Source organism: Peribacillus sp. Bi96 (assembly GCF_918698115.1).
Classification (GTDB): domain Bacteria; phylum Bacillota; class Bacilli; order Bacillales; family DSM-1321; genus Peribacillus.
Window position 1 is genome coordinate 172,412 of the sequence record NZ_CAKKLV010000004.1, and the last position, 57,671, is coordinate 230,082.

Annotated in this window: 58 protein-coding genes (1 of these 58 cut by a window edge); 56 read left to right on the plus strand and 2 right to left on the minus strand. The window is 40.4% G+C overall.

Annotated features, from left to right (window positions below; genetic code table 11):
• The first annotated feature begins 419 nt into the window (after positions 1–419).
• From der to LQ203_RS07635, 34 genes are all read left to right on the plus strand, one after another.
• Positions 420–1,730, plus strand: a complete 1,311-nt coding sequence (gene der, locus LQ203_RS07470) for a ribosome biogenesis GTPase Der (RefSeq protein WP_230156953.1) — start codon at positions 420–422, stop codon at positions 1,728–1,730.
• A 17-nt stretch (positions 1,731–1,747) separates the two neighbouring features.
• On the plus strand, positions 1,748–2,800 hold the full coding sequence (locus LQ203_RS07475; RefSeq protein ID WP_230156954.1) for an NAD(P)H-dependent glycerol-3-phosphate dehydrogenase: 1,053 nt from the start codon (positions 1,748–1,750) through the stop codon (positions 2,798–2,800).
• 400 nt (positions 2,801–3,200) lie between these two features.
• Positions 3,201–4,538 (plus strand): APC family permease, encoded by a 1,338-nt coding sequence (locus LQ203_RS07480; protein WP_230156955.1) that lies wholly within the window; start codon positions 3,201–3,203, stop codon positions 4,536–4,538.
• Positions 4,539–4,557: 19 nt separating this feature from the next.
• Positions 4,558–4,881 carry a hypothetical protein gene (locus tag LQ203_RS07485; protein ID WP_230156956.1) on the plus strand — a complete coding sequence of 108 codons (324 nt, stop codon included), beginning with the start codon at positions 4,558–4,560 and terminating at the stop codon, positions 4,879–4,881.
• Between the two features lie 265 nt (positions 4,882–5,146).
• Complete coding sequence (locus LQ203_RS07490) at positions 5,147–5,413, plus strand: hypothetical protein (protein WP_230156957.1); 267 nt, start codon at positions 5,147–5,149, stop codon at positions 5,411–5,413.
• A 19-nt stretch (positions 5,414–5,432) separates the two neighbouring features.
• A complete protein-coding gene (locus tag LQ203_RS07495; protein ID WP_230156958.1) occupies positions 5,433–5,669 on the plus strand; it encodes an amidohydrolase family protein in 237 nt (78 codons plus the stop codon).
• Positions 5,670–5,874: 205 nt separating this feature from the next.
• The gene (locus tag LQ203_RS07500) at positions 5,875–7,980 is read left to right on the plus strand and encodes a sigma 54-interacting transcriptional regulator (RefSeq protein ID WP_230156959.1); all 2,106 of its coding nucleotides are present in this window, start codon (positions 5,875–5,877) and stop codon (positions 7,978–7,980) included.
• Positions 7,981–8,280: 300 nt separating this feature from the next.
• Positions 8,281–9,651: a putrescine aminotransferase gene (locus LQ203_RS07505; RefSeq protein ID WP_230156960.1), complete on the plus strand. Its 1,371-nt coding sequence runs from the start codon at positions 8,281–8,283 to the stop codon at positions 9,649–9,651.
• A 473-nt stretch (positions 9,652–10,124) separates the two neighbouring features.
• Positions 10,125–10,322: a DUF2768 domain-containing protein gene (locus tag LQ203_RS07510; protein ID WP_048681698.1), complete on the plus strand. Its 198-nt coding sequence runs from the start codon at positions 10,125–10,127 to the stop codon at positions 10,320–10,322.
• A 13-nt stretch (positions 10,323–10,335) separates the two neighbouring features.
• Entirely contained in the window at positions 10,336–11,064 is a 729-nt protein-coding gene (locus LQ203_RS07515) for a hypothetical protein (protein WP_230156961.1), read from the plus strand.
• Between the two features lie 231 nt (positions 11,065–11,295).
• The gene (gene spoIVA, locus LQ203_RS07520; protein ID WP_230156962.1) at positions 11,296–12,774 is read left to right on the plus strand and encodes a stage IV sporulation protein A; all 1,479 of its coding nucleotides are present in this window, start codon (positions 11,296–11,298) and stop codon (positions 12,772–12,774) included.
• Positions 12,775–13,276: 502 nt separating this feature from the next.
• Positions 13,277–13,549: an HU family DNA-binding protein gene (locus LQ203_RS07525; protein WP_034308023.1), complete on the plus strand. Its 273-nt coding sequence runs from the start codon at positions 13,277–13,279 to the stop codon at positions 13,547–13,549.
• Positions 13,550–13,858: 309 nt separating this feature from the next.
• Positions 13,859–14,425, plus strand: a complete 567-nt coding sequence (folE, locus tag LQ203_RS07530) for a GTP cyclohydrolase I FolE (RefSeq protein WP_034308020.1) — start codon at positions 13,859–13,861, stop codon at positions 14,423–14,425.
• 21 nt (positions 14,426–14,446) lie between these two features.
• Complete coding sequence (gene mtrB, locus LQ203_RS07535) at positions 14,447–14,695, plus strand: trp RNA-binding attenuation protein MtrB (protein WP_230156963.1); 249 nt, start codon at positions 14,447–14,449, stop codon at positions 14,693–14,695.
• Between the two features lie 247 nt (positions 14,696–14,942).
• The gene (locus LQ203_RS07540; RefSeq protein ID WP_230156964.1) at positions 14,943–15,773 is read left to right on the plus strand and encodes a heptaprenyl diphosphate synthase component 1; all 831 of its coding nucleotides are present in this window, start codon (positions 14,943–14,945) and stop codon (positions 15,771–15,773) included.
• Positions 15,774–15,776: 3 nt separating this feature from the next.
• A complete protein-coding gene (locus LQ203_RS07545) occupies positions 15,777–16,487 on the plus strand; it encodes a demethylmenaquinone methyltransferase (protein ID WP_230156965.1) in 711 nt (236 codons plus the stop codon).
• Between the two features lie 34 nt (positions 16,488–16,521).
• A complete protein-coding gene (hepT, locus tag LQ203_RS07550) occupies positions 16,522–17,484 on the plus strand; it encodes a heptaprenyl diphosphate synthase component II (protein WP_230156966.1) in 963 nt (320 codons plus the stop codon).
• A gap of 96 nt (positions 17,485–17,580) precedes the next feature.
• Complete coding sequence (gene ndk / locus LQ203_RS07555; protein WP_034308008.1) at positions 17,581–18,027, plus strand: nucleoside-diphosphate kinase; 447 nt, start codon at positions 17,581–17,583, stop codon at positions 18,025–18,027.
• Positions 18,028–18,211: 184 nt separating this feature from the next.
• Complete coding sequence (locus LQ203_RS07560) at positions 18,212–18,985, plus strand: protein-glutamate O-methyltransferase CheR (protein WP_230156967.1); 774 nt, start codon at positions 18,212–18,214, stop codon at positions 18,983–18,985.
• A gap of 259 nt (positions 18,986–19,244) precedes the next feature.
• A complete protein-coding gene (aroC, locus tag LQ203_RS07565) occupies positions 19,245–20,417 on the plus strand; it encodes a chorismate synthase (RefSeq protein ID WP_230156968.1) in 1,173 nt (390 codons plus the stop codon).
• 3 nt (positions 20,418–20,420) lie between these two features.
• Positions 20,421–21,500, plus strand: coding sequence for a 3-dehydroquinate synthase (gene aroB / locus LQ203_RS07570; protein WP_230156969.1), 1,080 nt, complete (start codon positions 20,421–20,423; stop codon positions 21,498–21,500).
• A 26-nt stretch (positions 21,501–21,526) separates the two neighbouring features.
• Positions 21,527–21,895, plus strand: coding sequence for a chorismate mutase (gene aroH, locus LQ203_RS07575; protein WP_230156970.1), 369 nt, complete (start codon positions 21,527–21,529; stop codon positions 21,893–21,895).
• An 81-nt stretch (positions 21,896–21,976) separates the two neighbouring features.
• Positions 21,977–23,089: a histidinol-phosphate transaminase gene (hisC, locus tag LQ203_RS07580; protein WP_230156971.1), complete on the plus strand. Its 1,113-nt coding sequence runs from the start codon at positions 21,977–21,979 to the stop codon at positions 23,087–23,089.
• A gap of 46 nt (positions 23,090–23,135) precedes the next feature.
• Complete coding sequence (locus tag LQ203_RS07585) at positions 23,136–24,239, plus strand: prephenate dehydrogenase (protein ID WP_230156972.1); 1,104 nt, start codon at positions 23,136–23,138, stop codon at positions 24,237–24,239.
• 24 nt (positions 24,240–24,263) lie between these two features.
• Positions 24,264–25,550 (plus strand): 3-phosphoshikimate 1-carboxyvinyltransferase, encoded by a 1,287-nt coding sequence (aroA, locus tag LQ203_RS07590; protein WP_230156973.1) that lies wholly within the window; start codon positions 24,264–24,266, stop codon positions 25,548–25,550.
• A 381-nt stretch (positions 25,551–25,931) separates the two neighbouring features.
• A complete protein-coding gene (locus LQ203_RS07595; protein ID WP_230156974.1) occupies positions 25,932–27,203 on the plus strand; it encodes a tetratricopeptide repeat protein in 1,272 nt (423 codons plus the stop codon).
• Positions 27,204–27,244: 41 nt separating this feature from the next.
• On the plus strand, positions 27,245–27,796 hold the full coding sequence (locus tag LQ203_RS07600) for a ReoY family proteolytic degradation factor (RefSeq protein WP_230156975.1): 552 nt from the start codon (positions 27,245–27,247) through the stop codon (positions 27,794–27,796).
• Between the two features lie 162 nt (positions 27,797–27,958).
• Entirely contained in the window at positions 27,959–28,420 is a 462-nt protein-coding gene (locus LQ203_RS07605; protein WP_230156976.1) for a YpiF family protein, read from the plus strand.
• Positions 28,421–28,579: 159 nt separating this feature from the next.
• Positions 28,580–29,086, plus strand: coding sequence for a ubiquinol-cytochrome c reductase iron-sulfur subunit (locus LQ203_RS07610; protein ID WP_230156977.1), 507 nt, complete (start codon positions 28,580–28,582; stop codon positions 29,084–29,086).
• Positions 29,087–29,089: 3 nt separating this feature from the next.
• Positions 29,090–29,764, plus strand: a complete 675-nt coding sequence (gene qcrB / locus LQ203_RS07615) for a menaquinol-cytochrome c reductase cytochrome b subunit (protein WP_230156978.1) — start codon at positions 29,090–29,092, stop codon at positions 29,762–29,764.
• A 56-nt stretch (positions 29,765–29,820) separates the two neighbouring features.
• Complete coding sequence (locus LQ203_RS07620; protein ID WP_230156979.1) at positions 29,821–30,588, plus strand: menaquinol-cytochrome c reductase cytochrome b/c subunit; 768 nt, start codon at positions 29,821–29,823, stop codon at positions 30,586–30,588.
• 185 nt (positions 30,589–30,773) lie between these two features.
• A complete protein-coding gene (locus LQ203_RS07625; protein WP_230156980.1) occupies positions 30,774–31,370 on the plus strand; it encodes a DUF1405 domain-containing protein in 597 nt (198 codons plus the stop codon).
• Between the two features lie 118 nt (positions 31,371–31,488).
• Positions 31,489–32,274 carry a sporulation protein YpjB gene (gene ypjB, locus LQ203_RS07630; RefSeq protein WP_230156981.1) on the plus strand — a complete coding sequence of 262 codons (786 nt, stop codon included), beginning with the start codon at positions 31,489–31,491 and terminating at the stop codon, positions 32,272–32,274.
• Between the two features lie 85 nt (positions 32,275–32,359).
• The gene (locus tag LQ203_RS07635) at positions 32,360–33,034 is read left to right on the plus strand and encodes a zinc metallopeptidase (protein WP_230156982.1); all 675 of its coding nucleotides are present in this window, start codon (positions 32,360–32,362) and stop codon (positions 33,032–33,034) included.
• Between the two features lie 154 nt (positions 33,035–33,188).
• Here the strand turns inward: LQ203_RS07635 and LQ203_RS07640 are convergent, their stop codons facing one another.
• Positions 33,189–34,061 carry a YitT family protein gene (locus LQ203_RS07640; protein ID WP_230156983.1) on the minus strand — a complete coding sequence of 291 codons (873 nt, stop codon included), beginning with the start codon at positions 34,059–34,061 and terminating at the stop codon, positions 33,189–33,191.
• A gap of 169 nt (positions 34,062–34,230) precedes the next feature.
• Between LQ203_RS07640 and LQ203_RS07645 the strand changes: the two genes are divergently transcribed.
• The 21 genes from LQ203_RS07645 to LQ203_RS07745 all read left to right on the plus strand — a co-directional run bounded on the left by LQ203_RS07645 (position 34,231) and on the right by LQ203_RS07745 (position 55,538).
• Positions 34,231–34,590, plus strand: a complete 360-nt coding sequence (locus LQ203_RS07645; RefSeq protein ID WP_230156984.1) for a nucleotide pyrophosphohydrolase — start codon at positions 34,231–34,233, stop codon at positions 34,588–34,590.
• Positions 34,583–35,383, plus strand: a complete 801-nt coding sequence (dapB, locus tag LQ203_RS07650; RefSeq protein WP_230156985.1) for a 4-hydroxy-tetrahydrodipicolinate reductase — start codon at positions 34,583–34,585, stop codon at positions 35,381–35,383. Before LQ203_RS07645 ends, dapB begins: the two co-directional genes overlap by 8 nt.
• Positions 35,384–35,400: 17 nt before the next feature.
• Positions 35,401–35,826: a methylglyoxal synthase gene (locus tag LQ203_RS07655; protein WP_230156986.1), complete on the plus strand. Its 426-nt coding sequence runs from the start codon at positions 35,401–35,403 to the stop codon at positions 35,824–35,826.
• A complete protein-coding gene (gene bshB1, locus LQ203_RS07660; protein WP_230156987.1) occupies positions 35,810–36,523 on the plus strand; it encodes a bacillithiol biosynthesis deacetylase BshB1 in 714 nt (237 codons plus the stop codon). The genes LQ203_RS07655 and bshB1 overlap by 17 nt, the downstream gene beginning before the upstream one ends.
• A gap of 4 nt (positions 36,524–36,527) precedes the next feature.
• Positions 36,528–37,667, plus strand: coding sequence for an N-acetyl-alpha-D-glucosaminyl L-malate synthase BshA (bshA, locus tag LQ203_RS07665; protein ID WP_230156988.1), 1,140 nt, complete (start codon positions 36,528–36,530; stop codon positions 37,665–37,667).
• A 13-nt stretch (positions 37,668–37,680) separates the two neighbouring features.
• Positions 37,681–38,874, plus strand: coding sequence for a CCA tRNA nucleotidyltransferase (locus LQ203_RS07670; protein ID WP_230156989.1), 1,194 nt, complete (start codon positions 37,681–37,683; stop codon positions 38,872–38,874).
• Positions 38,859–39,839 carry a biotin--[acetyl-CoA-carboxylase] ligase gene (locus LQ203_RS07675; protein ID WP_230156990.1) on the plus strand — a complete coding sequence of 327 codons (981 nt, stop codon included), beginning with the start codon at positions 38,859–38,861 and terminating at the stop codon, positions 39,837–39,839. Before LQ203_RS07670 ends, LQ203_RS07675 begins: the two co-directional genes overlap by 16 nt.
• Before the next feature lie 347 nt (positions 39,840–40,186).
• Positions 40,187–41,023 (plus strand): 3-methyl-2-oxobutanoate hydroxymethyltransferase, encoded by an 837-nt coding sequence (gene panB, locus LQ203_RS07680; RefSeq protein WP_230156991.1) that lies wholly within the window; start codon positions 40,187–40,189, stop codon positions 41,021–41,023.
• Entirely contained in the window at positions 41,020–41,868 is an 849-nt protein-coding gene (panC, locus tag LQ203_RS07685) for a pantoate--beta-alanine ligase (RefSeq protein ID WP_230156992.1), read from the plus strand. The genes panB and panC overlap by 4 nt, the downstream gene beginning before the upstream one ends.
• A gap of 27 nt (positions 41,869–41,895) precedes the next feature.
• Positions 41,896–42,279 carry an aspartate 1-decarboxylase gene (panD, locus tag LQ203_RS07690; RefSeq protein ID WP_230156993.1) on the plus strand — a complete coding sequence of 128 codons (384 nt, stop codon included), beginning with the start codon at positions 41,896–41,898 and terminating at the stop codon, positions 42,277–42,279.
• Positions 42,280–42,473: 194 nt separating this feature from the next.
• Positions 42,474–45,254: an ATP-dependent DNA helicase DinG gene (dinG, locus tag LQ203_RS07695; RefSeq protein WP_230156994.1), complete on the plus strand. Its 2,781-nt coding sequence runs from the start codon at positions 42,474–42,476 to the stop codon at positions 45,252–45,254.
• Between the two features lie 155 nt (positions 45,255–45,409).
• Entirely contained in the window at positions 45,410–45,580 is a 171-nt protein-coding gene (locus LQ203_RS07700) for a YpmA family protein (RefSeq protein WP_064505144.1), read from the plus strand.
• Positions 45,581–45,598: 18 nt separating this feature from the next.
• On the plus strand, positions 45,599–46,075 hold the full coding sequence (locus LQ203_RS07705) for a DUF5590 domain-containing protein (protein ID WP_230156995.1): 477 nt from the start codon (positions 45,599–45,601) through the stop codon (positions 46,073–46,075).
• Between the two features lie 19 nt (positions 46,076–46,094).
• Positions 46,095–47,279 carry a pyridoxal phosphate-dependent aminotransferase gene (locus LQ203_RS07710; protein WP_230156996.1) on the plus strand — a complete coding sequence of 395 codons (1,185 nt, stop codon included), beginning with the start codon at positions 46,095–46,097 and terminating at the stop codon, positions 47,277–47,279.
• A gap of 631 nt (positions 47,280–47,910) precedes the next feature.
• Complete coding sequence (locus LQ203_RS07715; protein ID WP_230156997.1) at positions 47,911–48,588, plus strand: GntR family transcriptional regulator; 678 nt, start codon at positions 47,911–47,913, stop codon at positions 48,586–48,588.
• A 111-nt stretch (positions 48,589–48,699) separates the two neighbouring features.
• A complete protein-coding gene (gene hpaI / locus LQ203_RS07720; protein WP_230156998.1) occupies positions 48,700–49,617 on the plus strand; it encodes a 2,4-dihydroxyhept-2-ene-1,7-dioic acid aldolase in 918 nt (305 codons plus the stop codon).
• Between the two features lie 78 nt (positions 49,618–49,695).
• Positions 49,696–51,210: a 5-carboxymethyl-2-hydroxymuconate semialdehyde dehydrogenase gene (hpaE, locus tag LQ203_RS07725; protein ID WP_230156999.1), complete on the plus strand. Its 1,515-nt coding sequence runs from the start codon at positions 49,696–49,698 to the stop codon at positions 51,208–51,210.
• Positions 51,211–51,241: 31 nt separating this feature from the next.
• On the plus strand, positions 51,242–52,225 hold the full coding sequence (hpaD, locus tag LQ203_RS07730; RefSeq protein ID WP_230157000.1) for a 3,4-dihydroxyphenylacetate 2,3-dioxygenase: 984 nt from the start codon (positions 51,242–51,244) through the stop codon (positions 52,223–52,225).
• Between the two features lie 230 nt (positions 52,226–52,455).
• Positions 52,456–53,328 (plus strand): FAD synthetase family protein, encoded by an 873-nt coding sequence (locus tag LQ203_RS07735; RefSeq protein WP_230157001.1) that lies wholly within the window; start codon positions 52,456–52,458, stop codon positions 53,326–53,328.
• A 299-nt stretch (positions 53,329–53,627) separates the two neighbouring features.
• Positions 53,628–53,969: a DUF485 domain-containing protein gene (locus LQ203_RS07740; RefSeq protein ID WP_230157095.1), complete on the plus strand. Its 342-nt coding sequence runs from the start codon at positions 53,628–53,630 to the stop codon at positions 53,967–53,969.
• A gap of 3 nt (positions 53,970–53,972) precedes the next feature.
• Positions 53,973–55,538 carry a cation acetate symporter gene (locus tag LQ203_RS07745; protein ID WP_230157002.1) on the plus strand — a complete coding sequence of 522 codons (1,566 nt, stop codon included), beginning with the start codon at positions 53,973–53,975 and terminating at the stop codon, positions 55,536–55,538.
• Between the two features lie 153 nt (positions 55,539–55,691).
• Here LQ203_RS07745 and LQ203_RS07750 read toward each other — a convergent pair whose 3' ends face one another.
• Positions 55,692–56,561 carry a LysR family transcriptional regulator gene (locus LQ203_RS07750; RefSeq protein ID WP_230157003.1) on the minus strand — a complete coding sequence of 290 codons (870 nt, stop codon included), beginning with the start codon at positions 56,559–56,561 and terminating at the stop codon, positions 55,692–55,694.
• Between the two features lie 161 nt (positions 56,562–56,722).
• Here LQ203_RS07750 and hpaB point away from each other — a divergent pair, with 161 nt between their 5' ends.
• A protein-coding gene (gene hpaB / locus LQ203_RS07755) for a 4-hydroxyphenylacetate 3-monooxygenase, oxygenase component (RefSeq protein ID WP_230157004.1) crosses the window boundary here: on the plus strand, positions 56,723–57,671 show its 5' portion. Its footprint extends 536 nt past the window's final position; the window shows 949 of its 1,485 coding nt (coding positions 1–949); the start codon lies at positions 56,723–56,725; its stop codon lies off the right edge, out of view.

Sequence of the window (57,671 nt, forward strand, 5' to 3'; positions counted from 1 at the left end):
GGAAGGCTTTTATGCATACAATCATTGTTGATTGTCGAGAAATTTGTTACTATAGGATAGTTAGAGGTCTGTAGATAAATCGTAAAATGCTCTAAACAATTAAAAAGGAAGCAGTATGCCTAACGCTTTCTTCATTTTTTTGGGCTATTATAATCACGTTTTAGCATGCTGAGGGTTCAGCTTCACGTCACCAAAAGGAACTGGGGAGTAAAGTGGACAAACTGCCTGTATTTACTTGATACGTTTAACTAAAACATCAGGGGGCTTCACTTGCTGATGGAAGTTTCCTATATATGATGATGGATACAGCCTTTTCCTTTAAATGGAAATAATGAAAATCAATAATGCAACGATAATAAATGCATTCATGGATTTCGTGACTTTGACAAAGATGATAGTAGCAGAAAGGGTGAATAGCAATGCCAAAACCGGTAATTGCGATAGTCGGTCGTCCGAACGTAGGAAAATCGACAATCTTTAATAGAATAGTGGGAGAACGGGTTTCGATTGTCGAAGACGTTCCTGGGGTAACACGTGACAGGATTTATAGTTCAGGTGAATGGTTGACACATGATTTTAACATAATTGATACAGGTGGAATTGATATCGGTGACGAACCATTCCTTGAACAAATTCGTCAGCAGGCTGAAATTGCCATCGACGAAGCTGATGTGATAATATTTATGACGAATGGCCGTGAAGGAGTAACGGCTGCTGATGAAGAGGTCGCTAAGATTCTCTTTAAATCTAGGAAGCCTGTCGTTCTTGCGGTTAATAAAGTCGATAACCCAGAAATGAGAGATCAAATTTATGATTTCTATGCGTTGGGTTTTGGCGATCCATTCCCGATCTCCGGATCTCACGGACTAGGTCTTGGTGACCTTCTGGATGAAGCAGCGAAACATTTCCCAAAATTCAGCGGTCAGGATTATGCTGATGATGTCATTAAATTCAGTTTGATTGGAAGACCGAACGTAGGTAAATCATCGCTGGTCAATGCATTGTTGGGAGAAGATCGTGTTATTGTAAGTGATATCGAAGGAACCACGCGCGATGCGATTGACTCTCCTTATAAATATAATGGTAAAGAGTATGTGATCATTGATACCGCTGGGATGCGGAAAAAAGGGAAAGTGTATGAAAGTACGGAAAAATATAGCGTACTACGTGCATTAAGGGCAATTGAACGTTCAGACGTTGTGCTTGTGGTCCTGAACGCTGAAGAAGGAATTCGTGAGCAGGATAAAAAAATTGCCGGATATGCCCATGAAGCGGGTAGGGCGGTCATCATCGTTGTCAATAAGTGGGATGCCATCGAGAAAGATGAAAAAACCATGAAGGATTTTGAAGAAAAGATTCGTGCCCATTTCCTATTCTTGGATTATGCGCCAATCATTTATCTTTCTGCCTTAACTAAAAAACGGACACACACATTAATACCAGTCATCGATCAGGCTAGTGAGAATCATGCTATCCGTGTTCAGACAAATGTATTGAATGAAGTGGTCATGGATGCCGTGGCGATGAATCCGACTCCGACTCATAATGGTAATCGATTAAAAATTTATTATACGACCCAGGTAGCAATCAAGCCGCCTACTTTCGTTGTATTCGTCAATGATCCGGAGTTATTGCATTTCTCATACGAGAGATTTTTAGAAAATAGAATCAGGGATGCCTTTGGTTTTGAAGGAACACCAATACGAATTTTTGGACGCCAAAGAAAATAGTAAAGGCGGGTTATAGAATGGTGAAAGCAAAAGAGAGTATCGCAGTCATTGGTGCAGGGAGCTGGGGAACTGCTTTAGCAATGGTAATAGCAGATAACCAGCATGAAGTGAGATTATGGGGACATAATCCGAAACAAATTGATGAAATAAATCAAAATCATACGAATGAAAAATACTTGCCTGGAATTGAATTGCCTTTGGGAATTAAAGGGTATTCTTCCATTAAGGAAGCATTGGTGGGGATTGAAACAATAATCTTGGCTGTCCCGACTAAAGCCTACCGGGAAGTGCTTGGACAGATTAAAGCGGCTCATGATAAACCATTGACAATCGTTCATGTGAGTAAGGGAATTGAACCAGATTCACTGCTTCGTATTTCTGAAATGATTGAAGAAGTTTCTTCGACTGATTGGCTTAAAGATATAGTTGTTCTTTCAGGACCAAGCCATGCAGAAGAAGTCAGTTTACGTCATCCAACTACAGTTGCCGTTTCTTCAAAAAATATGCAAGCGGCTGAAAAGGTTCAGGACATCTTTATCAACAATAGTTTCCGTGTGTATACAAATCCCGATTTGGTTGGTGTTGAAATCGGGGGTGCTTTAAAGAATATCATTGCCTTGGCTGCCGGTATTACCGATGGGTTAGGCTATGGCGATAATGCCAAGGCTGCTTTAATGACTCGAGGATTGGCTGAAATCTCACGCCTGGGAGTGGCCATGGGGGCTAACCCTCTTACTTTTTCAGGATTAGCTGGGATTGGTGACTTAATCGTCACTTGTACAAGCGTTCATTCCCGAAATTGGAGAGCTGGGAATATGCTTGGTAAAGGGCAAAAACTAGAAGAAGTATTGGAAAACATGGGTATGGTGGTTGAAGGAGTCAGAACGACTAAAGCGGCTTATCAACTAGCTCAAAAGTATGAAGTGAATATGCCGATTACTGAGGTCCTTTACAACGTCTTATTCAATGGGGAAGAAGTGAAAGAGGCAGTTGACCTGTTGATGACCCGATCGAAAACGAATGAAATGGAAGAACTTTTTAACATATTGGATAGCAGACAGCAGGATTAATCTCGAATTAGTTGATTTTATAAAAGAATTTCATTAAATTAGGCATTCGATGATGCACCTTGCCATGTCTCAGCATACAATGCAACGAAAGTAAACTAGTAATTTGACCTCGGCACGGGGGATTTAGTCAAATGAGCAGAAGATATCTTGATATCTTCTGCTTTTTTTTATGGGCAAAAATCATCTTGATCACTTTAAGCTGGCTTTTAAGAATTATGAATATTTGAATAGATTATTCAAGTTTGCATGGATCATTCGGCTATATTCCTTATTTTTTGTTATATTTCGACTATTTTTTTTGGTATGAAAATTGCGGAGTGTATTGTATCCAAAAATAAAAAAGGAAAGGCCTAAAAAGTTGGTCCACTTATAATCGGCTAAATTGAAAGGGGAATGATACATGCAAACAGGTCAGCTGAAAAGATCTTTAAACTTATGGCAAATCGTGTTACTTGGTGTTGGATATATGACGCCGATGGTTGTTTTTGATACATTCGGGATTGTTTCCGAAAAAACAGGGGGACATGTACCAACAGCTTATGTCATTGCTCTAATGGCGATGCTGTTTACGGCTGCAAGCTATGGGAAAATGGTGAAAATTTATCCCCAGGCAGGTTCAGCCTATACGTACACACAAAAAACGATCAATCCACATTTAGGCTTCCTTGTCGGATGGTCATCGATGCTTGATTACTTATTTTTACCAATGGTTAACGCCGTTTTAACAAAAATATACTTAACGGCTCTTTTTCCAGAAGTATCACCGTGGATATGGGTGGTGGCATTTGTCCTGTTAATGACAGTCATTAACTTATTCAATGTTAATTTCGCTGCCAACTTTAATAGCTTTCTCGTTTTTTTTCAAATGCTGGTCATCGTTATTTTTGTCGCTCTTGTCGTTAAAGGGGTCATGGGTGGAGAAGGGACTGGAGAGGTCTTGTCGGTTCAGCCATTCATCAGTCCTCATATGGAAATGTCGACGCTCATAGCGGGTGCTACAATCCTCTGTTTTTCTTTCTTGGGGTTTGACGCAGTCACTACATTATCGGAAGAAACACCGAATCCATCCAAAACGGTTCCGCGGGCCATCTTTTTAACTGCCCTTATCGGAGGGGTTCTATTTGTGACGGCAGCATTCTTTACACAATTATTTTTCCCGGATGTTTCCCGTTTTAGCCATCCTGAAGGGGCTTCTCCCGAAATTGCCCTTTTTGTGGGCGGGAAGTTATTTCAGGCCTTCTTTCTTGCAGGAACTTTATGTGGTACCCTTGCCTCCGGTCTTGCATCCCATGCTAGTGTTTCTAGGTTGCTATATGTCATGGGGCGTGATCAAATGATTCCGAAAAAACTGTTTGGCTTTGTTCACCCTAAATACAACACGCCGTTTTTTAATGTCATCTTTGTCGGGATTATATCAATGGTTGCTTTATTCCTTGACTTGGTTACGGCTGCTTCTCTCATAAATTTTGGGGCGTTGATAGCTTTTACTTTCGTGAATGTTTGCGTAATTGTCCATACAATAAGGAACAAAAGCTACCAAACGGTTAAAGGATTTCTTGTAAATATTTTGTCCCCGGTTATTGGAGGGGCATCCGTATTCATTCTTTGGCTTAATCTCGAAATGAGTTCATTAATTCTAGGAGTTGTCTGGGCAGCAATCGGAATTGGATATCTTCTATATCGGACGAAATGGTTTACGGAATCCCCACCACTATTCCATTTTGAAGAAGCTCAGTAATTCACTCAAAGGTTGTTATATGGCTGATAAGAAAATGAAGAGGGCGTTGACGCTCATGCCCGTTGTTCTATTTGTTTTTTTGTTCATGACGTTGGCTACGGTGTTCAGCAAGTATGTAATCGCTGCAGAAATGTCACATGGAATGGTTTCGGGAGCTTACTTACTGGCTTTAATGGTGATGCTCTTCCCTGCATCCAGTTATGGGCAAATGGTAAAGGTCATTCCATCGGCAGGCTCCGCATATGCATACACGCAAAAGTCGATTAATCCATATGCCGGTTTTTTGGTAGGGTGGTCGATACTACTGGATTATTTATTCATTCCAATGGTCAATTACTTGTAGTTCAGCATTTTCTTTGCAGCAGCTTTTCCTTCCGTACCGGTTTATGCGTGGGTGCTTAGTTTAACAATTATCAATATGCTTGGGGTGAAAATGGCTACGAAAGCGAATGCTGTCCCACCTTGCTTTTCATAGTCATATTCATTGCCTTATCTATCCGTGAGATTTCTGATGGGAAAGGAACGGGAGCTCTTTTGAGCTTTCAGTCTTTCTATAATCTAAACGAGTCGATTTCGCTGCAGGAACGGGGCTTCAATGTTTCTCGTTCTTGGGCTTTGATTCGGCAACGAGGTTTGCCAAAGAACCGGTTAATCCTGTAAAAACCATTCCCCGTGCAGTTGATATCATCATGTTTACAGGTGGCATTTTGTTTATAGCTGTATCATACTCTACGCATAATGTTTGGCCATCATACGAAACATTCAGTAATCCTGATGCGGCAGCCAATGAAATAATCGCATCCTTTGGTGGAAAGACCTTCGTTACTTTCTTCTTGGTGGTTTTATGGGTTTACGGCCTTTGGTTCAGCGTATAGTGTTTTCAGGGAACATGAAATGGGTACGATTGAAAGTGGGAAATTAGCTGACATCATCGTTCTTGATAAAAACTTGTTTACAATTCCTGCTGATCAAATCCTTCAAGCGCGTGTTGAATTAACCTTTATGGATGGACAGCAGGTATGGTGCCGTAATGGTACTGTGGAGGTAACCTATCAGTATAGCGAGGGCGAGGTTCTAAAGACCAGCCTCCCATCTAAGGAAGTGGGTTTAAGCAGGGAATTAAATATGTAAAGGTGAACGTCCTTTTGTAATGAAAAACAATCAATTATAAGATTTTATTCTTGTCAAAAGGGTCCATTAGAGGACCTTTTTATTTTGGTTCAAATATAGGTAAATATTGGTTGCCGGTTAGGATTAAGAGTGGCATGTTATTTTTTATCTCGCAATTTGGAATTGTGTTAAAATATAGGCTAGGTTACAAAAGGAGAGTGAAATTGTGTTATCCATTCCGGATGATAAAATTAGACCATTCATAACTATCATAATTGATCAGCCAACATTTTCAGAGCAGAAAATTCATGAGATAAAGGAACCCTTCTTCTTTCTTGTGAAAGAAAATCAAGTGTTTGCCTATATCCGCGTGGATGATCTCCCGTTAAATGAAAGAATAACAACAGTTGATCAGCTTTTACAGTATGCCTGCTCGATTGATAATGTCTGTAAATTGCCTCCGAACATTTCCATGCCACTCCTGTTTCAAATTATCGGCGAACCTATCGTACTGATAAAAACAGATGAAGGCCAGTTTACCGGCTATGTAAAAAGGGAAGATGTGTTAGCTGAATTATTCAAACAGGACAGCAAACAAAATATAGACCTGCTAAATGTCATTTTAACTTCCATTCCCATGGGGATTTTTGTGGCTGATAAAGAAAAAAATATTGTGAACTTCAATGAATCAGGATTGAAAATGATAAAGAAGCCTTCAGAACAGGTCCTAAATGAACCTGCCGCGACCATCTTCAATAAGCAGCATATACATAGCGTGTTTGCAAGCGGAGGCAGTATCCTTAATCAGCTGGAAATTACTGATATCATGAGTGTGCTAGTCGATTATAGCCCGATTCTAAACCACGCAAAAGAAGTGGAAGGCCTGATCATCATCGTTCAGGATTTACCGATGGTTGAGGAAATGGCCATGGAAATAGAATTGATAAAAAGTTCAAATAAAGACTTGAATGCCATCTTAGCGAATATCTATGATGAAATTCTGGTCGTTAATCAAAAGGGTGAGCTGTTGCGCTATAGTGACAGGATCATTTCCGGATTCTGGGGAAAAGATCTAAAAGATTATATCGGAAAGAATCTCTTGCAATTAGAAGATGAAGGGATTTTTAATTCTTCGGTCACCCGATTAGTCCTTGAACAAAAAAAGAAAGTATCGATTGTCCAAGATACGAAAATGAACAAGAAAGTCCTTTCCGTCGGAACCCCAGTATTCAATGAAAAAGGGGATATTGAGCGAATTGTCATTGCATCAAGGGATATAACGGAAACGACACAGTTGAAATCGGAATTAAATGAAATGAGGAAAGAACTTGATTCGTTCAAAAAACAAGATCAATTTTACAAAGAGTTGATTTTTGCCAGTCCTAAAATGGAGCAGATAATTAGCCAAGTCAAGAAAATTGCGCATTTTTCATCTACCGTGTTAATCAACGGGGAGTCGGGAGTAGGTAAAGAAGTGATAGCCGAAGCCATTCATAAAATGGGTAGGCGATCCAAGCAACCTTTCCTGAAGATAAATTGCGGGGCAATCCCGGAAAACCTCCTCGAAAGTGAATTGTTTGGATATACGAAGGGTTCATTTACCGGAGCAGATAAAAATGGGAAAATAGGGTATTTTCAACAGGCGAATAAAGGTGTTTTATTCCTTGATGAAGTGGGTGATATGCCTATTCATCTGCAAGTGAAGTTGCTCCGTGTCCTTCAGGAACAGGAAGTGATTCCAATAGGTAGTACTACACCAATACCCATTGATGTTCAAATTGTCGCTGCCACGAATAAGAGACTGGAAAAAATGGTCGAGAGGGGGACGTTTAGAGAAGATTTGTTCTATCGTTTGAACGTCATTCCTATACACGTACCCCCTTTAAGGGAAAGGCCGGAGGATATACCGCCCCTTGCTTTTCATTTTCTGCAAAAACTGAATGAACGGTATCAGCGGAATTACCACTTTTCACCTGATGCCTTGACTATACTGGAAGTCTACACATGGCCGGGAAACATTCGTGAATTGCAGAACATGATTGAAAGATTGGTTGTTTCAGCAGATGAAGAGACGATAGATGCTGACTTCATTCAAAGGTTCATTCCGGTCAGCAATGACTTTAAACACACGAAACCAATCATTACGAGAATCCTTCCTCTTCAGGAAGCGCAGGATCATGTCGAGGAGCAATTGATCATGCTTGCCATGAAACAATATAAAACTACGACCAAAGCGGCAAAGGCACTGGGGATAAGCCAATCGTCCGTTAGCAGGAAGTATCAAAAAGTCTTAGCGGAACAGAGCAAGAGAATCGAAAAAAATGCATTTTGATTGAAAGCTGTTGACAAGTGATGATATTCACTTGTACAACGGCTTTTTTTTATGAGGGAATTGGGAAGTAGGGTCATGACATTTCAAGGTGAAGTATGCAAATGAAACTAAAGCTATTCAAATCTGCATAGTTATAGGGGGTTTTATTAAAAAGGAATGCGATTTTATTGGTTAATTATCTTGGCATGGTTCTTGCTAGATATATAAGTATAAGAAAAAAGGGAGGTAAGCATTAAAGTTTAATCTAAAGCAATCTTAATTAACCATCCACTAAAGTTATATAAAAAGGGAGAGTATAAAATGTCAATTAACGTAGAAAGTAAATCTCAAGCAAACCAATCAGAAACCCAAGATTATATTAAAAAAGTGCTTCAATTAATCGAACAAAAAGAAATTTCAAAAGAAGATGCCCAATGGGTAACGAAAGAAACGGTCGAGAATTTCCGTAACCATGTAAACCCAGGGTTTTTGGAATATCGGAAGACGGTCACTAAAGACACACAATTTGCTGCGGTGGAGTGGTCTGATCAAGGTTCCTGTTTTACGGACGTTAATGGAAAAAAATATATTGATTGTTTAGGTGGATTTGGTATTTATAATGTTGGCCATCGTAACCCTAAAGTAGTAAAGGCAGTAACCGATCAATTGCAAAGACAAGCTCTTCATAGCCAGGATTTACTTGATCCATTGCGGGCCATGCTTGCAAAAATCCTAGCCGATATCACGCCGGGAGATTTAAAATACTCATTCTTTACGAACAGCGGTACGGAGAGCGTGGAGGCTGCGCTTAAGCTGGCTAAAATGTACAGTGACAAATACACGATTATTTCCACGACAAAATCATTCCATGGTAAAAGTCTTGGTTCCCTATCGGCAACTGCAAAGGGCATGTTCAGAAAACCGTTCATTCCACTGGTGCCAGGTGTGCGTCATGTACCTTTCGGTGATTTGGATATGATGAGAAAAACGTTTGAAAGTTGTGCGTTGGTCGGTGAAGATGTTGCTGCTGTGCTGTTGGAGCCAATCCAAGGTGAAGGTGGGGTCATCCTCCCTCCGCAAGATTATTTAAAGCAGGTTCGAGCACTATGTGACGAATATGATGCGTTATTGATATTGGATGAGGTTCAAACAGGAATGGGACGTACAGGTAAAATGTTCGCATCCCAGTTATATGACGTTGTTCCGGACATTATTTGTTTAGCGAAAGCATTTGGCGGCGGAGTAATGCCTGCAGGGGCTGTTGTAGCCAACGAGAAAGTGTTTAAAAGCTGGTTCGACAATCCATTCATGCACACTACTACGTTTGGAGGAAATCCACTCGCTTGTGCTGCAGCCATTGCTACGATAGATGTACTTTTGGAAGAAAAATTACCGGAGCGTGCTGCAGAAGTGGGTGAATACTTCTTAAATGGGTTAAGGGAAGTAGCTGCTGAGCACAAAGATAAAGTTTTGGAGATTCGCGGCCAAGGATTGATGATTGGTATTGAGTTCCATAAGGACGAAGTGGGTTATGAATTTTCAAAAGCCCTCTTTGATAAAGGCATCTTGGTGGCAGGTACGCTTATAAATTCGAAAACAATCAGGATTGAGCCGTCATTGACTATTCATTTGGATGAAGTCGATGAAGTGATTAAAGCGTTTAAAGAGGTCCTGCCGACGCTTCAATCTTAATTCAAATAAGCAGAAAATCAGTCTTTGGAATGTTTCAGACTGTAGATAAACTCGGTGAAAATCGTGTTTGTCTACAGTTTTTTTAAGTTTTAGAAAGTTTGACCGTTGCCTCCAGGCACTCGCTTTCCGCGGTCGGTCTGCCCTCGGCGCCTTTGTGCCTGCAGGGTCTCCCTTGGACGCGTATTCCCGCAGGAGTCTCGTACCTTTAGTTCCAATCAACTTTGTTTTAACAGGCAGATAGAACTTCTCTACGCTCGTTTTTTTTATTGAAGTGGATGATGAGGAATGAATATCAATCAAATGGCCAGTAGCATAGTCCTGAACATGATGCATATCAGATGAATGCGGATTTGGATTTTTTTACATGAAAATCAGTCGTGCAGAAGAGAATTACACAGTATGGACAATGATTTAATTCCATTAACGTAATTTGGTATGTTATAATAATTTCTGGAAAAAGGAGTGATAAAGATATGACACCTGCTCTGCAAAAAATGTGGATATCCTTTATAGCTATGGGCTTTATGGTTATCTCTATATTTCTTATCTACTTAAGCCGATATAAGTTAAAAGGTTTTTGGAGAGTCTTGACAGCAATTATCGCATACATACTAATGATTCTAGCCGGCTTGATCATCCTTATCGTTGTTCTTAGCGGGCCAACCACTTGATAGGTGAGGAGAAATGATGAAAACTTTTTTCAAAATATTATGTTTATTATGCATCTCTGTGTCTCTATCTGGCTGTTTATATCCAGAGAAGCAAAAAATGCAAAACCAGCTGCCTTATAAAGAACAAATACAATCCGTCCAAAGTGCAGTAAATCAATTTCAGAAAGATGAAGGTGGCATTCTGCCCATCGTTACGAAAGATGCAGAGACACCCATTTATCAAAAATATGTCATTAAATTTTCTAAGATTTCCCCAAGGTATATGGCTGAACCGCCGGATAATGCCTATGAATCAGGAGGCGTTTTTCAATATATCCTAGTAAATGTTGAAAATGATCCGACTGTAAAGTTGTTGGATGTCAGGATGGCACAAAAAATACAGGATGTTTCGTTGAGATTGACTGCTTATCAACAAAGCAACGGATATCCGCCTTTTAAGGAAAAGTTATCCGATAATGTCTTTACACTTGATTATGAAAAAATGGGCCTGAAGGAAGCTCCTACTGTCACAAGTCCATTTTCACAAAGAGCCTTATATCTTGTAGTCGATGGACAAGGTAGTATTTTTGCCGATTATACCCCGGATTTAATTGAGGCGTTAAAGAAGCATGATGGAGAAAAAATTAAGCCAGGTGAAGATATCCGGGAGCTACTTGTACAGAGTTCGGAGTTCGTGCCTGCCTATTCACTCCCATATACGATTGATGAAAAAACAAATAATCCAATATTTCTTACAAAATAGGCATAACCCTTCTTCTACAAAATATATTGTAGGGGAAGGGTTATTTCTTTATCTTTATTTCATCTTACTTTTAAAATAACAACCCTTATATAAAATTACTGGTGGAGGAAGGGATTGAACCAGGGAAATAATTGGAATAAATTTTTAGGACAACATCATAGATATATAGTGTCCTAAATAAAAGCAAATGGATAAACGAAATCCCAAAACTCTAATTCGGGAGGGGATACCTTGGAAAAGGTAGATATTTTTAAAGATATAGCAGAACGGACCGGCGGCGATATATATTTGGGGGTGGTCGGTGCCGTCAGGACTGGGAAATCCACATTTATTAAAAAATTCATGGAGTTAGTCGTTATTCCGAATATCCCGTCAGAGGCTGACCGTGCAAGGGCACAAGATGAATTGCCTCAAAGTGCAGCTGGAAAAACCATCATGACGACAGAGCCTAAATTCGTACCTAATCAGGCAGCATCGATTCAGGTAGCTGAAGGGCTCGAAGTGAACATTCGTTTAGTCGATTGTGTCGGTTATACAATACCTGGGGCTAAAGGGTATGAAGATGAAAATGGTCCCCGCATGATTCATACACCTTGGTATGAGGAGCCGATTCCGTTCAATGAAGCAGCAGAAATAGGTACACGCAAAGTAATTCAGGATCATTCCACATTAGGTGTTGTCGTTACGACTGATGGATCCATAGGAGAAATTCCACGCAGTGATTATTTAGAGGCCGAGGAAAGGGTTGTTGAAGAATTGAAGGAGGTTGGCAAGCCATTTATCATGATTGTCAATTCCGTTCAGCCTCACCATCCAAATACGATAGCCTTAAAGGAGTCCTTGCAAGAAAAGTATGATATCCCTGTCTTGGCCATGAGTGTTGAAGGAATGAGGGAATCGGATGTTTATAGCGTCCTGCGTGAGGCCTTGTATGAATTTCCTGTACTTGAAGTCAATGTAAATCTCCCGAGCTGGGTAATGGTTCTGCGTGAGGATCATTGGTTAAGGGAGAGTTACCAGGAAGCGGTTAAAGAGACTGTAAAGGACATTAAACGTCTGAGGGACGTAGATCGTGTAGTCGGTCATTTCAATGAATTCGAGTTCATTGACCGTGCCGCACTTGCAGGTATTGAGATGGGGCAGGGTGTAGCGGAAATCGACCTTTATGCACCTGATGAACTCTATGATGAAATCCTGAAGGAAATTGTCGGTGTGGAGATACGGGGCAAGGATCATCTATTATCATTGATGCAGGACTTTGCGTATGCCAAAGCTGAGTATGATCAGGTGGCCGACGCATTGAGAATGGTCAAACAAACAGGATATGGTGTCGCAGCCCCTTCCCTTAATGATATGAGTCTTGATGAACCTGAAATTATCCGACAAGGCGCCAGGTTCGGTGTCAGGCTAAAAGCGGTAGCGCCTTCCATCCATATGATCAAGGTCGATGTCGAATCTGAATTCTCACCGATCATTGGGACGGAAAAGCAAAGTGAAGAATTGGTCCGGTATCTGATGCAGGATTTTGAAGATAATCCACTTTCCATTTGGAACTCTGATATTTTTGGCAGAAGTCTTAGTTCATATGTAAGGGAAGGCATACAGGTGAAATTAGCGATGATGCCAGACAATGCACGTTACAAATTGAAAGAGACACTGGAGAGAATTATTAATGAGGGCAGTGGGGGATTGATTGCCATTATCTTATAAAACGTTAAAAAGCTGGACCAATTCCATTATGGATTGGTCTTTTTGCATGCAAATTCCGTATGAATCCAAGTAAAAGTATCCCTTGGGAGGTCCACATTTTGAAAAAAACGGTTGTTTTTTAGGAAAATCTTGAAAAAACCCTGTGGTTAAGCGATATTCAGTGATATAAGAAGTTTAAATTCTATAAAAAAGGGAAATGATGATTAGCGAAAGACAAAATTTATAATATATACAATTATTAATGAAAAGATTCCCATTATTTTTTGAATTCCCTTGCTAAGCTTATAGGATTTGTGATAATCTACATACAGAAAACGCGTTATAACAGCGATTTCAACCTGTTTTTAAATTTCTGGATGTATTATTTGGAAATTTATCCGGCTTAGTAATTTCCGATTTTTAAGGAATGAAAATTTTAAGACCGAAACCAATATCAAATCACTATTATAGTGTTGTAATAATGATTTTTTATAAAGAATCCTTTTGGGAGGAGGTGAATGGCATGAACAAAACAGAATTGATTAATGAAGTTGTTACAGCAACTGAAATTTCTAAGAAAGACGCTACAAAAGCTGTTGATGCTGTTTTTGATACAATTTTAGAAGCTCTAAAAAACGGTGATAAAGTCCAATTGATTGGTTTTGGTAACTTTGAAGTTCGTGAACGTGCGGCTCGTAAAGGTCGTAACCCACAAACTGGTGACGAAATCGAAATTGCAGCTAGCAAAGTGCCAGCTTTCAAACCTGGTAAAGCACTGAAAGATGCAGTGAAGTAATTCTACCATTACATACGGGTGCTTAACCGAAAAGGGCCGCGTGCAAACGCGGCCCTTTTTTTGCTTCTTAATTTCTATCTGTGATAATATAAAAGACAGTGAATATTTTAGTGAAGGTGTAAATGGTAATTGCACCATAAGGAATTAACCATTACGAAAAAAGCGATTCCGATGAAGCTGCGTTTCTAGGGCACGTATTGCGGTGGTAATGGGTTGCTTTAACAATAGGAAATATGGATATCGGGGTGTAATGCCTTGAGTTTTTTTCTAAATACATATTATGTTTGAATTTTTAGGAGGTACGTATAAATGGCTAATGTAGATCATGCCAAATTAGAGGAAGCGGTTAAAATGCTTCTTGAGGCTGTAGGAGAAGATCCAACGAGGGAAGGACTGCTTGATACTCCTGCCCGTGTAGCTAGAATGTATGAAGAAATTTTTTCTGGACTGAACCAGGATCCAAAGGAATATTTCGATACTGTATTTGGAGAAGACCATGAAGAACTCGTACTAGTAAAAGATATCCCGTTTTACTCAGTCTGTGAACATCATTTAGTCCCTTTTTACGGAAAAGCGCATGTAGCATATATTCCGAAAAACGGAAAAGTAACGGGCCTAAGCAAGTTGGCACGTGCGGTTGAGGCCGTATCAAAACGTCCGCAGCTTCAAGAACGTATCACTTCTACGGTGGCTGACTCCATTATGGAAAAGCTTGAACCTCATGGTGTAATGGTGGTAGTGGAGGCTGAACATATGTGCATGACGATGCGAGGTGTCAAAAAACCGGGATCTAAAACAGTTACCTCAGCTGTAAGGGGAACGTTCGCAAAAGATCATCGTACAAGAGCTGAAGTGCTGGCTTTCATTAAAGACTAAGGGTATGGGGGCAGGAAAAAAATGAATGAAAAAAAGATTCTGAATGATTTTGTCGTAATCAAAGCCATTGAGGATAGTGTGAATGTCATTGGATTAACAAGAGGAACGGATACAAAGTTTCACCACTCCGAAAAACTTGACTCAGGAGAAGTGATGATCGCACAATTCACAGAGCATACATCGGCGATTAAAATCAGGGGACAGGCAAAAATTTACACGCCTTTCGGTGAGATAGAAAGCGATTCGAAAAGGAATCCCTCCGACAAATAGTGGCTTTTTCAATAATTTAAGTTTTAAATCAATCATCTGATATCGCGTTTAACAAGCTGTACATTTCCCGCATCCATTTTTTTGAAGAAACAAAAGACGATGGTTTCCATATTTTTGGGAGTTTCATTTTATAAACGTTGTCCATTTCATCTGATTGTTTTTATGGTATAATAATGTGTATTTTACACAGACAGAAACCAATATGTATGAAAAAAATTATCTTTCGGGGATGCAAGGGTGATCTCAATTGTTAAACATAACGGACGACATAAGGCAATTAAAACGATTAATCGAAACGAAAGCTCAACATCCATATTTACTGAAGTTTATACAAAAACCAAGCTTAGACGAAGATAAACTGATATTGCTTTGGGGATTGTTTAACGATTTGGACGTTTTAAGCGAAAAACGGAATCAATACATCATTTCAACCATGTTAGTGCAAATAGCTCTGGATACCCATGAAACCGTATCGAATTCTGGTGAAGGTATCGAGTTACCAGAGGTATTGAAAAATCGCCAATTACAAGTGCTTGCTGGTGATTACTATAGCGGCTTATACTATCAAGTGCTTGCCAGTGTGGGCAACGTTGAGATGATCCGTGTACTCTCAAGCGCCATAAAACAAATAAATGATAATAAAATCATTCTATATCAGCAAGGGTCCATAAAGGATGTACCAACGCTTTTAATGACGATAAAAGCGATTGAGGCCTCGCTGATTCTTAAACTGGCGGATTACTATGATCAGCCCGCCTGGAGAGACATCTCGGAAGATTTGCTGCTTTTAAACCGGTTACATGCAGAGAAGAGGAGTTATCTGAGGTCGGGCCAATCGATATTTTTTGATGTCCTAAGGGAAATGACTTTTAATGCTTCGAATGGTGAGGGAGTTCTCACCTCGGAAAAAGAAGATCGGGTACGGGCCCAATTCGATAAGTGTCTGATGGATGCCAGGCAATCCGTACAGAACTCCATGCGAAAATTGGTAAAAATGGATGATGATCTTCTGGAAAGAGTGAACATCATCTTGGAACAAACAGAGAATATAGCAAATTCATATGTGAAAGAAGGGTGAATCATGGAGCAGTCTAAAGAGCAAAAAGTTCATCATGTCTTTGAAAAGATCTACGGTAATTATGACAAGATGAATTCTCTCATCAGCTTTAAACAGCATCTTAAATGGCGTAAGGCTACAATGGCCATCATGAATGTCCCAAAAGGCGCCCATGCACTTGATGTATGCTGTGGAACAGCGGACTGGACCATTGCCCTTGCTAATGAAGTAGGACCAAAAGGTCGTGTAGTGGGTCTGGATTTTAGTAAGAACATGCTGAAAATCGGCGAGCAAAAGGTGAATGAACTCAATTTAGATCAAGTTGCCCTAATGCATGGGAATGCAATGGAACTTCCTTTTGAGGATAATAGCTTTGATTATGTCACGATCGGTTTCGGGCTGAGGAATGTCCCTGATTACATGCAAGTGCTTAAAGAGTTAAACCGAGTCGCCAAGCCGGGTGGAATGGTCGTTTGCCTAGATACTTCACAACCGACGATGCTTGGCTTTAAACAGGGCTATTATTTTTATTTCCGCTTCATCATGCCCGTGTTCGGCAAATTATTCGCAAAAAGCTATAACGAATATTCATGGTTACAGGAATCGGCCCGCGATTTCCCTGGCATGAAAAAGCTTGAAAACATGTTCAAGCAGGCAGGAATGGAAAATGTCAGCTACAAGGCCCATTTTGGCGGTGTTGCAGCAACACATTTCGGGTACAAGCCTTCAAAATAAGCATAATAGCAATGGACAAAGCTGGGTGGAATGTATGAAATTTAAAATGATGTATTCATTTTTGAATGCAGATTTGCAATTAATAGAAAAAGAACTAGAAGCCGCAATTGAAGCGGATTCCACTGTTTTAAGGGAAGCATCCCTGCATTTACTGCAATCCGGTGGAAAGCGGATCCGTCCTGTATTCGTCCTATTAGGTGCGAAGTTTGGCGATTATGATATTCATATCGTAAAGCATGTTGCAGCGACATTGGAACTGATCCACACGGCTTCCCTCGTACATGATGATGTTGTAGATGATGCGGATTTACGCAGGGGATCTGCGACCATCAAATCCAAATGGGATAATCGTGTCGCCATGTATACAGGCGACTTCATTTTTGCACGTGCATTGGAAATGATGGCAGTGATCGAGTCTCCTCTTGCACATCAAATTCTAGCGGATACTATGGTTGAACTATGTCTTGGGGAAATTGAACAGATCAAAGATAAATACAATTTCGAACAAAATTGGCGGATATACTTTAGAAGGATCAAACGAAAAACGGCATTACTCATTGCTTCTAGCTGCCAGTTGGGGGCCATTTCAGCGGGGGTGGATGAGAAAATTCACCAAAAGCTATTTAAATTCGGATATTATGTCGGTATGTCTTATCAAATCACCGATGATATATTGGATTTTACAGCTTCCGAAGAAGAGCTTGGGAAACCAGCCGGAAGTGATTTGATTCAAGGAAATATCACGTTGCCCGTTTTGATTGCGATGGAAGATCCAAAGTTGAAAAAGCTTATTGAAACAGTTCGGGAAGATACGCCTAAGGACGAAATGAACCATATTATCAATGCGATAAAATCTTCGGGTGCCATTGAACAGGCAGCGAGGATCAGTGATATGTATTTAGAAAAGGCTTTTATTGAGTTGAAGGGTCTTCCTGCTATTAAAGCAAGAAAAACTTTATCCGATATCGCGAAAAATATCGGAAAAAGAAAGTTTTAATACTTGGAGTTGCGAAACTCATCAAACAATGGTAATATTCTAAAAGGATTGCCTTATATAGGCAAATAACAATGATACATAATAGGAGTGACAATTATGGAAAGAACATTTTTAATGGTAAAGCCTGACGGCGTTCAACGCAATTTAATCGGTGAAATCGTTTCCCGTTTTGAAAAGAAAGGCTTCCTTCTTGCAGGAGCAAAATTAATGGTCATCTCCCAGGAATTGGCTGAGCAACATTACGGCGAGCACAAAGAGCGTCCTTTCTTTGGCGAATTAGTGGACTTCATTACTTCAGGTCCTGTTTTCGCAATGGTTTGGGAAGGTGAAAATGTAATCGCTACTGCACGTCAAATGATGGGTGCAACTAACCCTAAAGATGCAGCAGCAGCAACAATTCGTGGCGACTTTGCCGTAACTGTTGGCAAAAACATCATTCACGGTTCTGATTCAGCTGAAAGCGCAGTGCGTGAAATCGGCTTATTCTTCAAAGAAGAAGAGCTTGTTGAGTATTCAAAACTTGTTAACGAGTGGGTTTATTAATCAATAGAAACACTTTTTAAGAAGCGGGCTTCATCGTCTTTATGCGATGGACCCGCTTTTTTTGTATGGACTTTTTTATGTAGGGAAGCGGTCGTAAGCACCATTATAGTTTAAAGAAATTTCAGCTCTCTCCGATATATATATGGAATCACTTAAAATAATTATGTGCAGGGGAGTCGTTGGAATGCCTCAAGAATATGAAGAGTTTATCCGTAATATCAAAATGCTGACAGGCATTGATTTGGCATTATATAAAGAAGGGCAAATGAAAAGGCGACTGACATCTCTATATGAAAAAAGAGGTTATCATTCATTTAGTGAATACTATAAAGATATTCAAACCAGTCCCGGAGTTTTAAATGAGTTTTTGGATAGAATGACCATCAATGTTTCTGAATTTTATAGAAACGTGAAAAGATGGGAAGTGCTGGAGAGGAAAATTCTTCCACTCTTATTGGAAAGCAATAAAAAGTTGAAAATTTGGAGTGCTGCCTGCTCAACAGGTGAGGAACCATATACAATTGCCATGATATTATCCAATCTTGTTCCACTTAACCAAATAGAGATATTGGCGACGGATTTAGATGAAAATGTATTGGCGCGAGCGAAATTGGGAATTTATCCTGAACGCTCATTAAATGAAGTGCCTGAAGAAATGAAAAGGAAATACTTTAAAAAAGAAGAGGGTTTTTATCATGTCGATGATGCAATCAAGAAGAGAGTGACATTTAAGCGGCATAATCTTCTTGCTGATCGATTCGAACAGGGATTCGATTTAGTCGTTTGCCGTAATGTATTAATTTATTTCACTGAAGAAGCAAAAAGTTTATTATATGATAAATTCAGTACGTCACTAAAAAGCGGCGGGGTTTTTTTTGTAGGAAGTACAGAACAGATATTCACCCCCGGGAAATATCAATTTGAAACCATCGATACATTTTTTTATAAGAAACAGTAAATACTTTGTATAAGGGACTGATTATGCGCATTCAGTCCCTTTTTGGTTTGCGCGATGATTAGCAAATCCTGTAGGAACATGATCAAAAAGAATAAACTATATCGAAAATGCTGGAGAACATGTAAAATAAAATGAATAGTGATTATATTCAGTATATGGTCCAAAATAAGGTTTTTGCGTTTTACATATACCCATATTTCATAAAATTGTGGTATATTGATACATATACACTTTAAAGTGCTAAAAGGGGGGCTGGAAGATGAGATATTTAACAGCGGGAGAATCACATGGTCCGCAACTTACTACTATTATTGAGGGATTACCGGCAGGAATGCCGATTACGAATGAGGATATTAATGAAGAATTAGGACGCCGGCAAAAAGGGCATGGACGTGGTCGAAGAATGCAGATCGAGAAAGATCAGGCTTTTATATCTTCGGGAATCAGACATGGCTACACATTAGGTTCACCGGTGGCTTTAGTTGTTGAGAACGACGACTGGAAGCATTGGACAAAGATTATGGGAAGTGAAGGTCTTTCAGAGGAAGAAGCTGAAGAAGTCAAACGTAAAATTACCCGGCCGCGCCCAGGTCATGCCGATTTGAACGGTGGGATTAAATACGGGCACCGTGATTTAAGAAATGTATTGGAACGCTCTTCAGCTCGTGAAACGACTGTAAGAGTGGCAGCAGGTGCTGTCGCTAAAAAGTTATTGTCGTTATTGGGAATAGAAGTGGCATCACATGTTTTGGAAATAGGTGGAGTGAAGGCGGAACCGCCAAAATACGAAACAATTCAGCAATTGCAACAGGTGACAGAAGAATCTTCAGTTCGATGTTTTGATAAAAACGTGGAGCAGCAGATGAAGGATGCAATTGATGAAGCGAAACAAAAAGGTGATTCCATCGGTGGAATTGTTGAGGTCATTGTAGAAGGAATGCCTGTGGGTGTAGGAAGCTATGTGCATTATGACCGTAAACTTGATGCGAAAGTTGCTGCTGCAATAATGAGCATTAATGCATTCAAAGGGGTAGAAATAGGACTTGGATTTGAAGCGGCCCATCGTTTCGGCAGTGATGTCCATGATGAAATTGCTTGGGATGAAGAACAGGGTTATTACCGGAAAACCAATCGCCTTGGCGGTTTTGAAGGCGGTATGACAACTGGAATGCCGATCGTTGTGCGCGGTGTAATGAAGCCAATCCCTACTTTATATAAACCATTGAAAAGTGTTGATATTGATACGAAGGAAGTATTCGAAGCAAGTGTCGAACGTTCCGATAGTTGTGCAGTTCCTGCTGCAGCAGTAGTTGCTGAGGCTGTAGTTGCATGGGAACTGGCGGCTGCCATCGTTGATCAATTCCCTTCAGATCGATATGAGCAATTAGCGGATTACATAAGATCCTATCGTGAAGAAGTAAAGGAGTTTTAAATCATGGAATCCATCCAAATAAAAACGGCTTCCAAGCAATATCCGGTTTTAATTGGCCAGAAGGCGATCAATGAATTACCGGAATTAATAACGGATGAATTAAATCATCTAAATAAGATTTTGATCATAACGGATGAGAAAGTAGCGGAACTTCATTTGCAAACTGTAAAAAACGCTCTGATCAAGACGGGGAAACCGGTCCTGCAACATATAGTGCCAGAAGGGGAGCATGCTAAAACATTCGAAGTGTTTTATGAATGCCAAAGCTATTGCTTATCCCAACAGCTTAACCGCAAGTCATTGATTATCGCCCTTGGTGGTGGTGCAGTCGGTGACTTGGCTGGATTTGTTGCGGCAACTTTTATGAGGGGGATTCCATTCATTCAGGTTCCTACAACCTTGCTCGCCCATGATAGTGCTGTGGGCGGAAAGGTTGCCATCAATCACCCTCTAGGGAAAAATATGATTGGGGCCTTTCATCAGCCTGAAGCGGTCATATATGATCTTGAATTTTTACAAACTCTGCCTCTCCAGGAATTAAGGTCAGGTTTTGCTGAAGTCATTAAACATTCCTTGATAGCCGATAATGAGTTTTATCAATGGTTAAAGTCGAATATTGTGGATTTGAATAATATAACGGATGAGCAATTCCTGACAATGATTACAAAAGGGATTGGCATTAAAGCGGAAATTGTCGAAGAAGATGAAAAAGAAATGGGCATTCGAGCCTTTTTGAATTTTGGTCATACGCTTGGACATGCAGTAGAAGGTTCAATGGGATATGGAAACTTTACGCATGGGGAATCCATATTAATCGGGATGGTATATGCTCTTAAATTAAGCAGAAAAAAAGAGGGTCTCGATTTTAAACTTGAGGAGTTTATTAATTGGGTATCCTCTTTAGGTTATCAAACAACCATTCCTACTGGACTTGAAAACACAACTTTACTTAATTTAATGAAAACAGACAAAAAATCAATCAATGAAGCAGCTACTTTTGTCCTGCTAAAGCAGGTGGGGTCACCACTATTAATGGACATAGCCGACTCTGAGCTGTTAGAGGAAATGATTGATATGAAATGAAATTCAGAGAGAAGGGGGAACTATGTGTGATTAGAGGAATAAGGGGTGCAACAACAATCGAGAACGACACGGAAACGGAAGTGATTGACGCTGTCGAGAAGTTAATGGCAGAAATCATTCACCTAAACAAAATTGATCCCGAAATGGTTGCTTCAGTATTTTTTTCTGCTACGGATGAGATTCGTTCTGTCTTTCCTGCCAAAGCCTTGAGGAAATTTGATGGCTGGACCTATGTACCGGTTACATGCATGAAAGAAATACCAGTGAGCAATTCATTGCCATTTTGCATTCGTGTTATGATCCATGTAAATACAACGATATCTCAAAAAGAGATACAGCATGTATATCAAGGTGGGGCAATCGCATTACGACCAGATTTGACAAAGAAAATATAAGATGATCATGAATACAGGAATATGATACACTATTCTCACACTTTCTTACTTTAAAGTGATAAAAATATAGAGGTGATTGACATGAAGTGGAATGAAGCGGTCCTTTCCTTGAAGTCTTATCAACCAGGAAAATCCACAGATGAAGTGAAAAAATTGTATGGTCTTGAAAAAATCACGAAATTAGCTTCAAATGAAAATCCTTTTGGCTGTTCGGAAAAGGTCAAAGAGTCTGTCAGGAATTCAACACATTCTTTCGCGATCTACCCGGATGGATATGCAACGATGCTAAGAGAAGCTGTCGCAAAACATACAGGTGTGAAAGAGACCCAGCTTATTTTTGGAAATGGATCAGATGAGAATATCCAAATTATTTCCAGGAGTCTATTGGGGGCTGGAAAGAATACGGTCATGGCAACAGGCACTTTTTCGCAGTATCGCCATAATGCTACGCTGGAGGGTGCGGAAATCAGGGAAGTTCCTCATATTGACGGAGCGCATGATCTAGACGGAATGACAAATGCCATAGACGAAAAAACGGCGGTTGTTTGGCTTTGTACACCCAATAATCCTACAGGGAAATACATTTCGGAACAGGACTTATTATCGTTTATCGAAAAGGTGCCGGAGGATGTGCTTATCGTCCTGGATGAAGCCTATTGTGAATATGCAACGGCAGAAGATTACCCGAAAACGAATCAATGGATTAATAAATATAAAAATTTGATCATCCTTCGTACGTTTTCAAAAATTTATGGACTTGCGAGTTTTCGGGTAGGATACGGATTGGCGGATGAGGATATTATTCAAAAGCTAGATCCATCCCGGGAACCATTCAATGTCAACACTTTTGCCCAAAACATTGCTATCGTCGCTTTGGAAGATCAAGCTTTCATTGAAAAATGCAAGGAAGAAAATCAAAAAGGGCTTAAGCAGTACTATGAGTTTTGCAGTAAGGAAAATTTAGACTATTACCCGTCGCAAGGTAACTTTATTTTTATCCATTTTAAACAGGATGCCGATGTGGTGTTCCAATATTTGCTTGAGCGTGGATATATTGCAAGGTCGGGTAAATCTTTCGGGTTTCCTAATAGCCTGAGGGTGACGATTGGATCTACTGAAGAAAATGAAGGAATGATTAACGCTATCAAAACTTTCTTGAATGAAGTTGAGGCACCTTCTGATTCGCTGCTCTAACGTTTTATCAAACTAGAGGGGCATAATAGATGCGGGGGAGAGAAGAGTGAAGGGAAAGGTTTTTGTAATAGGTCTAGGTCTAATTGGAGGATCCTTGGCCATGGCTGTACGCCATGCACATCCTGATGCCGTGATTGTTGGTACGGACCTAAGTGAAAAGAATATTCAGCTTTCGATGCTATTGGGAATCATAGATGATTCGGTATCTTCCCTGGAAGCGGGAGCATGTGAAGCTGATTTGATCATACTTGCTGTACCTGTCAATGAAACGGTCAAGATATTAGCACAATTAGCAGACATGGATTTAAAAAGTGATGTCCTCATATCGGATGCCGGAAGTACGAAGGATACAGTCGTAAAGGCAGCGAAACCATTGATAGATAAAGGGGTGGCCTTCATCGGGGGGCACCCTATGGCCGGTTCCCATAAAAGTGGTGCAGGGGCAGCCAAATTGCACTTATTTGAACATGCATTTTATTTACTCACTCCTGGAGATTCGATCGAAGAAGAAAAAGTGGAGCAGCTCAAAGAGTGGTTAAAAGGGACAAGAGCGAACTTTTTGGTTGTCACTCCTGCTACACATGATAAGTTGACGGGAGTCATTAGTCATTTTCCGCATATTGTCGCATCGGGTCTGGTCAAGCAAGCGGAAAATTACAGTAAGGAAAATAAGTTGATTTCAAGGCTTGCAGCTGGTGGGTTTCGGGATATTACAAGAATTGCTTCAAGCAGTCCGGAAATGTGGCGTGACATTTTGTTACATAACCGGGATGTTTTGCTTGTATTAATGAATGATTGGCTTGCTGAAATGGAGCATATTAAAGGGTTGGTGGCAAATGAAGATAGTGAAGAAATCCTTCGATTCTTTGCTGAAGCCAAGATTTTCAGGGATGATCTGCCAACCCACGCTAAAGGCGCCATCCCAGCCTTTTATGATTTATATATCGATATACCGGATTATGCCGGAATAATTTCTGAGATCACCGGATATTTGGCCCAAGAAGGTATCAGCATTACAAACATTAGGATCATAGAAACCAGGGAAGAGATATACGGTGTGCTGGTCATCAGTTTCCAAACGGATGTTGATCGCATAAAAGCCGCTGATTGTATCTCAAGACATACGGATTATGAAACGATCCTGGCATAATAATAATAGGGGAAGGATGATTGTATGAAAACAAAAAAATTACAAACCAACATTCAATCATTACGTGGTTCGATTGCCATACCAGGAGATAAGTCCATCTCCCATCGTTCGATAATGTTCGGAGCCCTTGCAGAGGGAGAAACGACAGTCACTAATTTTCTTCCAGGAGCCGATTGTTTAAGTACGATTTCCTGTTTTCGGCAACTTGGAGTCCATATTGAACAAGAAGGACATCAGGTCCGGATTGAGGGCAAAGGTTTTCATGGATTGAAGGAACCGGAAGAAGTGCTGGATGTCGGAAACTCTGGTACCACGATCAGGTTAATGATGGGCATTTTGGCCGGACAAGATTTTTCCGCCGTTTTGGAAGGTGACGAATCCATAGCCAAACGCCCTATGTCACGGGTAGTGAACCCTCTTCGTGAGATGGGAGCGGTCATTGATGGTCGTAAAGGTGCCGAATATACGCCTCTCTTCATAAGAGGTGGCAAGTTACAAGGATTTCGATATGAATTGCCTGTGGCAAGTGCGCAGGTGAAATCAGCGATAATCCTGGCAGGTTTACAAGCTGAAGGGGAAACGATCATTGTTGAACCGGAAGAGACCCGTGATCATACAGAACGAATGATCCAGGAGTTTGGCGGGAAAATCGAAAAGGACGGTCAAACGATTAAAGTTAGCGGAAATCAAGTCTTCAAAGGAACCACGATCCATGTGCCAGGGGATATTTCTTCAGCTGCATTCTTCATGGTGGCTGCAGCAATCACGGAAAATAGTGAAGTCGTTTTAAAAAATGTCGGCCTTAATTCGACAAGGTCAGGAATCATCGACGTTATGAAATCGATGGGCGCAGATATTTCGATAGAGATGAAGGCGAGCGAAGGTGAACCAACAGGAGATATTACAGTCAGAAGCTCCCGCTTAAAAGGAACAACCATCAGTGGAGATCTAATCCCGCGCCTCATCGATGAGATTCCGGTTATTGCACTCCTGGCATCCCAGGCGGAGGGAATAACGACAATCAAGGATGCAGCAGAGCTCAAAGTGAAAGAGACCAATCGAATAGATACGGTCGCAAACGAGCTTTCCATCCTTGGGGCTGATATAACGCCGACTGCGGATGGATTAATTATCAATGGACGGAAAGCCCTGAACGGAGGCATGGTTACAAGCCATGGAGATCATCGTATCGGGATGATGCTCGCTGTAGCGGCTTTGATAGCTGATGGTGAAGTGGAACTTGGTGACCCTGATGCAATTGATGTTTCATATCCACAATTCTTCGAGCATTTGACTCATTTGATTCAGTAAATATTTTCAAGTTTACAGACCTATTAAGGAGGTCTGTAAACTTTTTTTATTTTCATGTAATTTGCCAGAAAACATTGAAAGCGTTAACATTTTGATGTTCATACGTGTCTTATTCTTAAAAAATTATGAAAAAGTGATCCGTGATCAAAAAGGAGATTGACCGTAGCATGGAGAATTAACTAGTAACCTTTTTTTAATGAGAATGGGAGGGGACTTCATCAATGGAATACAGGGCTACAGTATGGTAAACTAATGAATACTGCTTACTATGCACCTCACGATTAAATGGGTATTTTGGTCTTGATGGAAGAGAATATGACATATGGCGTGAGAGTGTATGACTAGGGACCAAGTCTATCATGCAAAAGGAAGGAATCAGCAATGAACACTGTGGAACAAGTTATTCAGCATTTAAAAAAAGGGGAATTAAAAGAAGCTCTTAAACATATAAATCGAATTAAATCATCAGAGTCAGTCGAGGACATATTGTTGCTGGCCGAGGAAATGCTCCAGCTTGGTTTTGTGGAGGAGGCAAAGGATCTTTTTGAACACCTATTGGAACTATATCCTGATGAAGGAGAATTGATTGTTTCGTTGGCTGAAATACTGATTGACATGGATCAAGAAGATGAAGCGATGCTAATGCTTGAAAAAGTAAGTGTAGATGATGAAGTATATCCAAGTGCTTTGCTTTTGGAAGCGGACCTTTATCAATTACAGGGGATGGATGAGGTCAGTGAAAGAAAATTGCTGCAAGCCAAGGAAATACTGCCAGATGAGATCATCATTGATTTTGCTCTAGGTGAACTGTTCTTTCACCAAGGAAGGGATCAGGAAGCCATTGCAAATTACATAAAGGTTTTGGAACAGGAACAAGAAATCGCTGGAGTCAATGTCAATCAGAGGCTTGCTGAAGCATTAAGCAGTTCAGGGAAGTTCGAGGAGGCACTTCCGTACTTTGAAAAGGCCTTAGATGATGGAGTTGAAATCAATACGCTATTTGAGTATGCATTTACAGCTTTCCAGGCAGGTCTTTATGAGACAGCTGTACGTAAGTTTATTGAACTGAAAGAAATGGATCATGAATACCATTCCTTATATTTATATTTGGCAAAGAGTTATGAACACCTAGAGGATTTGGAAAATGCCTTGAAAACGGTCAAAGAAGGTATAAAGGCTGATGAGTTCAATAAGGAACTTTATTTCTTCGGTGGAAAAATAGCCTTGAAAAGCGGACTTGATGAAGAGGCGGAAAATTTATTTAAGGAAGCTCTTGCCATAGATCCTGGATATTTGGAAGCTGCACTTACACTCTTGAAATTGTATATGCATCATGAAAGATATGAAGATGTGTTGGAGTGTATCGGTGAAGTCAGGCGATACGGGGAGGATGATCCGCAATTTGAATGGATTGCCGCTGTATCCTATCAACATACCGAACAATTTAAAGAGGCATTAACCAGCTATCATAAAGCATATAATTCATTCAAGAACAATCAAGATTTCCTCGAAGACTATGGTTTCTTTTTAATTGAAGAAGGAGACAGAGCCACATCTAGAGAAGTATTTAATAAGCTGCTTGAGATAAACCCAGCGAATGATGAGTATGTGATGATATTAGAGCGGCTAGGTGAAAGTACAGATGAAATGTAGATAAGCGAAATAAAACTAAATCAAGACAGAGGAGGGAATTCATGGTGGCTGCCCCTGTTTCTGTGAATGAGAAGAAGGAATTTATTCGGTGGTTCTTAAATCATTATCAATTGAAACGAAGAGAATGTGTGTGGATATTGAATTATTTGATGAGTCATGATCAATTAATGAAAAAGGTTCATTTTGTAGAGAACGCCCAATATTGCCCGCGTGGGCTGGTTATGTCGACACATTGTGTGGAAGAGGTTCCTTTCAGGTTCTATAAGTCAAATATCATGACGACCGATGCTGAAAAATCTTTTCACGATATCCGTTTAAATCGGGATGAAGATATTTATATTCAACTCAATTTTAAATCCGCATACTCTTCCTATCAATACGCAGCGGTTCTGGAACATAATCCTTTCATGCCGAAATCAAAGGCAGCGAACGAAAAAGATCAGCTGCTCGCTGAACAATTTTTAGAAAAAAGCATGTTGTATTTTCAAAGGGACCGCCTGCTTAAGGAAATCGATGAAGCACTTGATAAGCATGATGAACAAGCATTTAAGAGCCTAACTGAACAATTGAATCAGCTAAAAGTACTTGGCTGAAATAAAATGACCTTTCCGTAATCAGGAAAGGTTTTTATTTTTTATAAAATATTGATAAAATCCACATTTTTGTAAAGACTATGGGTATATGGTAAATGTGTTATAAAAATAATGGTAAAATGATAAGGAGTTGATTCAAAAAATCGGGAGTGAAGAAAAAATATGAAGTGGACAGCAAAAGATCTTGACATGTACATCCAGTCAAAAGAGTATGTGGATACCGTTTTAATCCCATTGGTTCCCATTTCTTTTGGAGGGCAAATGAAGCAAACTGGTTCAATGAATGAATTTCTTACCATTTTAAGCTTGGAAATTGAAAAACAGATGAAAGGAAGAATTCTTTTAATGCCAACATTTCATTATTTACATGATGAAATGGATAAAATTGAGCGGTTAAAGGGTTGGGCCAATGAAGTGAAAGAAAATGATTTCAAGCATATTTTTTTTCTAACATCAGATTTTGAATGGAAAAAGGAAGAGCAGGAATTAGAAAACCATTTAGTTTGGATCCCTGCCATCCCCCTAGATAGTCTGGAAAATGACCAAGCCAGGGAAATGATTAACCAGCAAGTTCTCCAAATCCTTGATATTTTCACTTATAATTGGAAAAATGAAAAAAAGTAGGATTTTTCTCATTATTTTCACATAGTTGCCACCTTTTGGGTTTTACAAATATTGACCTTGGTAAATTATTGAGATATCATGGAAATGTCCTAGTTTTATAGTGTTGCTATTTATTGGTCCTTTGGGCTCTCAGTATAGTAATAGAGGGGGGGAAAACGCATGAGCAAGCATAATGTTTCACGACGTCAATTCCTTAATTACACACTTACTGGCGTTGGTGGATTTATGGCGGCCGGTATGTTGATGCCTATGGTTAGGTTTGCAATTGATCCAGTACTATCTGTAGATAAAGGCGGGGATTACGTTGCAACTAAACAAAAGGTAAGTGAACTGACTACCGAACCAACCCGTGTTGACTTTAGCTTTAAGCAGGTCGATGGGTGGTATGAGTCCGAAGAAACAAATACAGCTTGGGTTTACAAAATGGATGATGGTAAAATCATTGCTTTATCTCCAATCTGTAAACATTTAGGCTGTACGGTAGCATGGAATACGGATAAGTCTAATCCGAATCAATTTTTCTGTCCTTGCCATTACGGCAGGTATACGAAAGATGGAGTGAACGTGAAAGGGACACCGCCGGTTTCACCTTTGGATGTCTATGACACGAAAGAAAAAGATGGAATTCTTTACTTGGGTCAACTAAAACCGCATGGGGAGGCGTAAACATTGCTAACAAAGTTATATGACTGGGTGGACGAGCGTTTAGATATTACGCCGTTATGGCGGGATATTGCTGACCATGAGGTTCCTGAACATGTTAACCCCGCGCATCATTTTTCTGCATTCGTATATTGTTTTGGTGGGTTAACTTTTTTTATCACGGTCATCCAAATCTTGTCAGGCATGTTCTTGACGATGTATTATGTCCCGGACATTAAAAACGCTTGGGAATCTGTTTATTATTTACAAAATGAAGTGGCCTTCGGTCAAATCGTTCGTGGTATGCATCACTGGGGAGCAAGTCTGGTTATTGTTATGATGTTTTTACATACTCTTCGTGTCTTCTTCCAGGGAGCTTACAAAAAACCGCGCGAATTGAACTGGATGGTCGGCGTATTGATTTTCTTCATCATGCTGGCATTAGGTTTAACTGGTTATTTACTGCCATGGGATATGAAAGCGCTATTCGCAACGAAAGTTACTTTGACCATTGTCGATTCGGTACCGTTAATGGGACCGGCACTCAGGGCATTGATAGCAGGAGATCCAACCATCGTTGGAGCACAGACATTGACACGATTCTTTGCAATTCATGTATTCTTCTTGCCTGCAGCATTATTTGCTTTACTGGCGGCTCATTTCTTAATGATCCGAAAACAAGGTATTTCAGGTCCACTATAATAGAATTATGAACCAAGAACTAAAAAAACCTTTTCATAAAGGAGGGGAATTGTTCAATGCATCGTGGGAAAGGTATGAAATTCGTAGGTGACTCGCGTATCTCTGCGAACCGTAAACCGAATATTCCGAAAGATTATTCAGAATATCCTGGGAAAACTGAAGCATTTTGGCCTAATTTCCTTTTAAAGGAATGGATGGTCGGGGCAGTTTTTCTTGTTGGTTATCTATGCTTGACAATCGCACATCCGTCTCCATTGGAAAGAATAGCAGATCCTACAGATACAGCGTATATTCCGCTGCCAGACTGGTATTTCCTATTCCTTTACCAATTACTTAAGTATACTTATGCATCAGGCCCTTATAATGCAATCGGGGCAATGGTAATACCTGGTTTGGCTTTCGGAGCATTGCTCTTGGCACCTTTTTTAGATCGTGGTCCAGAGCGGAGCCCGGCAAAACGCCCTTTTGCTGTAGGCTTCATGCTATTGGCAATGGCGGGTGTTTTCTACTTAACTTGGGAGTCAGCAGCCCATCACGATTGGGAAGCTTCTAAGAAACAAGGAGCAATCGTAGAAGGTGCAGACATTGATAAAGAGAGCGATGGGTATAAATTGATGGATTCTAATGGCTGTATTAGTTGTCACGGAGCAGAATTAACTGGTGGAGCAGGAGCGCCAAGCTTAATTGACACTGGTTTAAGTCCAGAAGAAATTTCTAAAATCGCTCGCAAAGGCCAAGGTGCCATGCCAGCTGGCATGTTTAAGGGGTCAGATGAAGAATTGGCAACACTAGCTGAATTTGTTTCGGGATTATCCGCAAAATAATGTAACCATCCATCAACAGCATTTTTCTTTCATATGCTGCAAATGAAGAGCTGACGACTACGGTTGTCGGCTTTTTTATTGGTAAATTGAAGATTAATTGAAAAGAAATAGAAATATAATACTTGGTTTTGATGGTGATGACCTGTAAAATGAGTATACTTGAGTATGTAAGAGAGGTTAAAAGAATGAATATCATCTACAGTTGGCTTGCAAATCGGCAAATGCTCATTTTGTTATTAATAGTAAATATATTCGGAACTGCTTTTGGATATTATTGGTACGGAAGCCAATTGGAAATTACACCGGCCATATTTTTGGCATTTGTACCAGACAGTCCGACGGCTAGCCTGTTTTTTGTATTTGTATTATTGGGGTTCCTTTTAAAAAGAAATTTTGGATTGATGGAAGCCTTGGCGATCATAACACTTTTCAAATATGGCATTTGGGCAGTCGTAATGAATCTATTGACGTTAGTGACAACTGGTACATTGCCTTGGGAAGGTTATATGTTAATGGCTTCTCATTTGGGTATGGCGATTCAAGGGATATTATATGCACCATTTTACCGAATAAAACCTTGGCATTTGATTGTCGCAGGGATTTGGACCATACATAATGACATAATCGATTATGTCTTTGAAATGATGCCTATATATAGTGATTTGTTGGATTATATGAAATCGATCGGCTATTTTACCTTTTGGCTTAGTATCTTGTCCATCTTCGTCGGCTGGTACTTTGGATATAGAAAAAAGCGAATCACTCTATCCTTCATCCATTAAAAAGTTAACCCCGCATACAGCTTTGTAAAAGCGGGGTTAACTTTTTTATGTTGACAAGGTCTACTCATGTTTTTTCTTTCATATCGTTTTAGTAGAGATATGAGGAGGGACGAGTAGCATGTTGAAAAAAATCATATTAACCATTGCTGTTTTATTTGTCGTCTTACATTTCCCTGTCTATGCAGAATCCTCTTCAAGTTTGGAGCAATTAGATAACATTTCCGATAGAGCATTGGAAATGACCAAGTTGAAGCGATATGGAGATTCAGAAAAGATGCTGACGTTTTTTTCTGACCGGTTTTTAAAAGAGACAGCGAAAGAGCAGATTCTTGACATGGACGAACTTCGAATTATCACTGTAGCTCATAATGAGGCGTTGATGACAATAAAGGATATGAATAAGGGAGATTCGGAAAAGGTTAATTCTGTCACAAAGTTCAGGCTTGTGGTTGACGCGGTCAAGTCCACCCATCAGCCCCTGTGGACAGAGATGGAGGATCAAATGATGAATTCTTTTCAGCAGACAAAGAATGCCGCAATTAATCAAGACACAATTACATTCAATAGCCAATTGAACTTATTCCTTTCACAATATGAAATGATATATCCGAGCTTGAAAGTAGACCTGTCTAAAGAAACGATGCAGCAACTGGACACCAGGATTCAATACATTAACCAATACCGCCCGGAAGTAATCAGTGATGGGAAGAATCAAAAGGAAATGGATGCGTTACAAAATGAACTAACCTCCATTTTTGATGACATGGGAGAGGATGATGCAGACCCTTCCCTATGGTGGGTCATCATATCTACAGGCAGTATAATTATCATGACTCTTTCATATGTAGGTTGGAGAAAATATAAAGGTGACCAGGGAAGACCGAGAAAAGAACATAATGATTAAAAAGGCATGGGAAGAGAACACTATATTTGACAGGGGTGCCCTCAAATCATAGAATTAAAAGTAATAATAGTTATAGGAGGATACCATGTATTTCATTTATTTGGCGATTATCATTTTAATCCCGATTTATGCACAAATGAAAGTGAAAAGTACGTATAAAAAATATTCAAAAGTACCGGCTTCTTCTGGTATGAATGGTGCTGAGACGGCGCGGGCCATTTTGGATCAAAATGGACTGTTCAATGTCAGGGTAGAAGAGACACCTGGCATGCTATCCGATCATTATGATCCAAGAGATAAAACGGTGCGTTTGTCAACAAATAACTATCACGGCCATTCAGTTGCTGGTGTTGCGGTTGCGGCCCATGAAGTTGGACATGCGATCCAAGATAAAGAAGCTTATGCATTCTTACGTTTCCGCCATGCGTTAGTACCGGTAGCTAACTTTGGGTCTAACATATCCTGGATTTTGATTTTAGTCGGGATGTTAGCTTCAATCCCTGGCTTGCTATTGGCGGGTATCGTATTTATGTCAGCCGCAGTTTTATTCCAAGTGATTACACTCCCGGTCGAATTCAATGCTTCTTCTCGGGCGATGGATCAGCTCGTTTCCGTTGGGGTCATCCGAAATGATGAAGAACGGGAAACGAAAAAGGTTTTAAGTGCAGCTGCGATGACGTACGTTGCTGCCGCTCTTGTAGCCGTGCTTGAATTAGTCCGTCTTCTGCTTATGTATACAGGAATGAGAGAAGAAGATTAATTGAAAAAGGACGCCATTATATGATGGCGTCCTTTTTCATGTACCGTTTTTAAAAGAATCAAAAATAATTGGAGAACACAGCTCATAACATTCATACATTCGGGGAAACATTCAAAATGATTACATGCCATTCGATATGCCTCAAGCAAATGGATTATCTTTCAATGGGATTCTTGTTCTCATCGAGGGTAAAGCCCTCACCTAATACATCATGCACTTCACTTACAGAGACGAATGCATGAGGGTCCACTGAAGTTATGCAATTTTTTAACCGGACAAGCTCATTTTTCCCGACAACACAATAGAGAACTTCCCGATCATTGCGTGTAAATGATCCATATCCCCTTAATACAGTTACGCCCCGCTCCATTTCATTCATGATTTTTTCTGCAATTTCTTTGTTTTTCTCACTGATGATCATTGCACCTCTTGCTGCATATGCTCCTTCCTGCATAAAGTCAATGACTCTAGCACCGATAAATACGGCAACAAGGGTGTACATCGCTTCCCGGTAATCCAGGTAGGTGAGGATGGAAAGACCAATAACAACGGCATCAAAGATGAACATAGTCCGTCCCATGGCCATTCCTAAATACCGATGGGCAAAACGGGCAATGATATCAACTCCGCCTGTTGTCCCTCCGTAACGAAAGATGATGCCTAGCCCGACACCAACAAAGACCCCGGCAAACAAAGCCACCAGCATCAAATCGTTTCCGAGGTTGATTTCGATTTGATATCTTTCGAATACCCATAGCCAAACGGATAGGCCTACTGTTCCAATGATCGTATAAAAGAAAGATGTCCGCCCTAAATATTTCCACCCAATAAAAAATAATGGAATATTCAAAACCAAATTAGAATAAGAAGGATTTATTCCAATAAGTTGATATATAATCAAGGTGAGACCGGTGAACCCGCCTTCGGCTAAATTGTTCTGCATGTTAAAATGTACAAGGCCAAAGGCAAAGATTCCTGCACCAAATAGGATGAATAATGTATTTTTCAATTTTAAGCCGAAAAGCATGTCCCATACCTCCAAAAGGTTTATATATCATTAATTTACTTATTATAACTAATTAGCCAACTATGGGCAATTTTGATTCACGAACGTATCTGTTGTCATCTGTTTCACTTTTAGCTAACATGGAGAAGGTATAATGTAAGGTAAACGAAAATCAAGAATGGGTGACAATATGGAAAAGCACAAGACGATCCAACAAATGCAAGCAGAAGTCGACCAATACATAGGGCAATTCAAAGAAGGATATTTCAGCCCTCTGGCCATGCTTGCACGCATGTCAGAAGAGCTTGGGGAATTGGCTAGGGAAGTCAATCATTATCATGGTGAAAAACCTAAGAAAACAACTGAAGAAGTGAATACGGTTGAAGAGGAATTGGGGGACATGCTTTTTGTTTTAATATGCTTTGCCAATTCTTTAGGGTTAGATCTTCAAAGCTCACATGATAAAGTCATGCATAAGTTTGCAACCCGTGATAAAGATAGATGGACGAAAAAAGAAGAAAAAATGGAGGAGGAAGGTAAAAATGAGTAATGTAAAAGTGATTGTAGCTGGACCTCGTGGCAGAATGGGAAATGAAGCGGTGAAGCTGGTACATAGGACAGAAGGGTTTGAATTGGCAGCTGTCATCGATCGTAAGCATAACGGGGAAAGCCTCTCCGCAATAGAAGGATTTCAAGGCATTGAAGCACCTGTTTTTTCAGATATAAATGAATGTTTTTCTTCGGTGAATGCAGACGTATTGATCGATTTAACTACACCTGAAGTGGGGATGTACCATACCGAAACGGCACTTAACCACGGAATTCGTCCTGTAGTGGGAACGACAGGTTTTACAAAGGAAGATTTAGCAAAACTTGATTCGTTAACCAAGGAAAAAGGCATCGGTTGCATCATCGCCCCAAACTTTGCAATTGGAGCCATTTTGATGATGAAGTTTTCACAAATGGCCGCCAAGTATTTCCCGGATGTGGAAATCATAGAAATGCATCATGATCAAAAACTGGATGCACCTTCGGGCACAGCTTCCAAAACGGCAGATATGATTGCTGCCGTACGTGAAACAAAACAACAGGGGCACCCTAATGAGAAAGAAACCATTCAGGGAGCTAGAGGAGCGAATGTGGATGGCATGCATATCCATAGTGTACGGCTTCCGGGACTTGTTGCTCACCAACAGGTGCTTTTCGGAAGTGATGGAGAGCTATTGACGATCCGTCATGATTCCTTTAATCGGGCATCCTTCATGTCAGGAGTTAAACTTGCTGTCGAAACCGTCATGAAATTGGATGTACTCGTATATGGTCTAGAAAACATTATCGAATAGTGATTAGGAGGAAGACGATGAGAATTGCCTTAATTGCCCATGATAAGAAAAAAGAAGATATCATTCAATTTGTAACTGCCTATAAAACTGTATTTCAGCAACATGATTTATATGCTACAGGTACGACCGGGAAACGAATTATGGAAGAAGTATCACTTCCTGTCCACCGCTTTCATTCGGGACCACTTGGCGGAGATCAGGAAATAGGTGCCATGATCGCACGTGGAGAAATGGATATGGTCTTATTTTTCCGCGATCCATTGACATCACAACCCCATGAACCGGATGTATCAGCACTTATACGTCTCTCTGATGTCTATGAAATTCCATTAGCGACAAATATGGGTACGGCAGAAGTACTAATACAAGGTCTGAAAAATGGGTATATGGATTGGCTTAAACTACGAAAAAAACAAGGTGAGATTAATGATAAACAAAAGTAATATAGATATACTGGCTTTCGGTGCACACGCAGATGATGTGGAAATCGGTATGGGTGGCACGATTGCTAAATATGTACAACAAGGCATGGAAATTGTCATTTGTGATTTGACAAAAGCTGAAATGTCATCGAATGGAACTGTGCCTTTACGACAAGAGGAAGCGCAAAAGGCTGCAGAAATCCTTGGGGTGAAGAGAATATCCCTTGATTTACCCGACCGGGGTTTATATATGAAAGCGGAATACATAGATCAAATCATAACGGTCATACGTCAATATAAACCTTCCCTTGTATTTGCACCTTTTTTGGCAGATCGCCATCCCGATCATGGAAACTGTGCGAAATTAGTGGAAGAAGCAGTTTTTTCGGCGGGAGTCAGAAAGTACATGGAAGAAGATGGAATTGAATCGCATCGTGTCAAAAATATGTACTATTATATGATCAATGGTTTTCACAAGCCGGACTTCGTCGTGGACATCACATCTACCATATCGAAAAAACTGGATAGCCTTAGAGCATATGGGAGCCAATTCGAGAAAAGTGATATAACAGTTGAAACCCCGCTAGTGAATGGCTATATCGAGACTGTTGAGGCACGTGAGAGAATGTTCGGCAAAGAAGTGGGTGTCGCATATGCGGAAGGATTCATGACAAAAAAACCGTTACTGATTGATACCGATTTGTTAGGAGAAAAATAATCTTATGAAATTAAAAATTGGAATTACCTGTTACCCTACAGTTGGGGGTTCTGGTGTCGTAGCAACAGAATTAGGCAAGATGCTTGCGGAAAAAGGACATGAAATACATTTTATTTCCTCAAGCCTCCCTTTTCGCTTGAATAAAATGTACCATAATATTTATTATCACCAAGTTGAAGTGAACTCGTACTCTGTATTTCAATATCCACCATATGATTTGGCGCTTGCGAGCAAGATAGCGGAAGTCGTGAAACGGGAGAAATTGGATATCCTTCACGTTCATTATGCGATCCCACATGCTGTTTGTGCGATCCTGGCAAAGCAGATGTCAGGTAATGAAGTAAAGATCGTGACCACACTGCATGGTACGGACATAACCGTGTTGGGTCAAGATCCTTCATTGACCAATTTAATAAAATTTGGGATAGAACAATCCGATGTCGTAACAGCGGTATCCAATTCACTTGTGCAACAAACACATGATTTAATCTCTCCGGATAAGGATATCAAAACCATTTATAATTTTATTGATGAAAGAGATTACCATAAAACCAATTCCGGATACCTAAGGGAAAAATACGGAATCAGGGATGATGAAAAAGTGATCATACATGTTTCGAATTTCCGTTCGGTCAAGCGTGTAAAAGACGTCATTCAGGCGTTTTATTTAACTCAACAGAAAATGCCTGCGAAACTTCTGCTCGTCGGAGACGGACCGGAAGTGACTACCGTATTGAAATTGGCTAAAGATCTTGGAATTGATGAATCGGTCTTGTTTCTTTGCAAGCAAGATAATCTTGCCGAATTATATTCAATCAGTGATTTGATACTCCTCTTATCCGAAAAAGAGAGTTTTGGCCTTGTCTTGCTGGAAGCGATGGCATGTGGGGTTCCTTGTATCGGAACAAATATCGGGGGGATACCTGAGGTCATCGTTGATGGGGAGACTGGATATATTTGTGAACTAGGAGATGTTGAAACGGTTGCTGAAAAAGCAATTGGCCTTTTAAGCGACCCGATTTTACATAAACGTTTTTCAGAGGCTGCACTGGAAAGGGCTAATTCTGATTTTCACTCCGATACGATCATGGCAGAATATGAAGCCATTTACATGGAAGCTCTTGAAGGTAAATCTATGAAATAAGGAGGGGATGCTGATGAATCAATTATTCTTAAAATCGGTGCCCATTCTTGAATTGATTGAAAAAGCAGGATTAGAGGCCTATTTCGTTGGTGGTTCTGTCAGGGATTATATCCTAGGCAGTTCCATAAACGATGTGGACATCGCCACTTCCGCTACACCCGAGGAAATTAAACGGATTTTTCCTAAAACCGCCGATATCGGGATTGATCATGGAACGGTTCTTATAATTACGGAGACGGGTACATACGAAGTAACGACGTTCAGAACGGAAAGCAGTTATTCAGACTTCCGCAGACCTGATTCAGTGCAATTTGTCCGTTCTTTGACGGAAGATTTACAAAGAAGAGATTTCACGATGAATGCAATAGCCATGGATAAGTCGGGGAACATCATTGATCCATTTAATGGGAAGCGTGACTTGGCAGAAAAAAGGATAATCACGGTTGGCAATCCACATGAAAGGTTTCATGAGGACGCTTTAAGAATGATGCGTGCATTAAGGTTCGTCAGTCAACTTGGTTTTGAACTGGATCAAGAAACGTTTGTTTCCCTAAAAGAGAATGCTCAAATCATCAATGAAATCGCTGTCGAAAGAATCCTTGTTGAATTTGAGAAGCTAATGGCTGGCTCGAATAACAAAAGGGCTATTTCTCTCTTGCTTGAAAGCGGATTGTATCAATACCTGCCACACTTCTCCAAAGAGAAGGATCATTTAGGGAATTTACTAAAACTGCCGCTTAATCAGCTAAAAGCAGCAGAAATATGGTCTGTAATCATGGTTCATACGAGCGATCAGGAAATTGAAGCGGCATTAAGAGCATGGAAGCTGCCATTGAAAACAATTAGAAATGTCCAACGTATCATACAGCTTGTGAAGAAAGACCCATCATTTGATAATTCAGCTTTCGATGTTTTCCAGGCAGGTCAAATCCTAGCCGTACAGGCAGCTAAAGTCAGGGCTGCCCTGACTGGAGGAGACGTGATGGATGCAGAGGAGAACGCGCATCAACATTACAATAAACTCATTATTAAACAGATGTCCGATCTTGCCGTGACGGGGACGGATTTATTGAATTGGAATCAAGAAAAACCTGGTCCTTGGGTGAAGGAATCCTTGGAAATGATATTGAAAGCAGTTTTGGACGATGTATTAATAAATGATAAAGAAGAAATAAAGAGGTGGCTGGAAAAATGCAATCTGAGTTAAGAACAAAGCTGATGGAAGCCCTCTCAAAAGCGGATGGTGCATTTATATCTGGTCAGGAAATTGCTGAATATATTGGCTGTTCGCGTACAGCAGTCTGGAAGCATATAGAAGACCTGCGCAGTGAAGGTTATAATGTGGAAGCCGTTAGAAAAAAAGGCTATCGGATCATTTCAGCACCGGAAAAAGTGTCCGAAAGCGAAATACAACTTGGCTTGGAAACAAAAACGATCGGCAAGATGATCCACTATCAGGAAACTGTGGAATCGACTCAAAAAATTGCCCATCAATTAGCAAATGAAGGCGTTCAGGAGGGGACCCTGGTCGTTGCCGAGGAGCAAATCTCTGGAAAAGGAAGACTGATGAGATCTTGGCATTCCCCAAAATACAGCGGTATTTGGATGAGCCTCATCTTAAGACCGAATATCCCGATTCATGAGGCTCCCCAACTGACATTATTGGCAGCTGTGGCAGTGGCTCAAGCAATCGAGGATACAACTGATGTAAAACCTCAAATTAAATGGCCGAATGATATTTTGGTGAATCGCAAGAAAGTGGTAGGTATCCTGACTGAGATGCAGGCTGAATCGGATAGGATCCATTCTGTCATTATTGGGATTGGCATGAATATCAATCAGAAATTGGAGGATTTTCCCGAAGACTTGCAGGAAAAGGCGTCTTCGCTTTTCATAGAAAGTGGAGAAATGGTTTCAAGGTCCAAGGTTATTCAACGTGCATTGTTTCGCCTGGAAAAATTGTATGATCTCTATTTAATTGAAGGCTTCCTGCCAATAAAGGTGTTGTGGGAGAGTTATGCCATCAGCCTTGGACAAGTCATCAAGGCCAGTACCGTCAATGATACGATTGTCGGAAAAGCATTAGGCATAACGGATGCCGGTGTTTTACTCCTTGAAGATGGAAAAGGAACTGTACATTCAATCTATTCTGCAGACATTGAAATTCAGTAGATTTTTGTCAAATCAAAGAAAAATAAATAGAATTTTTGAATTTGACTTGATATAATGCAAGTGGGCAGTATCTCATATGAACTGCACCCCCATAACTACCAAATTATTTGAAAATCTGCCTTGATCCAGAGTACTGGACTGGGACGGAGGGATGAAACTTCTGATGGAACAAAGGGATTGGCTAAAAAGTAAAGTGATGTTTAGTGAACGATATGTGGCTTTTAAAGCCATTTTCGTAACGAAACAGATACTTCTTTAGTCAGTCTTTTTTTTGCGTATGAATGTATAGACACCAGTTTTTACAACGCTGATGTTTTCATCTCCTCCATCAAAAAGGAGGAAACGTAATGAAATTGTCCGGAGATTTTTTGAAAATGAAACAAAATCAAGAGAAAATTGTCATGCTTACGGCTTATGATTATCCGTCAGCAAAGTTAGCCGAACAATCAGGTGTAGACATGATTTTAGTGGGCGATTCTTTAGGAATGGTCGTATTGGGCTATGACTCAACCATTCCTGTAACGGTGAATGACATGATTCATCATACAAAGGCAGTAAAACGCGGGGCACCAAATACATTTGTCGTGACTGATATGCCCTTTATGAGCTATCACCTTTCAATGGATGAAACCCTCAAGAATGCAGCCCGTATCATGCAAGAAGGTCATGCGGATGCTGTGAAGCTTGAGGGAGCGGATGATGTTGTTGAAAAAATATCAGCATTAACGAAGGCTGGCATCCCGGTTGTAGCTCATCTTGGCCTGACTCCGCAATCCGTTGGCGTTCTTGGCGGATATAAAGTACAAGGAAAAGACGCAGAAGCTGCAGCACAGCTCGTGGAAGATGCGAAAAAGTGTGAAGCGGCGGGGGCGATGGCAATAGTATTTGAATGTGTACCATATCAAGTGGGGGAACTCGTCACACGGAATCTCGGAATTCCAACCATAGGAATTGGCGCAGGTGCAGACACGGATGGTCAAGTTCTCGTTTTTCATGATGTCATCAGATATGGGGTTGATCGTGTAGCAAAATTCGTAAAAGTTTATGGAGATGCGAACGAACTGATCGGTCAATCGATAACGAAGTATGTGGGTGAAGTGAAAACTAAAGATTTTCCATCGAAGGAACATTCATTTACGATGAAGGAAGAGCAGCTTACCGAACTTTACGGAGGGACAAGATGAAAACCTTTACTTCAGCAGATGACTTGCAACAGGTGCTCCGAGAAGAAAAAAGCAATCAAAAAAGTATTGGCTATGTAGCGACAATGGGCTTTTTACATGAGGGGCATGCCACCCTTTTGGAAAAGGCACGGAAAGAAAATGATATTGTGGCATTGAGCATTTTTGTCAATCCGTTGCAATTCGGACCAAATGAGGACTTTGAAACATATCCACGTGATATGGAACGTGATGAAAATATTGCTTCCTATGCCGGAGTGGATTATCTCTTCTATCCAACAGTCCAAGAAATGTACGGTGAAGAACCATCGGTCAAAGTGGTTGTCCAAAGCAGGACGGATTGTTTATGTGGTAGACAAAGGCCAGGACACTTTGATGGTGTAGCGACAGTCTTAACGAAGTTCTTCAATATCATCCTTCCTGATCGCGCTTACTTCGGTAAGAAGGATGCCCAACAGGTCGCCGTGATAGATGGTTTGATCCAAGATTTTAATTTCCCGATTCAGCTTGTTGCTGTAGATACCGTACGCGAAGAAGATGGGTTAGCTAAAAGCTCGCGAAATGTTTACCTATCAGATCAAGAACGCAAGGAAGCTAAAGAGTTGTACCAAAGTTTATTAAAGGCGAAAGAAGCCGTTGAATCTGGTGAAAGGAATCCTACAACCGTTACGGCAATGGTAAGGGAACATATTGGGGCCCATACAAATGGGGTGATCGATTATATTGAAGTCTATCAATACCCGGAACTTAAACCACTTGAAACGCTATTTGGAAACATTATCATCGCAATGGCGGTTAAATTCAAACATGCAAGGCTAATTGATAATATTACTTTAAACATCGAATAAATCAGAAGGATCAGGGGGGGAATAAAGATGTTTCGAACGATGATGAATGGTAAAATTCACCGTGCACGGGTAACTGAAGCTAATTTGAACTATGTTGGCAGCATAACAATTGATGAAGACATAATTGATGCGGTAGGTATTCTGCCAAATGAAAAAGTCGCCATCGTGAATAATAATAATGGTGCACGGCTAGAAACATATGTGATTGCCGGTGAACGCGGCAGTGGTGTTGTTTGTTTGAACGGAGCAGCTGCAAGACTGGTTCAACCGGATGATATCGTGATCATCATTTCTTATGTGATGGTCGCCGAAGATAAACTGGGAGATCACATGCCAAAAGTTGCAATTATGGATGAAAATAACAAAATCATTGAATTGATTTCAAACGAACCTGCAGCTACAATCATGTAAGCGGAAGGCCGGCTCATGTGCATGAACCATGCATACATGAGCCGGCCCTTTTTGTCTGTGGATGAAAGGGGAGAAATTGATTATAAAAAGGTCTGGTGAACGGCGTGTTTCCTTTATTACGATTATTATGGTATAAAAAAGATAAGAGAATTCCATCAGGAAGTGGAGAAAGAGAAGTTTGAGGTGTACAATTCATGACGCAACGATATGTAGTGGTCGATTTGGAAACAACAGGGAATTCTCCGAAAAAAGGGGATAGGATTATTCAATTTGCTGGCGTGGTCATCGAAAATGACCAAATTGTTGATGAGTACTCGACATTCATCCACCCTGGACAGGAAATTTCCTTGTTTATAGAAGAATTGACCGGAATAAGCAACGAGACGGTAAAAAATGCACCTGACTTTGAGGATGTGGCAGAAAATATTGCCCGGCTAATCGAAGGGGCATGTTTTGTTGCCCATAATGTTTTATTTGACTTATCTTTTTTACAGGAAGAATTAGTACGCTGCGGGTTTGAGCCATTTTATGGTTCCACCCTTGATACAGTAGAGTTAGCAAAAATTTTAAAACCAACATCCGATGGATATAAGCTGCACCAGCTTGCAAAAGAAGAGAACCTGGATCATTCCAGGCCCCATCAAGCGGATAGTGATGCATATGCGACGGCTTTATTATTGCTGGAATTGAAAAAAAAGCTGATGAATCTTCCGGTGATGACGCTTAAACAGTTATATCGATTATCTTATTCCTTACAAAGTGAAATTTCCGAATTGATAGATGCTTGCATTGCAAGCAAACTTGCAAAGGCAGAAGTTCATTCACCCGAACTTATAACTTATAGGGGCCTTGCGTTTAAAAAGGCCGGCGAGGAAAGTGATCATAAAGGCACGGAGTCGGAATTTCCGCTCGATGATGATGAAAAAATGGCCTTGCTTCAAAGTGCGTTCCCTGCTTTTGAAGCAAGACAGGGACAGCTTGATATGATGAATATGATTCACCATTCCTTTGAAACCAGCCAAGATGCAATCATTGAGGCAGGGACTGGTATTGGGAAATCCATAGGCTATTTGCTTCCAGCCGTTTATTTTGCTAGAAAACATCAAAAACCGGTCGTCGTTTCGACGTATACGCTCCAGTTGCAGGATCAACTTCTCCAAAACGAGGTACCTAAGCTGAAGACAATTCTTCCCTTTACTTTTCAAGCTGTTTTATTAAAGGGGAGAAGTAATTATTTGAGCTTGGCAAAGTTCGAAAGGGCATTACGTGAAAAGGAAGATAATTATGAAACGGCATTAACGAAAATGCAGATATTGGTTTGGCTTACCGAAACCGAAACTGGCGATAAAGACGAATTGAATCTTACAAGCGGAGGTCAGCTGTTTTGGAATCGGCTGCAAAGTGATGGCCTTACATACGCAGGTTTAAAACAGCCCTGGCAAAAATTGGACTTTTTTGAAAGGGCAAAAAGAACGGCGGGCAAGGCGGATGTCATTATCACTAACCATTCTTTTTTAATGACGGATCTTCTTGCCGAAGACGCTTTAATTCCCAAGAAAGGGTATCTGATACTCGATGAAGCGCACCATTTGGAGCAGGCTGCCTCTAAACAGCTTGGACGAAGGCTGAATTATATTTCAGTGAAGACGATGTTGAACAGACTAGGCACATCAGATCAAAAGCAATTATTATATAAATTGGACAGATTACTCTTAAATAATGGGCTGACGGAAGGGAAGTCTCGGCATGAATTGGATCAAAAACTGAATGATTTTTCCTATGAATTCGAACAGCTTTTTTATTACCTCTCCAATCAGGCTGAAAAACTTTCACGTTCCATAAGTCCGAAACGGATCTCATTCAAGATAGATGATGGTAGATGGGGTAAAGCCATCCTGGTTGCTGAGCGATTGGTTGACTTATTGGGGTATATCATCACGGAGCTTTCGCAAAGATTGGCCCTTTTATTGAATCACGAGTCCCCTTTAGGTAAAAATTCATTATTTTACTTAAATGATATTGAAGTGCTTCTTGGACATTTGCAGGATACAAGGGATTCGTTACATGAGTTTTTCATTAAACCGCATGAAGAAAATATTTATTGGCTTGACTATACGAATGCAGCACCACAGCATGGGGTGACTCTGACAGTTCAGCCGATTGCAGGAAGTAAATGGTTGTGGGATTCCTATTTCGGGCGTCAGAAAAGTGTCGTCATGACATCAGCAACCCTTGTTGTGAAGGATTCCTTTCAGTATTTTAAAGAACAACTTGGATTAGAGAATGAACCGGTGCAGACAGCAAGTTTTCCTTCGCCATTTCCCTATAAGGAACTTGTAAAGGTACTTGTGCCCAATGATATTCAAGATATCAATTGCTTATCGGTGGAGGAGTTTTCCGAAACGGCAGCAAACCATATTATTGCCGCGGCACAGGCAGCTAAAGGCAGGATGATGGTATTATTCACCTCACATGAGATGCTTCGGGCTACTTATTATGCCATCAAGGACACAGGGGTTCTGGATGAGTTCACCTTGTTTGCTCAAGGAATTTCTGGTGGAAGCCGAATGAGGTTGCTAAGGAACTTCCAAAACTTCGAGAAAGCAGTCCTTTTTGGAACAACCAGCCTTTGGGAGGGCGTCGATATTCCTGGTGAGGATTTATCTTGTTTAGTGATTGTCAGGCTGCCTTTTTCACCTCCGGATGAACCAGTGACAGCTGCTAAATGCCAACTTCTCGAGAAGCAAGGGCGTAATCCTTTCTCTGCGTATTCTTTACCTGAAGCTTTGTTAAGATTTCGCCAAGGATTCGGCCGGTTAATACGTACTCCAGAAGATAAAGGGATCTTGGTTATTCTTGATCGCCGCGTCGTCACTGCCAAATATGGCCCGGAATTTCAAAAGGCCATTCCAGCAGTCAAATGGCACCAAACGTCAATAATGGAAATGGCCGATATGATAGAAGAGTGGATTTAAAGAATCTTGAGATAATTCATAAATCCTATTGAATTTTTATGAAAATTTTAAAGAAAAATGATCTTTGAACTGGTATAATGTGAAAGGTGGTAAAGCCTTCTAATCCTATTCATACCAGTGGTTGTTGACAAATTTTAAATCGGAGGGGCGTTTTCATGGAAAGTAAAATTGAAGTAATCTCGACAGTCAGGCTGCAACATTCTCCTGATCTGTATAAAATCGTGGATTCTTTGAACCGAACATTGAAAAAAGATGACTTAATGTTTGGTTTGGCATTGGATTCCGAAGATCAAGAAAAAGCGATATTTACAATTTATCGTACATAGAAAGAGGGAAAAACAGCTTTGAAAAAATGGTTGATTATTGCTTCTATCCTAATCCTTTGTTTTATCGGATTTGTCAGCGGGGCATATATTAAAGCGTTACAGCCTAAAAAAGAAGCTGGTAATGAGGCTTTTGAAAAGGCGAAGGAAGAGGGCGGCCTTGTATCCATGGACGAATACTATCTCTATAATGGGCAGGATTCATATTCCGTCATCATTGGTAAGGGAGAAAAAGGGACTAAAAAAATAGTCTGGCTTCCCAAAGATGAGAAAAAAGAGATAGTAGTCGAAAACTATAAAGATGGTAAATCAAAAAAAGAGATCTTAAGCATTGTCAAAGAAAAGCTAAACCCACAAAAAATCATTTCAGTCAAGCTTGGCATGGAAAAGAACGTTCCACTTTGGGAAGTAACGTATCTTGATGAATCAGAGCGTTTTAACTATGATTATTATGATTTTAAAACTGGGGAATGGCTTAAGTATTATCGAAGCATATAGAATGGAGGATTAATTTAAAATGAAATTAGCGAATCGGGTTCAATCATTAACGCCATCTACAACTTTGGCCATCACGGCAAAAGCAAAGGAGCTTAAAGCTCAAGGTCTTGATATTATAGGTTTAGGGGCCGGAGAACCCGACTATAATACGCCTAAACATATAATAGAAGCAGCTGTTCAATCCATGAATGAAGGTCAAACTAAATACACGCCATCTGCTGGTCTTCCGAAGCTCAAAGAAGCAATTGCCGCCAAATTAAAGCGTGATCAAGGTTTGGAATACAAGCCTTCTGAAATTTTAGTCGGCTCAGGTGCTAAGCACGCTCTTTACACATTATTTCAAGCGATTCTGGATGAAGAAGATGAAGTCATTGTACCAATCCCGTATTGGGTAAGTTATCCAGAGCAAATCAAGCTTGCTGACGGAAAGCCAGTTTATGTGGTCGGTACAGAAGAAAATCAATATAAAATAACAAAAGAACAATTAGAACAAGCCATTACTGAGAAAACGAAAGCGGTTATCATCAACTCGCCAAGCAATCCAACAGGTATGCTTTATACCAGGGAAGAACTGGCGGCTATCGGGGAAGTTTGCCTGGCACATGATATCTTGATCGTATCCGATGAAATTTACGAAAAATTGGTTTATGGAAATGCAACACATACATCCATTGCAGAGATTTCACCTGAATTGAAAAAGCAAACGATCATCATCAATGGTGTTTCTAAATCGCATTCAATGACAGGCTGGAGAATTGGTTATGCAGTAGGCGATGAGTCCATCATTAAAGCAATGACGAACCTTGCTAGTCATAGCACATCGAACCCAACCACAACTGCACAATATGGAGCGATTGCCGCCTATGAAGGTTCGCAGGAGCCCGTAGAAGAAATGCGTCAAGCCTTTGAAAGCCGTTTGAATAAAATATATGATAAATTAGTTGAAATTCCAGGGATAAGCTGCATTAAACCACAAGGTGCATTTTACTTGTTCCCGAATGTTACACGCGCAGTTGAATTAACAGGTTACAGCAATGTCGAAGATTTTACGACTGCATTGCTGGAAGAAGCAAAAGTGGCAGTTATTCCAGGTTCAGGTTTTGGTTCACCTGATAACATCAGGCTATCTTATGCGACTTCATTGGAACTTCTTGAAGAAGCTGTTGAAAGAATCCATTCATTCGTTAAATCAAAAATGGCATAATTTTTATAAAAACCTGCAGACTTCTTGGCAACATGAGGATCTGCAGGTTTTTTTTGTTGGAAAATATTGAAGCAGTCCATGTTTAGAAGAGGTCATGAAATTTCAAAAGGTACAGGAAACTCATCAAGGAAGTTTGTTTGCTTTTAAAATTTGACCGTTGCCTCCAGGCACTCGCTTTCCGCGGGCTGTCCGCCCTCGGCGCCTTTGCGCCTGCGGGGTCTCCCTTGGGCGCATATTCCCGCAGGAGTTTCGAATACCTGTTCTGGTCAACTTTGTTTTAACAGGTAGATAGAACTCCTTTTGCCTACAGTCTTTTTTTAGTATTAAAACTTGAGGGATAAGGATGCTATCTTTCCAGACATGCGAAAACCAGAAGCTGTTGCCGCAGATACAGCTTACTAAACACCAACCGTTATTCTCTATAACGGGTTCAAATCCAATAAAAACAAAAAGGTTTCGCAATGAGACCATTCCGAAACCTTTTTGTTTACAAACTGAAGCTCCCTTCATCAAGGGAGTTTTTTTGCCTCCTTCATTAAGAAATCTAGCTAGATATGATAAAACAAAAATCATATATGATTTTTAATAAAAATGGATTGCAATCATATATGATTTCATATATGATAAAAACATGGAAGATAAAAACAAAAACCCCAGCAAAAAGCAAATAGCTTATGAGCACCTTCGTACATTAATATTGGATGGAACATACGGTTCTGGACAGCGGATCATTATCGATCAAATCGCGAAAGAACTGAGTTTAAGCCCGATTCCAGTCAGGGAGGCGATCAGACAACTGGAATCTGACGGTCTTATTCAATATAAGCCGTATAGTGGCGCAGTGGTTACAAGCATAAATGAGAGCGAATACATAGAAACGCTTTCCGTTTTATCTTTGCTTGAAGGCTATGCAGCTGCCCTCAGTTCTTTAACGATGAATGATCATGATTTTGAAAATCTAATTAATTTAAACAAAGAAATGGAAAAAGCTCTCCATAACTTTGAATTAGAGCTGTTTGGTAAGTTAAACGAATGTTTTCATGCAAAAATTTATGAAAAGTGTGGAAATTCCTTTTTAATTGAGGAAATTAAACAATCGCAACAAAGAATGAATAGAGTCAGAAAGTCCATGTTCACCATGGTGCCGCAGCGTGCAGTCCAATCCATTCGTGAACATGAAAGCATCATACGGCTTCTAAAGGAAAAAGCTTCTTTCGAAGAAATTGAATCATTGGTAAGAAAGCATAAGCTGAATGCCATTAGTACATTCAAGCAGAGGGCTGAAACTAATCACGATCAGGCACTTTAATGACCTAGGCTTTGTTTTATAATAGTCGATTTGATTATCTATAAAAGCAAAGCCGATTTTTTCACTTCTATTATTCCGAATATTCAAAATAATTAAAAGGTGGTAGATGAAATGTACGAGGAAATCAAAAGTCGTTTAAGAGGTTCCATCGCTCCAGTGATCACTCCGTTTGATGACAAGATGGAAGTGGATGTAAAAGCAATTGAAAGTTTAGTAAACTGGCATATTGAAAGCGGTTCCCATGGAATATCGGTATGCGGGACTACCGGGGAACCCAGTTCATTAACGATTGAAGAGCGGGAATTAGTGATGGAAACAGCTATTAAAACAGCAAATGCCCGTGTTCCGGTTGCACCAGGTACTGGATCTGCCAATCAGAAAGAAACATTGCATTTGACAAAAAGAGCACAGGAAATGGGTGCGGATGCCGCTTTAGTCATCGTTCCTTACTACAATAAACCGAATCAACAGGCACTTTACAATCATTTTAAGACAGTAGCTGATTCTGTTGACATTCCGCTGATCGTATACAACATACCTGGAAGAACGGCAACGAATTTAGAAGTGAAGACATTGGCCCGTCTTGCTGAAGATTGTAAAAACATCGTTGGTGTAAAGGAATCCAATAAGGACTTCGAACATGTGAACCGTGTCTTACTGAATTGTGGAAGAGATTTTCTCTTATATTCGGGCATCGAATTATTATGTTACCCAATGCTGACAATTGGAGGAGCAGGGCATATTAGTGCTACAGCCAATATCACACCTAAAGAGGTAGCGGAAATTTACAACCTTTGGGTGGAAGGTGATGTTGATAAGGCACTTGATCTCCATTATAAATTAATGCCTTTGAATGATGTTTTGTTTAAAGAAACCAATCCTGGACCATTAAAAGCGGCAATGGGGATGATGGGAAAAATCAATCCTGCATTAAGACCGCCGATGGGCCCGCCTTCGGAACCTTTGGAAAGAGAACTGCGTGAAACCCTTCAATCATACGGATTGATTGGCCAAGGCATCCAGTCATAATTTTTATAGAGTGGGAAGATTACAGAATCCTAATAATTCTTGTTATCTTCCCAAATTAAGATTTAAGGAGGATTTATCATGCAAACTTTTCCCGTGAAAGATGTCCAGCATTATATCAATGGTCAATTTGTTGAGGGTACCTCAGGAAAAACATTTATAAATCTAAGCCCTTTTAATAATCAAGCAATCAATCATGTGGCTGAAGGGTTTAAGGAAGATATTGATAAAGCGGTAGCTGCTGCACGAGAAGCATTCGATAACGGTCCATGGAGAAAGATGAAAGTGGAAGAAAGATTGAAATATATTAATAGGATTGCCGATTTAATTGAAGAAAATGCCGAAGAAATTTCCTTTTTGGAATCACTTGATACAGGTTTGCCTATTAGCCAGACAAAAAAACAGGCAGCACGGGGAGCGGAAAATTTCCGGTTTTATTCTGAAATGGTGAAAAGCAGGCTTATCGGAGAATCGTATCAAGTGGATGACACTTTCATTAATTATACGATTCATAAACCAATAGGTGTGGCGGGATTAATTACTCCTTGGAATGCGCCTTTCATGTTAGAAACTTGGAAGATCGCCCCGGCTTTGGCTACTGGTAATACTTGTGTCCTTAAACCTGCTGAATGGTCTCCCTTGACAGCCAATAAATTGGCTCAGATCATTGATCAATCCGGTTTGCCAAAAGGCGTATTCAATATCGTTCACGGTTTTGGTGAGACGGCGGGGGCATCCATGGTTGCCCATCCTGATGTCCAGTTGATTTCCTTTACCGGAGAGACGACGACTGGTGCTGAAATCATAAAAAATGGTGCCGATACGATGAAACGTTTTTCCATGGAACTCGGAGGTAAATCACCAGCGATCATTTTTGAAGATGCTGATCTAGAAAAGGCACTGGATTCAGTGATTTGGGGAATCTATTCATTCAATGGGGAGCGGTGTACGGCTAATTCCAGGTTATTTGTCCATGAATCGATAATGGACCAGTTCGTTGTAGAATTGAAGGAGCGTGTTCATACTATCAAAATTGGAAATCCGATGGACCCAGGAACGGAGATCGGGCCGCTTATCCATCGAAACCATTTTGATAATGTCTCCCGTTATCTGAAAATAGCAAAGGATGAAGGAGCAGAAATTGTAAGCGGTATTATACCGAGTGAATTCAAGGAAGGGAATTATATTGCCCCGACGCTGCTCTTGAACTGCACAAACGATATGACTGTAGCACAGGAAGAGATTTTTGGACCAGTCATGGCAGTCATTCCTTTCAAGACGGAAGAGGAAGTACTGAGAATGGCTAACGATGTAAAGTATGGGCTTGCTGCTTATGTATGGACCAATGATATGAAACGTGGACATAGATTTGCTCAAGCCGTCGATAGTGGGATGGTCTGGGTGAATTCCCAAAATGTAAGGGATCTGAGGATACCATTTGGAGGTTCGAAATATAGTGGGGTAGGACGTGAAGGAGGCCATTATAGCTTTGAGTTCTATACAGAAACCCAAGTTATTCATGTGGCAATTGGAGAACATCACATTCCAAAGTTTGGATCCATAAATCAAAATGCCGTTTCTTCTGCTGAAAAATAATCCGGATTTCATTAAAGAAGGGGAGAACACTATGAATTTTTCCATTATTCGTGTTGCGAGAACGATACTTAATGTAACAGATTTAGACAAATCAAGAGCCTTTTATGTGGATGCTCTAGGGTTTATTGAAACGGAAAGAACAAATGGACACATTTATTTACGAGGTTTAGAGGAAGCGCATCATCACTCGCTAATCTTGCAAAAGGCAGAAAAGCCAAGCGTGGAAGCGATAGGATACAAGGTTGAAAAAGAGGAAGACCTAATAGAACTGGAATCATTTTTCAAATCCAAGGGAATGAAAATGAAGTGGATGGAAGCAGGAACACAGCATGCTATAGGAAAATCGCTCCGTGTTCAGGATATTTCGGGCTTGCCGGTGGAATTTTTCAGCAAAATGGATAAAGCCGAGAGATTGCTGCAACGATTTGATTTGTATAGGGGTTCGAGGGTCCAAAGGATCGATCATGTGAATTGCAGTGTTCCAAATGTACAAAAAGCTTATGATTTTTATGTGAAAGAATTAGGTTTTGTCTGCTCGGAAGATACAGTGGATGAGTCGGGTAACTTATGGGCAACGTGGCTGCATAGAAAACAAACGGTCCATGATCAGGCATTCATGAACGGTGTTGGTCCAAGACTTCATCATGTAGGCTTCTGGCTGCCAGATCCGCTTGCACTTATCCATGCCTGTGATGTGCTGGCCTCTCTCGGTTATGCACAGTCCATCGAACGGGGACCCGGAAGGCATGGTCTATCCAATGCATTCTTCCTGTATTTAAGAGATCCGGATGGACACAGAATCGAACTTTACAATGGAGATTACTTAACGTCTGACCCAGATAACGAACCGATTCATTGGGATCTGGATGATCCAAGGCGTCAGACATTCTGGGGGGCAAAAGCCCCGGATTCATGGTTTGATGAGGCGTCTACTGTCCTTGATATAATAACAGGCGAAGAAGTTCTTCTTGAAGAACCGATCCTGGCAAAAAGTAAACCTGAATTCATCATTTGAAGACCGGAAGCAGGGGTGGATCATCGAGCGTCCCTTAAAAATGAACATGGGCACTCAGTGGGAATTGGAAGAGAGAGTGCTCATGGTATGTGTGTTTCCATAACTCCTGTATGGGTAGTTTTATATCTTTTGATTACCAGTTGCGAAAAAGAACCGCTGGAAGTATAGAAGGTCTGTTTGATGAAGTTATTAATAGAACCTTTCAAGAAGCAGATGAAAGGAAGATGGAATTGGAGATCATTCATGTTTTGCACCCACTTTCCAGTTTATGTACGGCTAAAGCAGAACCGTGTGTGATGGTGCTTGGATTTTTCGACGGCGTTCATCTAGGACATCAAGAATTGATTAATCGAGCCAAAAAGATTGCTTTGCAACAAGATTTAAAATTGGCAGTCATGACATTTTTTCCGCATCCAAAGCAAATCATAGGGAGTGATCAAACACCGAAAAAATATATTACTCCTTTAGTGCAAAAAGCAAAAATCATGCAGGAATTAGGGGTGGAAACCTTGATAGTCGTGAACTTCGATTCCGCATTTGCTAATCTTTCCCCTTTTGGATTTATCCAGGAATATCTTTGTGGGTTTAAATGCAAACATGCCGTCGCTGGTTTTGATTTTCGTTATGGGTATAAAGGGGAAGGAAATATGGAAAAGCTGAAAATCGAAGGAAAGAGATTTTTTGAAGTGACGGAAGTCGAGAAATTTGAAATTGCACACGAAAAAGTGAGTTCGACGATGCTTAGGAACTTGATTGAGAATGGAAGGTTTGCTGATATCCCGGCATATCTTGGCACATATTTTCAAAGTCACGGGACAATCAATTCCTCCTATTTCCGTTCCAAAAACCATCAACACTTCCTAGTTACATTATCAGAAGCATTTCTGACACCTCCACCAGGGGTTTATTTAATCGAGATGCAAAACGACGGAAATGTTTACGAGGGGATTGCCTATCAAACAATGGAGGAATCCAATCAAGAGAGTTGGCATTTACAGTTCAATGATTATCTTCCCTTAGAAGATATGAAGATTCATATCAAGTGGAAATGTGAAAGCACAAAGAAGTTGAATCAGATGACAGATATGCGGGCCGTCTATTAAGAGAGAGCAGGCCATCAAAAGATATGGTCTGGGGCAGGGCAGCAGTGAGAATAAACTGCTGCCCTATCTGTAAGCATAAGCGCCAATATGAAGAAGCGAAGAAATCAGGAGCGTGGGTTTAGAACCTCTTCTAGCAGATATTTTAAACACGAAGCCATCAATTTGAATTTTCTATACTAAGGCTTGCTTTGGGTATGGTCCATTGAAAGAGGGAGTACTGTACTGTTTTCAATTGTGATAATCAAGACTGTTGCTCGGTTACAGCCTTGGGAAATAAATGTAAAAAGAGGTGTGAAGTGATGGTGCAGATGGAAAAACAAAACCATGAAGAATCCGAACAAACCAATCTATTAGATTATGAAAAGATTGTTGCTTCCAAGGAGTTTCAGCAGATGCTTTCCGGTAAAAAGAAGTTTGTCATCTCTTTTACGATTTTTTTTATGGGATATTCCCTGCTTTTGCCCTTCTTAGTTTTTTATACAGATATCCTGGATCACACTTTCATTGGAGACATAACATGGGCGTGGGTGTACGGTGTATCGATTACCGTTATGTCTGTATGGGTTTGCAGCATGTATGTAAGGAAATCGGAGAAAATTGATAAGCAAATACAAGAAATCATCGAGAAAGAAGGGCTTTGATTTATGAATTGGACAGTGGTAATTCTATTTGCGCTTATGTCGATAGGCACCCTTTTTATAACGTATTACGCTTCCAAAAAAACGAAAACGGCAGGCTCATTTTATACGGCCGGGGGCGGGTTGACGGCCAGGCAAAATGGACTTGCGTTGGCAGGGGATTTTATGTCGGCTTCCACGTTTTTAGGGTTGATTGGAGCATTTTCCTTAACGGGGTATGATGGCTTTTTCCTGATGTATGGGGCACTTGTTTCATTCCTGGTCGTATTATTCCTGGTGGCTGAACCATTAAGGAACTTAGGGAAATATACACTGGCTGACATGGTGACCACGAGGTTCAAATATAAACAGGTCAGGGGAGTGACCGCTTTTAATACGCTGGTGATATCAGTCATGTACATGCTGGGGCAACTAGTTGCAGCAGGTGCTTTATTCAAATTGCTCTTAGACATCCCGTATAATACATCTGTAATCATCGTAGGGATTGCCATGTTGGTTTTTGTTCTATTTGGAGGAATGACGGCGACGAGTTGGGTGCAGATCATTAAAGCCATCCTGTTAATCGGCGGGGTATTCATATTATTCATGATTGTCATGTGGAAAATGAATTTCAATTTCATCGGGATTTTCACGGATATGAAAACAGCGACACCTATGGGTGCAGATTACCTGAAGGCAGGTATTAAATATGCCAGTGGGTGGGATGCAGCATCCTTGTCACTAGGCCTTATTCTAGGGACAGCAGGTCTGCCTCACATATTAATTCGTTTTTTGACCGTCCCCAATGCTCAAGTGGCAAGAAAATCGGTTGTGTGGGTGATGTGGATCATGGGGGCTTTTCACATCATGGTCATTTTTCTTGGATTCGGTGCAGCGAAGTTGGTTGGAACATCAAATATTATGGCCGCTAACCCAGCGGGAAACATGGCTGCTCCCCTATTGGCCAAACTTGTGGGCGGCGACATCTTATTCGCCTTTATTGCAGCCGTGTCCTTTGCCACGATACTCGCAGTAGTGGCGGGAATCGTTTTAACAGGTGCTACGGCATTTTCACATGATTTTTATAACGAAATATTAAAAGATGGAAAAGCGACGGAAAGACAGCAAATGACCATGGCAAGATGGGCATCCGTTGGTGTGACCGCACTTTCAATCGTTTTATCATTAGGTCTGCAGGAATTCAATGTAGCATTTTTAGCGTCGATTGCCTTTACATTGGCCGCCAGTTCAAATTTGCCAGTCATCCTTCTTACGATCTATTGGAAAAACTTCAATAAAACAGGTGCCATAGTCGGAATGATGACTGGTCTTTTTGGTACACTTATACTCGTAGCATTAAGTCCGAATGTCTGGAACCCGGTCCCGGGAGCAACCATCATTACAGGCGACCCCATTTTCCCGTTGAATTCACCAGGAATCGTGTCCATTCCACTTGGCTTTTTGGCATGCTACTTAGGTGCCTTGTTCGGTAACCGTCAAACTAATGTGAAAGCGATTACAAATGATAATTTTAATGAAATCCTCGTAAAGTCCAATACGGGCCATGACGTTAAAGGTGTCGTGCGACATTGAATGATGATCGATTTTGTTAACGTCCATGTGAATCCATGGGAGAAAAAGCAGCCCTTCTGAATAGAGGCTGCTTTTTTTCTTTTTATCCGAGAATCCATCCAGTTTAATAGGGGATTGATAAATCAAAAAGAAGATTCGGGGAAACTGGGTAACTCATTCAGAAAAGGTTTCTAAAAATTTGACGGCACCTTTGGAAAGATAACGTTCTTCGAGCCAGATAAGTGCGGCTTCCGATTGTACTTCACAATCTATGAATTCGACTATTTTTATACCTTGGGTTGAAAACGATTTGGATGTGGTACGTGGCATGATGGTAGCACCTATTCCTTCTTTCACTAATGATAGAATCATCGCTGCATCAGGACATTCACAAACAATGGTGGGTTCAAATCCATGTCTGAAGCATTCATCCACTATCAGTTCATAGGTACCTTGACCACTTACCCTATGCAGCAATAATAGGGGGAATTCCTTAATATGTTTAAATTCAATGGTGTCTGGAATATCCCATTCTTTTGGGATGACAAGTACAAAGTCTTCCGGTGGAAGGTGAATCGATGAGAACTGCTTACCGTTAATTGGAAGTCGTACGATAGCTAACTCGATTTCCCGGTTTAGTAAACCTTCCGTCATACGAAATGTATCCCCTTCCATTAACTTGAAACTTATTTCAGGGTATTTTTCTCTAAACGTTCTCATCCTTTGCGGAATGTAAGAAAAGCAAGTTTTTACTGACCCGATGGATAGAGTGCCCTTTAGCCCTTTACTGACTTCCTTCACTTCCAATAGTGTTTCTTCAAACTGGTTTAATAGAGCTTCAGCTTTTTTATAAAGGACCTTGCCAGTTTCAGTGAGTTCAAGTTTCTTTCCGTTCCGATCGAAAAGTTTTTCACCGATTTCCATTTCCATTAATTTTAGTTGCTGGCTAAGAGGTGGTTGAGCCATATGTAATTTTTTTGCAGCTTTAGTTACTTGCTCTTCCTGAACAATCGTCACAAAATACTTTAGTTGCCGGATGTCCATTTTATACACCTCATACATATGATTTTCATATACATATTCAATTTTTTAAGTATTTTATATATATCTTAACACATGGTATATTTTGTTAAAGTAATTAATTGAATTTTTTGAATTTATTTGTAAGCGCTTCATTCATATGGAAACTAAAGGAGGATACAATCATGCCGGTAAAAACAGGTGAAGAATATATTAATAGGGTAGACAAAGCAAAGGCGAATGTATGGATCAATGGAGAGCAAGTACAAGATAAGATCAGTGAACATCCAGCTTTTAAAGGAGTCATGAAAACTCAGGCTGAATTATATGACCTTCAGCATGATTCCACGAAAGAAGACATCATGACTTATACCTCACCTACTTCCAAAGAAAGAGTAGGAACCTCATTCATGCAGCCTCGGACAAAGGAAGACCTCGCAAAAAGAAGAAAAATGATTCAAGAATGGGCAAGACATAATAATGGAATGATGGGAAGGTCCCCTGATTATATCAACAGTGGGATGATGGCGTACGGTTCAGCTGCGGATATGTTCGGAACCCAGGATTCGGCATTTGCAAAAAATATGAAAGATTATTATGAGCTCTGCCGGGAAAAGGATTTGTCATTGACACATACCCTGATTCAACCGCAGGTTAATAGGGGAGTTAGTGCAGCCGAGCTTCCGGACCCTTACATCGCAGCACGGATAGCAGGCAAGAATTCAGAAGGGCTTATTATAAAGGGAGCCAGATTATTGGCTACACAAGGCGGGATTACGGACGAAATCATGGTTTTTCCTTCCACACTGCTTAAGCAATCCGAAGAAGAAAACCCTTATGCATTCGCCTTCTCCATACCTAATAATACCCCTGGATTAAAATTCATCTGTCGTGAATCATTCGACTATGGTAAATCACATTTTGATCACCCACTCGGTTCACGATTTGAGGAAATGGATACAATTATCGTTTTTGATGATGTAGTCGTTCCTTGGAATCGCGTGTTTGCATACGGGGATGTCGGCATTTGTAACCAAGCGTATAATGAGAGCAATGCGGTTGTTCATATGACCCATCAGGTGGTATCGAAGAATATCGTCAAAACTGAGTTCATTCTGGGGATTCTGCAACTAA

Coding starts and splice junctions, on each gene's coding strand:
- LQ203_RS07545 (WP_230156965.1), top strand. CDS start 15,777: ATGGAGCAGTCTAAAGAGCAAAAAGTTCATCATGTCTTTGAAAAGATC.
- panB (WP_230156991.1), top strand. CDS start 40,187: ATGAAATTGTCCGGAGATTTTTTGAAAATGAAACAAAATCAAGAGAAA.
- LQ203_RS07525 (WP_034308023.1), top strand. CDS start 13,277: ATGAACAAAACAGAATTGATTAATGAAGTTGTTACAGCAACTGAAATT.
- hpaD (WP_230157000.1), top strand. CDS start 51,242: ATGAATTTTTCCATTATTCGTGTTGCGAGAACGATACTTAATGTAACA.
- LQ203_RS07700 (WP_064505144.1), top strand. CDS start 45,410: ATGGAAAGTAAAATTGAAGTAATCTCGACAGTCAGGCTGCAACATTCT.
- aroC (WP_230156968.1), top strand. CDS start 19,245: ATGAGATATTTAACAGCGGGAGAATCACATGGTCCGCAACTTACTACT.
- hpaI (WP_230156998.1), top strand. CDS start 48,700: ATGTACGAGGAAATCAAAAGTCGTTTAAGAGGTTCCATCGCTCCAGTG.
- LQ203_RS07560 (WP_230156967.1), top strand. CDS start 18,212: ATGCCTCAAGAATATGAAGAGTTTATCCGTAATATCAAAATGCTGACA.
- hpaE (WP_230156999.1), top strand. CDS start 49,696: ATGCAAACTTTTCCCGTGAAAGATGTCCAGCATTATATCAATGGTCAA.
- panD (WP_230156993.1), top strand. CDS start 41,896: ATGTTTCGAACGATGATGAATGGTAAAATTCACCGTGCACGGGTAACT.
- LQ203_RS07610 (WP_230156977.1), top strand. CDS start 28,580: ATGAGCAAGCATAATGTTTCACGACGTCAATTCCTTAATTACACACTT.
- LQ203_RS07715 (WP_230156997.1), top strand. CDS start 47,911: ATGGAAGATAAAAACAAAAACCCCAGCAAAAAGCAAATAGCTTATGAG.
- LQ203_RS07605 (WP_230156976.1), top strand. CDS start 27,959: ATGAAGTGGACAGCAAAAGATCTTGACATGTACATCCAGTCAAAAGAG.
- hisC (WP_230156971.1), top strand. CDS start 21,977: ATGAAGTGGAATGAAGCGGTCCTTTCCTTGAAGTCTTATCAACCAGGA.
- panC (WP_230156992.1), top strand. CDS start 41,020: ATGAAAACCTTTACTTCAGCAGATGACTTGCAACAGGTGCTCCGAGAA.
- LQ203_RS07485 (WP_230156956.1), top strand. CDS start 4,558: ATGGCTGATAAGAAAATGAAGAGGGCGTTGACGCTCATGCCCGTTGTT.
- ndk (WP_034308008.1), top strand. CDS start 17,581: ATGGAAAGAACATTTTTAATGGTAAAGCCTGACGGCGTTCAACGCAAT.
- LQ203_RS07670 (WP_230156989.1), top strand. CDS start 37,681: ATGAATCAATTATTCTTAAAATCGGTGCCCATTCTTGAATTGATTGAA.
- LQ203_RS07645 (WP_230156984.1), top strand. CDS start 34,231: ATGGAAAAGCACAAGACGATCCAACAAATGCAAGCAGAAGTCGACCAA.
- LQ203_RS07655 (WP_230156986.1), top strand. CDS start 35,401: ATGAGAATTGCCTTAATTGCCCATGATAAGAAAAAAGAAGATATCATT.
- LQ203_RS07640 (WP_230156983.1), bottom strand. CDS start 34,061: ATGCTTTTCGGCTTAAAATTGAAAAATACATTATTCATCCTATTTGGT.
- mtrB (WP_230156963.1), top strand. CDS start 14,447: ATGAATGAAAAAAAGATTCTGAATGATTTTGTCGTAATCAAAGCCATT.
- hepT (WP_230156966.1), top strand. CDS start 16,522: ATGAAATTTAAAATGATGTATTCATTTTTGAATGCAGATTTGCAATTA.
- LQ203_RS07480 (WP_230156955.1), top strand. CDS start 3,201: ATGCAAACAGGTCAGCTGAAAAGATCTTTAAACTTATGGCAAATCGTG.
- LQ203_RS07745 (WP_230157002.1), top strand. CDS start 53,973: ATGAATTGGACAGTGGTAATTCTATTTGCGCTTATGTCGATAGGCACC.
- LQ203_RS07740 (WP_230157095.1), top strand. CDS start 53,628: ATGGTGCAGATGGAAAAACAAAACCATGAAGAATCCGAACAAACCAAT.
- aroA (WP_230156973.1), top strand. CDS start 24,264: ATGAAAACAAAAAAATTACAAACCAACATTCAATCATTACGTGGTTCG.
- LQ203_RS07515 (WP_230156961.1), top strand. CDS start 10,336: ATGATGAAAACTTTTTTCAAAATATTATGTTTATTATGCATCTCTGTG.
- LQ203_RS07595 (WP_230156974.1), top strand. CDS start 25,932: ATGAACACTGTGGAACAAGTTATTCAGCATTTAAAAAAAGGGGAATTA.
- LQ203_RS07510 (WP_048681698.1), top strand. CDS start 10,125: ATGACACCTGCTCTGCAAAAAATGTGGATATCCTTTATAGCTATGGGC.
- LQ203_RS07675 (WP_230156990.1), top strand. CDS start 38,859: ATGCAATCTGAGTTAAGAACAAAGCTGATGGAAGCCCTCTCAAAAGCG.
- LQ203_RS07710 (WP_230156996.1), top strand. CDS start 46,095: ATGAAATTAGCGAATCGGGTTCAATCATTAACGCCATCTACAACTTTG.
- der (WP_230156953.1), top strand. CDS start 420: ATGCCAAAACCGGTAATTGCGATAGTCGGTCGTCCGAACGTAGGAAAA.
- LQ203_RS07505 (WP_230156960.1), top strand. CDS start 8,281: ATGTCAATTAACGTAGAAAGTAAATCTCAAGCAAACCAATCAGAAACC.
- LQ203_RS07475 (WP_230156954.1), top strand. CDS start 1,748: ATGGTGAAAGCAAAAGAGAGTATCGCAGTCATTGGTGCAGGGAGCTGG.
- dinG (WP_230156994.1), top strand. CDS start 42,474: ATGACGCAACGATATGTAGTGGTCGATTTGGAAACAACAGGGAATTCT.
- LQ203_RS07600 (WP_230156975.1), top strand. CDS start 27,245: ATGGTGGCTGCCCCTGTTTCTGTGAATGAGAAGAAGGAATTTATTCGG.
- aroB (WP_230156969.1), top strand. CDS start 20,421: ATGGAATCCATCCAAATAAAAACGGCTTCCAAGCAATATCCGGTTTTA.
- LQ203_RS07620 (WP_230156979.1), top strand. CDS start 29,821: ATGCATCGTGGGAAAGGTATGAAATTCGTAGGTGACTCGCGTATCTCT.
- dapB (WP_230156985.1), top strand. CDS start 34,583: ATGAGTAATGTAAAAGTGATTGTAGCTGGACCTCGTGGCAGAATGGGA.
- folE (WP_034308020.1), top strand. CDS start 13,859: ATGGCTAATGTAGATCATGCCAAATTAGAGGAAGCGGTTAAAATGCTT.
- bshB1 (WP_230156987.1), top strand. CDS start 35,810: ATGATAAACAAAAGTAATATAGATATACTGGCTTTCGGTGCACACGCA.
- LQ203_RS07750 (WP_230157003.1), bottom strand. CDS start 56,561: ATGGACATCCGGCAACTAAAGTATTTTGTGACGATTGTTCAGGAAGAG.
- LQ203_RS07495 (WP_230156958.1), top strand. CDS start 5,433: ATGGGTACGATTGAAAGTGGGAAATTAGCTGACATCATCGTTCTTGAT.
- ypjB (WP_230156981.1), top strand. CDS start 31,489: ATGTTGAAAAAAATCATATTAACCATTGCTGTTTTATTTGTCGTCTTA.
- LQ203_RS07635 (WP_230156982.1), top strand. CDS start 32,360: ATGTATTTCATTTATTTGGCGATTATCATTTTAATCCCGATTTATGCA.
- LQ203_RS07625 (WP_230156980.1), top strand. CDS start 30,774: ATGAATATCATCTACAGTTGGCTTGCAAATCGGCAAATGCTCATTTTG.
- bshA (WP_230156988.1), top strand. CDS start 36,528: ATGAAATTAAAAATTGGAATTACCTGTTACCCTACAGTTGGGGGTTCT.